Raw genomic sequence first — 55,597 nt, forward strand, 5'->3', positions numbered from 1 at the left:
ATCAGTGACCGCCTCCGTCCCTATCTGGTTTGATGACCTGGCTGTAGGGCATGTCGACGTTGCGGCTGATGGATCTCTCTCTTTGCGATATGCAGATCGCTGGCTGCAGACGGCCGGAGCGTTCCCCTTGTCTGTTACCATGCCTTTCCGTGCCGACCCCTATCCGTCTGATGTCATCTCCCCTTGGCTGGCGAACCTCTTGCCGGAGGAAGAACAACTCCAGGTCCTGACGCGGTCTCTCGGCCTCGATCGAACCGACGTGCTGGCTGTGCTCGCCGAAATCGGGGGGGATACGGCTGGAGCTCTGTCCTTTGGCGCAGCAACAGATCGGGCGCTGTGGACCTATGCGACGCTCACCACCTTTTACGACACGGACGATCCGCGCCTGGCACTCGAGCGCCACTTTGAGGATCTCGGTCAACGACCTTTTCTGGTGGGTGAGGAGGGCGTGCGCCAGTCTTTGGCCGGTGGTCAGAAGAAGTCGGCGCTCGCTGTCCTCGGCCCGGACGGTGCGCCTGTGTTGCGCCTCCCGCAGGAGGGCGACATGCTTGCCATCCCCCTGAACGGGGCGCCGTCGACCTTGATCGTGAAGCCTGACAATCCCAACCTTCCCGGCATCACCGAAAACGAAGTCTGGTGTCTGCGCATGGCGCAGGCGATCGGTATCGAGGCTGCGCAGTCTACGATCCTCCAGTCGTCTAAGCGAACTGCAATCGCTGTTCTGCGTTATGATCGCAGGCTAGGGCGGAACGGTAAGCTCGTGCGCCTGCATCAAGAGGATTTTGCCCAGGCCAATGGCTTACCTCCCGGGCGCAAGTATGAGCGCGGCACGCTTCCTGGGCTCGATCTGAAAACCCTGCTGGCAACCGGTCGCCATGTCAGCGCGACAGATGCGCTGGCGCTACTCGATCAGGTGATCTTAAACATCCTCGTCGCCAACACCGACGCGCATGCGAAGAACTATTCCTTGATCCTGCCGGTGGGGGCCGCGCCGCGCCTTGCGCCCATTTATGACGTCTCGACCGTGCTGTCCTGGCCCCATGTCGTGAAGACCTATGCCCAGTTTATCGATGGCAAGATGCGACGCCCGGACACAGTCTCTGGCCGTCACTGGGAGGCCATTGCACGTGAAATTGGATATCGTCCCACCGATGTCAAAAACCGCGTGCAGCAGATCGTTGACGCGATGGTGGCCAACAGAGCGAAGGTCACGGCGGCAGGGACCGCGCTGCCTGGCGCCACAGAGGGATATGTCGTGCAGACCGCCGAAGCCGTCGAGGAAAACGCGCTGCGCATGGCGGGGAGGCTGTAGTGGGTTGGTGACCGATAGCGGCCCAAAGCGGTCGGTCGACGAACAAAAACTCGTACAAGTCGCATGCCGCCAAGTAACTTTTCGGTCAAGGAAAAAGGCTCTTGCGCCGACGCTCCTCTGTCGCACCAGTCGCGGCTCTTGGACCTGACCGTGGTAGAAGGCCACTCTTGACGCAACTATCGCAACCGTTCCATAATTTGATTTGGATGCTTTCGGCGGGAACGCCGGAAGGACGTTGCTTAAAGTCTGTCACTGTAATTGTTACTTTTGCGGCCGCTATCCTTTTCACTTTCGGGACATTCGGCATTGGGCCGTTTGCACTAATAGGAGGGATTGCCATGGAAACAGAAGTACGCGCACTTGTCGGAAGTTTTGCAATTGGCTTTGCAGCCAGTCATATTTCTACCATGACGTCCTCGCCGTAAGCACCCATTAATACTCGGTAGGGAACCTTAACTGAGGAGGGCAAAGCAAAATCGGCCCGAAGCAGACTTTGCGCATCCATTAAGACGCCGCAGTCTAACACTTTGAAGCGGACCTTCGCCCTTTCTGTGACATCAGAAACTTGATCCGCATTGTTGCCCCAACGCCTGAAAAGAGAAATAGTACTGATTAAACGAGGTAAGATGGCGGTCACAAATTGAAGAGTGCAGCAAATCCCCGATGGAACCCGCAAGAACCGGTCGAAGTGACCCCGGAGGCTTATGAAAAGCAAGTAGTTTCCTGGCTTTCATCTGCGGGAGCCCGTCTTCCCAAATTTTCTGTTGGACACTTAAAAAAAGTGCAGGGTAATGGAGGCGAATACAGCATCGACGGTTGGGTTGAGTTCGAAATTTTTGATGGTGCTAAAATGTCGGTGCTCGTAGAGTGCAAGCGGCATGGGCGGCCCGTAGAAAGAGATGTCGTACTAGGCGTTCATGCCAAGGCTTCGGCAGTGGGCGCGCAGAAATCAATGATCTTTTCCACCTCTGGATTTCAAAGCGGGGCGGTTGAATTTGCATCCAGTGTCGGTATGGCACTTGTCGTCTTTGTGAGTGGCAAGATGACGTATGAAACTCGAAGCAGAGAGCCGCTATCTGAACTAAACTACCCTTATGATTTACTGAGGTTTGCGGGGCAAATCATCCAGATTTCTGAAGGAAAAACAACGATCTCCTATGTGGACAAAGACCGTATTGCCCCCCTTTCCGACTGGTTCTTATCTTGAACCTTTTGATTCTGAATCAACCAAGATCGGCCCATTGCGGCCATACGAATGCCATCCCATATTTTACTCTCGCAACACGACTAACTGACGAAACCTCTATAATTCACTACTCAATACCAATCTAACTTAAAGTGCGCTTCCCATAACCGTGGCTGCTAGTTTGCTAGGTTGAAATTTCCGCCAACACTTGCCTAACCATCTTTCGCATCAGCATCTCTCGTTGTTCTTTATGCTCAATCCAAACAAGATACCTTACGCGTTGAAGTCTGAATTGCTCAAACATAAGCACGACAATTGATAGGTAATGCCTAAGGAGTAACGGCTCCTGTTCCTCGAAGTCGTTTACTTCTCTAGCTATTTTTTTAAGGTCTTTTGGTATCGAGCTTGCAATCTGCTGAATATCTTGATCACTCAATTCAAATTCTAGGTCATGGGCGACTTTGTTGCGCTTCTTTGAAATGGCCTTGATTGCTAAAATTATGTGTTTAGGAACCAAGCCCAACGCAGATATTAAATCTAGGCGTGAGCTAAAGCTCATTCTGTCCAATTCAATTTCAGTTGGGTGTTTCAGTTCCCTCTCTAGCAGCTTGAGGGCAATAAACTCCATGTAAACACTCGCTTGGACCAGTTTGTGCCAATCTTCACCTTGCCCCATGCGTTTAATGAAACTGGCTTTGTTAAAGCATGGAATGGCTTCTTCGTCTTGTTTTAAAGCTAAATTTTCATGGTTTTTTTCTAGTTCTATTTTCCAGTTTTTTTCGTCATGCTTTATCATTGGATTGCTCGTTCTAACAAATTTACTAATGGCTCAATATCCGTCAGACGGCATATGGCTCGACGGCAAGATTGCCTGTGCCGCCTGGCTGTGCATGAGTTTCTCATTTTGCGTTATGTCCGTCGTCACCATGTTGTAAACACAGCCGCAGCGAATGACCAGCTTACGCCTTTCACGAAGGTGACGGCAGAATCGACGTTTTCGGCCCGTAGCGGTCACTCGTCATCACCTCACCACGCTGCGTTGCAGCCCGCCGAACCAGTCGTTCGCCGCATGCACTAAATCGAACCGATGGTTCACCAACGGACTGCTGGGCAAAGGGTGAATTCGCTGCACTATGCATGAAGCGCCGTTACGTTTAACAACAACCTCATGCGACGTTCCTCATACCAACAGATCATCGATTGGAAACAGCGCCGTGGTGAGCATCCCCGGCTCGGGATGGAACTCGTTGCGCAGATCGACGCGCTCCATGCAGACGTCAATCCCATCACAGCATTCGCCTCCCCGTTTATCGAGTTCGTACCGATCAGGCTCGTCACGACGCTGGAAGTCTTCGTGCGAGGCGTGATAGCTGAGCTAGTCAATGACGCGCAGCAGTACTTCGAGCGTGGGGAGCGCTTGGCAAAGGGCTCCAAGATCGATCTTACCTTTGCCGCTCACGTTGATCGGCGCGAGTTAACGATTGGGGATTTCGTCGCGCACGCAGTCTCACTCAACAGCATTGAGGCTGCCGTCAGTTCTTTGGACACGCTGCTAGATGACTTCGCGATGAAGATGAGAATGGCACACCCCAGATGGTTAGAGGAACGAGCCGATTGGCCACTGCCTCCTATCGTCGAGGACTACGATGTGATGATGGCGTCGCTTTCACGCCTTTTCGAGGTTCGTCATGTGCTGGCGCATGAACTTCCGTCGTCGCCCGTTTTCGATCCAGCCGAGGCGTCTCAACTGATGGCGGCAGCAAGGGCCTTTATCGAAGCGACCGATTGGGTCGTGGTTGAAGCACTACATGATGCAATCCCGCGAACACAGCTCTCTATGAACATCAGCGCCGGCGATCGCTTGCGTGGGGATGAAGCCAGGTTGACGGAGGTGCTAAACGAAGTCGCCTCCCTTGAGGGTATCGACAGGGACGCCCTCCGCGCGCTTCAAACGGCTTGGGAAAAATGGTCGGATGAACAGGCCAATCTCGTCGCTGCGCAGGTCGAGGGCGGTTCTATGTATCCGATGGTTTGGGCATCGAAAAAGGACGCGCTAACACGCGAGCGCATAGATCAACTGTTTCGGCTTAAGACCGACTGGATGGTTGTATAGGATTTCGACAAATGTGTGCTGACCAAGTGTTCAGAAACCAGTTCCTGCAGGGGGAAGGCCGCCGGTTTGCACCTCTTTCTGATCTGTCAGACAAGCGCAATTACAGTAGGCATGTCTTCATTGAACGTGATGGTAGCGTCTCCGAAGTTGTACGGCTATCCTCGGCGATAAGGATGGCCTCAACCTTCTTCAAAGTGATATTGCGCTAGCGACCCGGAACCTGGCAGAGGCAGAGCGGACGCTCGAGGCACGGCTGCGAGAGGCGTGGTGCTATCTGATTACTGCAGTCCAGGACACACCGCAGGAAGAAGTGACTTGGGAAGCGACCAAGGTCGTCTCGCAGGACGGAATCCTGGCCCAATTGGGGAAGAAGCTCGTCTCAACCGAGGGGGTTTTTGTGGAGATTGGGGCAAGGCGGCTGCATTCTGCGCTGTCCCGGTTTATCTGGGGAGACAAGCCGCACCTCTCCTTGTCCGACGTCTGGGAGTACTGCAACCGATTCGCTTATCTGCCTCGCCTGCGTGACAGGGAGGTGCTGCGCGGTGCGGTCGTCAAGGCTGTCTCCGAGATGATCCCGGGGCCCTTCGCCTTTGCCGAGGAGGTGGGGGACGATGGTCGTTATGGTGGACTCCTGCTCGAAAAGGGTCGGCCCGAGATGGTCCTGATCGACACGCGGTCCGTGATCGTCAAGGCGGAGGTTGCCGCGAAACAGCGCGAGGAAGACGACACTGCACGTGCTCGTCCCCAGCCGGCGCTGCCAGAGGGAGGCCAGTCGGATCCGGCGATCACCGGTCCAATCACGGATCCACACGACCCGGGTGCAAGCACAGTTCCCAGCGGGACAGTCGCACCGCCCGCGCCCCGTCCGGATCCGCTGCCGCGCACTTTCTACGGTTTGGTGGAGCTCTCCGCCGACCGGCCGGCCAGGGACATGACAAAGATACTCGAGGGCATCATCGAGCAGATTACCAGTGTTCCTGGCGGGACCGTCACCCTTCGGTTGGAGATCGACGGGGAGGCACCAGAAGGGTTTGACCGGAACAAGCAGCGGACCCTTCTCGAGAATGCTCAAGTGCTTGGGTTCAAGGAGAAAAGACTTAACTGAGCGTCGACAAGCACCATGCAATCAGAACAAACACCGCGCCCCGCAGATTTGACCGCACTCCTTGGAGATGCGCGCCGTCGCCTGGTGGAAACGGGAACGCGGAACCGACTTATCCATGTGAACCGTTCATCCAAGCGGTCCAATGCGCTGGACATTGATGGCGAGCGCACGGCCGACATCTTCGATCTGCTCCGGGTTCAGGGAAAGCGGATGCGTTTCCTGGCGCGAGATGAAGAAGAAGCCGACGATGAGGGTGACAGCGAAGGCCTCCTATTATCGGTTGAGGACTTGGGCGACGTCGATCGTACCGCGCGATATCAGGATCAATTCCTTGAAACGCGGCTCGGTCAAGAAGCACTGCAGCGACGTCTGCTGCGCTTGTTCACGGACGCTCGCACTTCCGAGGAAGAGCAGGGTTTCAACATCCTTTACTTGGCGATGGGTTTTCTGCGCTGGTACGAAAGCGATAGCTCCCAGACCCTTCGCGAGTCCCCGCTTATCCTGCTGCCCGTCGAGCTTGTCAGAGATGACCGGCGAGCGACGTTCGATCTGCGCGCGCGGGATACTGAAATCGTAACGAACCTGCCGCTTCAAGAGCGGCTGCGAGCGGATTTCGGGTTCGAGCTGCCAGAGATTGCCGAAGACGACACATTCTCGCCGGAAGCGTATTTCGATGAACTAGACGAGCGTATCGAAAACCGGACCCGCTGGTCGATTGATCGCGATGGCATGCAGCTCGGCTTCTTTTCATTCTCGAAACTCTTGATGATGCGAGACTTGGAGCCTGTGCAATGGCCAGAAGGCGCGTTTGAGGGTCATCCGGTTCTCGGTAGACTTCTCGGAGGTGGGTTCGAACGATCAGAGCCGCTTTTCGGCCCGCAGGAACCGCTTGATCCTCGGCTTGCCCCTTCGGATCTGTTGCATGTGGTCCCAGCGGACGCGTCGCAAACCCGCGTGATCGAGGAGGTTCGTGCGGGGCGCAATCTCGTTGTCCAAGGGCCGCCGGGAACAGGCAAATCGCAGACGATTGCGAACATCATCGCGCGCGCCGCCCATGACGGAAAGACCGTGCTTTTCGTGGCCGAGAAAATGGCAGCGCTCTCAGTCGTGCATGATCGACTACAGAAAGTGGGACTGGGTGACCTTTGCCTAGAAATCCATTCGCGCGCTGCCAACAAGAAGGCCTTTCTCGAGGAACTCGCACGTACGTTGAATGCTGGTCGGGCGGCGCCAGAGATGCCCGAACCGCCCGATGCGCTGCGCGAGGCGCGAGACAGACTGAACAGCGTGAGCGCCCTGCTGCATGAACCCATTCCCGGGTATGCTTTCACGCCGTATCGGGCGATGGCGGAAATTGCCCGTTTCGTGGGCAAGGATCTGCCGCCCCCTAGGCTGGTGCGTGACGGGTTGGCCGCTCTTGACGACGCAACCCGGCGAAATCTTGCGGATCGCGTGGCAGCCTATGCAGATCTGCTCAAAACCTCCGGCCCCCGGCCAAGCCATCCATTCGCCGGTGTTGGCTCAACGAGCTTGCAGCCAACCGATCTGCAGCGGCTTGAACCCGAACTGCGCCAAGTCTCGGAAGCCATCAAGCGGCTACAAACGACTGCCTCGCAGCTGGCCGCATTGGTGCAAAGAGCCGAGCCCTCGTCGCTGCCTGACAGCTTTCGGCTGCGTGACCTTCTGCGCGCAGCAGCTGGTAGGCCGGTGGAAGCTCAAGAGGCGACTGCCGTTCTATTGTCGCGAGCGAACGACCCCCGCCTTCAGGAAGCCCTTGGGGCAGGGCGTGCTTGGGCAGAGGCGCGAGGGGCGGCTGGCTCGCGTTTCGCCGAGGCGGCTTTTGAGATATCTGCTGACGCGCTGCGATCCCGATTGGCACCGGGCGTTGGTTCGTTCTGGGCGCGGCTCTTCGGTCCCTATCGTGGGGCCAGCAAGGAACTTGCGACTGTTTTGAGCGGCCCTTTGCCCAGCGCGCCTGCGGATCGCCTTCAGCTTGTCGATGAACTGGTCGGTGTTCAGCGTCGACGGAAAGAGCTTGCGGATGAGGAAGGCTGGCTCAAGGAGGTCCTGGGGTCTGCTTGGCGCGGCGAACGTACGCCTTTTGCTGCACTTCTTGCCCATGCTGAATGGCTCGGACGGATCACAGCGATCGTTCCGTCCGCTAACCCTGAGAGTGTCAATCAGATCAGTGCGGCGTCGGCAGGTGAGGCCGAACTGACGGCCGCCTTGGATGGCCTAGCAGCCGTTTTGGATCCGCTGGCGGCACGGCTTGCGATCACTTGGCCTGAAGGTGACGGTATCACCCTCGACAGACTGGCCCAGCGCATAGAGGCCATGCGGGCCGCTCTTGATCGTTTCGGCGAGTGGGCGCGCCTCACGTATCTTGCCGCCGAACTGCAAGATAACGGCCTCGGGTCTCTGATCACGATGTTGGACGCGGGTGAGCTTTCACCCAGCATGGCCGTGGATGAGTTTCTCTATGCGACCGCGGAGGCGCGCTGGGAAGCAGCCCGCACCGCACTGCCTGGCCTGAACGAGCTAGCTTATCTTGATCGGCACGCGCTCGTTGAGGCCTTTCGCGGGCTCGAAGCTGCGCGTCTTGCCGAGACCAGGCGACTTGTTCGCGCGAAACATCTGGCGCAGCTGCCGACAGGCGCGGCCGGTCAGATGGGTTTCTTGCGCGGCGAGATGGCCAAGAAACGCCGCCATCGGCCGATCCGCCAAATGATGAAAGCAGCTGGACAGATGGTGCAGCGGATCAAGCCTGTCCTGCTGATGAGCCCCATCTCCATCGCGCAGTATCTGCCGCCGGGAGCGGCGGAATTCGACTTGCTGGTTATCGACGAGGCCAGCCAAGTGCGGCCCGAAGAAGCGCTGGGCGCGATTGCGCGTTGTCGCCAGATCGTTGTGGTCGGAGATCAGAAGCAGCTTCCGCCGACCAGTTTTTTTGATCGGATCGCTGGATCTGATGATGTGGAGCTGGACGAGGAAACCGAGGAAGAAGTCCGCACAGCGACTGCGACGGAGATGGAGAGCGTCTTGACGCTCTGCGAAGCCCGCGGCCTGAACCCGGCCATGCTCGAATGGCATTACCGCTCGCGGGATCCATCGCTCATCATGGTCAACAACGCCGAATTCTATGACCACCGTTTGATCCTTCCGCCGTCACCGGTTCAAAACGACCCTGATTATGGGCTCGCATTTCAGCGCGTGCCGGGTGTGTACACGAGCCGGTCTCGAGGAACTGGGAGGCCTGGCACCAACCGGATAGAGGCCGAGGCCATTGCCAAGGCGGTTGCCGAGCATGCGCGCACCCGTCCCGACCTTTCCCTCGGGGTGGTCGCCTTCTCGAAGGCGCAATCCGATATGCTGACCGAGGTGCTCGAAGTCGCGCGGCGCCAAGACGAAATCCTCAATGACTTCTTGCGCGAGGGGCGGTCGGAGGATGTCTTCGTCAAGAACATCGAAAACGTGCAGGGCGACGAACGCGATGTGATCCTGATTTCGGTCGGGTATGGGCCGGCAGAACCAAATGGGCGACTGACGTCCATGTCGTTCGGTCCTGTGAACGGCGAGGGCGGTGAACGGCGCCTGAACGTTCTCTTCTCGCGCGCCAGGACCCGTTGCCTCGTCTTTTGCTCGTTTGACCCCAATGACATCGACACCAGTCGAACCAGTCGTGATGGTCCGCGGGTTCTCAAGCGGTTCCTCGAGTTTGCGCGCAGCGGGCAGATGGCCCAGCCGCAGGCTACAGGCGAACTGCCTGACAGCCCGCTCGAGTCCGATGTGGCTGACGTGATCAAGCGTCTTGGCCATCCTTGTGATCACCAGGTTGGGGCCGCTGGCTTCCGGATCGATCTGGGCGTGCGGCATCCTAAGCAACCGGGGCGTTATATCCTCGCCGTTGAATGTGATGGCGCAACCTATCACTCTGCACTCTGGGCGCGCGAACGGGATCGCCTTCGCCAGGATGTCTTGGAAGGGCTTGGCTGGCGTTTCCACCGGATCTGGAGCACCGATTGGTTCCATCGCCGTGCTGCCGAAATCGATCGTCTTAGGGTGGCTCTTGAGGCTGCCGCTCTTGCGGAGGGGCCAACGTTTTCGGGTGCAAATACGGGTGGGCGGCGCGCAACTGGTGCGGAACCGGTGCCGGAGGCATTGGCAGAGTCAGTCTTGCCGCCACCGCCCCGACTCAGTGCGCCAGCCTATGTGACATCGAATTTCACGGTGAACATGAGCGTCGAGCCCCACGAGGCACCCATAAATGTACTCGTCGATCTGGTGACCAAAATAGTAACAGTGGAAGGGCCAATTCATCGCGATCTCATTGCTCGTCGAGTCTCAACAGCTTTCGGGAAGGCGAGGACCGGGGGACGCATTCAAATCGCTTCCGATCAGGCTGTCGATCGTGCTGCCAAATCTGGTAGTATTTTGATTGATGGCGATTTTATCATGACTGCCGATCAGCTCGATAAATGCCCGGTACGAGACCGTTCAGGCGAAAGTGCGCCGACTAAGGCTGATCAAATCCCACCGCTTGAAATTCGAGCTGCAGCAAGTCTCGTGATTGCAGAAAGCGGGGAAATGCCGAGAGAAGACCTTATCGTCGCTATCTCGCGGATCTTGGGGTTTGTTAAAACGGGTAAAGACCTCAAAGAAAAAATTGACCAGTCGCTGCCTCGGGAGTTTTTGTGACAGTCGACAACGGCAGGCTTCGGGTTAAGGCGACGGCTAAGATCGTTCTGTTTGTCATCACTCCGTATCTGGCAAGGGGGAGTCGGGCGCTGTCAAGAACATCTGCTTCACGCTGTCCCAGGCTTCGGCGCGCGTCAGTTGTGGCTGGTCGCATTGTGCTGCTTTTATAGCTTCATCAGCTTTACTTTCTATACGGTTCACAAGCTGTATTTCCTCAATGCTCCCCGGCTCCAAGTCCGTGTGTTTGAGGCGCAGATTCGCCCGGACTGCTTTCCTGATTTCCAAAATGTTCACGAGTTTTCTCCATGTATTGCCTAGTTATAGCAGCACGGGAGGGTTTGGAAACTGGATTGAGGTGTCGCGCTTATCTCCATCCGCATTGGTTCATATCGCACACCCCTTTGCGCGTGCGCGATAAACATTTTCTTTGATCGACTCAAAATAGTGTCATTGAGTTGACCGTTCGCCGGCTTGATGAACTGATGGTTGACAAATCCACTGGGATTCAAGCCAATCATGCGAGGGCTATCGTTTCATTTAGCGTATCCAGACATGCTTTTTGTTCGTTCAACGTGATGGACAAACAGCGCAAGGCCATTTCGAGTTTTTTGAATGGTCGCTAAAGCCCAGTGGGGTACTTTTCTGGCTTTAAGCAAGTGGAAAACCGCAAGAACCGATATGCACCCGATCAAGAGGATAAGAGAATGATGTCCATCAAAAGACGCGAGCTGTTGCTTGGCCTTGCCACCGGCACGTTTGTTGCCGGCTGTACCGACAGTGCAGGCAGGAATGGCGCTGCAATGATCGATGCACGTGTGAATGCCACCGTGGCGGAAATGTACAGCCAGTTTCCAGAGACATATCAACTTGCTCAAAAGGCAAGAGGTGTCCTCGTCATGCCGGTGATAACAGAGGCCGGCCTGGGTATTGGAGGTGCCTACGGACGCGGTGCACTCCGTGTTGGTGACGTTTCTCTGGATTATTATTCAGCTGCAAAAGCAAGTGCGGGTCTGCAGATCGGTGGGCAGCAATATGCACATGTTCTGTTTTTCATGACTGAAGATGCACTCATGGATTTTCGACGTTCCTCCGGTTGGGCCGCGGGCGCAGACGTTGAGTACGCACTGCCAATGGGCGGCAGGACCATTGCAGCTGAAACGACGACGTCTCTTGCTCCAGTCATAGCCATGATTTTTAGTCATGTGGGTTTACGGCTCGGCGCGTCGCTTGAAGGCGTCAAGTACACTCGGATTATTCCCTAAAAACGCTGACGAGCTCACAGCTTGCTGGACTTGCGTTTTTTTATCCTGCCCGTGGTGATCGAGCCGTAGCTTCAGGAAATGCAGTGATTGCAACTGACGGCCCCGGTGATTTCACGACCGCCACCCACACAGCACCTCCCCCGTTTCATTATGCGCGACGATCTGCACGAGCGTTCCCTCGGTCAACACATCTGCGCGCGATGGTCGGATGGGCTGCGCCCAGTCACAGGCGTCGGACTGGCTGGTTGGCTCAGTCGCGCATCCAGCGGTCAGCGCGGCGCTGAATATCATCGCGATCCGCGTCTTGCAGGTCATGGTGGATATCCCGTGCGGTTTTCAGGGCGGTGATGCGGGCGTTGGCGCGACGGAGGGTTTCTTCGGCCTGAGCGTCGCGACGACTGCGGCGCAAGGCCACCCAGACGAGAACCGCGATGCCCGCGGCGAGGCTGGCCACGCGCGCCAGCGTGCGACCGACCCTCACCATCGCTGCGGTTAGGACCGCGCCGATCATGGCGTTTTCCCCGAGCGGTGGTCTTCGATCCGGGCGGCTCTTGCGCGCCATGCAGCGCAAACGACAGCAAGGAAAACGGCGGCACCGATCCAGGGCAAGAGCGCGGGGAGCAATCCGTCCAGACCCAGAAGCGCAATCAAACGATGCGCCAGCCCTTGCGCGCCTTCGGCCTCCGCCAAGGCAGGCGCGATCTGACTGCTCAGCGTTCCGAGCGCGCCCAGAGTGCCCAATCCGATCTGGGTATTGGCGGCAGTGACAATCCGGCTGTTGCGCGGCATGCCGGAGGCCCGCTCGGCCGCAATGTCGCGCGGCGGCGCGGTGTCCAGAGCGTCGATCAGAGCAGTGTCGACGATCGGGGCCAGTGTGAGCGCGTTGTCCTGCCGGAAGGCGAGGATGGCTGCGCGTGTGCGCGGCCCCATGATGCCATCTGCGGTCCCGACCTCATGATAGCCGAGGGCGCGCAACCTCTGCTGGACGTCGCGCACCGACAGGGTCACCGCGGGTGCGACGCTGCCGGCCCGGCGGATGCCGAGGAGCCGGGTCTTTGAATAGCGCTTGATGTTGACCGCATCGGCCTGATTGCCGCCGAGCACCTCGATCGAGGCGGCGGTCTTGCGCACGAAGAAGCCGACATGGCCCTGCCAGCCGCTCGGGTCGCCACGGGTAAAGATCGCGATGTCGCCTTCCTGCGCGTCGGCCAGATCGACCGGCACGCCCCAACCCAGATAGGACCGGGCGTTGAGCTTGCGGGTCGAGCGCAGGCCGGCGCGTTCGACGCAATGGCCGACAAAGGCGGCGCACCAGGCCACGCTGTCATGCTCGACCCAATCATGACCCACGGTGGCGTACATCTGCACGATCACCGGATTGTTCTGCGGTCCGGAGCCTTCGGTGGTCCCGATATAGGTTTTGGCAATCTCATAGGGGGTCATTTCGGTCTCCGATAAAAAAAGCCGCCCCGAAGGACGGCTGTGTGATGTGATGCGTTGGTCTTTGAGCGTGAGCCTCACCGTCACCGCCTGCGGTCGGGTGCTCCGTCTGAGAAACGGTCGAGGAGGAACTCGTAGAGCCGGTCGATCTTGCCCTCGAGGCCGTCGAAGCGCTTTGCGATGGAGGGCTGGTCAATCTTGGCGATCTCGATCTCCAAGGCGGCGACACGGGCGCGAATGTCGTGCACGTCGTCGCGGATCGTCTCGATGTCGCGCTCGGTGGTGTCCGGCCGGGGCCGGATGGTTTGCCAGAGCTTGATGATTGCGAGCATGGCGCCTGCGACACCGCCCATGCCGATGATGAAGTAAACCACGGTGGGGATCCCTGCGACCCAATCCTGCGCCATGTGCTGTCCTGTTCTGTTACTGCGGCCCGGAGACATCCGGGTCGACTATGGGTGGGGTGCTTGGCGCGGCCTCGGCCCTCGCAACCGTCGGGGTCGTGGCTTCGCGCGGGTCAGCCCCTGCGCCGCCCCGGGGCTGCCTGAGCTCAAGTGCGGTGACAAAGCCACCTGCGCGGCTGAGCGTATGGGTCACGGCCTCGATCCGGTACGCCCCGTCAACACCCGGCCGGGTGCCCGAGACGATGCACAGCCCATCGGGGATGGCGGCGGTATTGCCCTCGATCACGACAGAGCCTTCGCCCGCGTCGCGCTCGGCCGTGGCCGCATCGCTGTCGGTCTGCTGGATGGCCTCGGTTGGCCCCGCCAGCGACAGGCGCCCGGAATGGACTGCCCGCACGTCCAGCCCTGTGGCGCGCTCCACCACCTGCCAGCCGGTCTTCTCGACATCATACCAGCGCGCCCGGACGCCGCTGAACTGCGGCCGCCCGAGCTGCGGGGCAATGTCCCAGCTGTGCAGGTTGTCACCCCATGCTGCGCGGACGGCCGCGGTGTAATCAGCGTTGCGCCGGGAGAGAATGACCGTGTCGTCGACGATGCGGAAGTTGGCCCCGATCTCGCGTGCCAACCGCTCACCCATGGCGGCGAAGCTCTCGTCGCGCATCTCGAAGTAGCTGCGGGACAGGGTCCGCAGCGCGGGATCAATCTGCACATTCGCCACCTCGGCAAAACGGGCGGCATCGCGCAGGATCGTCTCGACCGTGGCCTCGTCCCAGTGGCGCTGCTGGCCCTCCTTTGCGGGACCGGTGGTGTCCATGCCTTTCGCACTGATCCGCAGGCGGCGACCCGCCCCGCGGCTTCCCGAGGACTTCACCTCGTCCACCGTGCCGCGAAACACCTCGCGCAGGCCTTGGCCCTGCCAGCCGAGGCTGATGGCGACCTTCGCCCCGTTGCGGGGCAGGACGATCTGGCCAGAGGTGTCGTCGATCTCGAGATCGGCGCTGTCGGTGTGGGTGCCGACCTTGTCCGCGACCCGCAGGCTCAGCAGCACCGGGAGCAGCGCTGTCGTGATGTTTGTCCCGGCGACCGTGACGGTGAACGCTGCGCGCATGTCCCCCTCCGCTGTTACCAGAGCCGGATCGGCGCCAGCACCTGCGCCGGATCGGGCGCCGGGTCGGGGGCCGGGACCGGCAGCAGAAAGGACGTGCCCAGGGGCAGGGTTGGGCCATGCGCGGCAAGCCCGGGGTTCATCGCGTAAATCCGCTCGACGAGGCCTGGCATGGCGCGGTGGAAGCGCCGCCAGACGATCAGGGAGATTGTGAGGCCATCACCCTCGACGGTGACGCGTTCGGTGATGTCGGTCATGTCAGCTCCGGCAGAAAGACCCGCGCCAGGCGCGCGAAGAAGGTGGTGGCAGCGGGCGGCGCGCTGCGCGCCACCTCGATATCGACGTCGATCACGCGGCCGACCCCACCTGCGCCCAGATGGCTGGAGCGCTCCGTCACGGTGCGGATCACCACCCAGCCCATGACGGCGCCGTCACCGCGCATCATGTAGTGCGGCGCGCCGGAGGCCCGGAGGGTGTAGAGCATGTCCAGCTCCGACAGCCCGCCGAATGTCTCGGGGAAGAGCCTGGCCTTCAGGGTCCAGGTCTCCGGACCCTCACCCACGAACTCGAGCGGGGGGCGGGCGCCCAGCACCGGCTTTTCGGCAAAGCCGGCGGCGTGGCCGTGGTCATAGCTGCCTGCATTGAACGGCACGACTTCGAAGCGGAGCGGTCCCAGCATCATCAGCATCACGCAAACCTCATGCCTGTGTCGGCAAACACACCGCGGAAGGCCTCGCGCACCTCGTCGCGCATCTGCCGCCCGATCTCCCGCGAGAGCTGGGCAGGATCGATCCGCTCGGTTGTGCTGATGGTGGGGGAGATCACGATATCGCCGACCGTCACCGTGATCGTCGGAGGGCTGGAGGCTGCCAAAGCAGATGATGCAGGGGAAGCCATCGGCTCCTCGCCGGTCGGGTGCACATAGCCGTTTCGACTGGCCGTGATCAGCTCGGGGCCGTCTTCGCCCACGAGATAGGTGCCACCCCGGCTGATCGGTCCCCCCTTGGCGCGCTGGCCGTCGAGTTCTGATGAAGACGCCGCAGGTGCTGTGCCCTGACCGTTGAGCCCATCAAGCTCCATGGCAAGGGCACGCGCACGGGCCAGCGCCGCATCGATCGAGGCGCTGTTGACCTCAGGGGTCGCACTGGTATCGCCCAAGACGCGCAGAGCATTGGTGACCTCGTCCGCACGCGAGCGGCCTTCGGCCAGCTCTGCTTCAATGGCCACAAGCTCGTCTTGGAGCAGCGACAGGTCCCGCTGCGGCGGTGCCGCCAGCGTCTGCCCCATAGGGCCGTTTTGATCGATCTGTGCGATCTGCGCCTGCACTCCAGCCATCTCGTCTCGGAGCTGAGCTGCGTAGGTGGAGAGATCATCAAGATATTGCTGCGTCGGCACGTCACCCGCCGACCGCGCGGCCATCAGGGCTTCGGCAGCGGCACGACGATCCTCATCCAGCGCGCCGAGCTCGCCTTGAGAGGGGGGCGCCGGGAAGTCCGGGGTTTGCACATTTCCCTCGTCCTCTCCGATCAACCACTTGAGCCAGCCCGGGGGCTCGCCAAAGTCGATCAGGCTGGACAGGTCGATCCTGCCGATGGCCGAGAGGATGCGCCCCGGGATCCCCGTGACCCAGGCCAGAAAGTCATCAAATGCCTGCACCGCCCCGTCCTTGAGCCGCTGGATCAGGTTGGCACCTGCCTCGAACACCTCTGGCGGGATTTCCCCGAAGAGACCGCGCAGCAGCCCCATGACAAAGTCGGAATACGCATGCCACGCCGCACCAATGCCGTCAAAAACTGCGTCGACGATAGAGCTGGCCACACGGCCCCAATCCACACCCGGACCATCGCTGGCAAGCCATGCCGCAACACCTGTCCAGATCTCGGTGAAGGTCTCGTAGAGAAACCCGCCCACCACACCGATCAAGCGACCGACACCGGCGCCGATCGTCTCGCCCACCGCGCCCCAATCCACCGTCACGGTCGAGGCCCAGTCACGGACAGCCCCATACGCACCGGCCATCGCCTGCACCAAGGCCGCGCCAAGGCCATAAGCAACCTGCGGCACCCCAAGCATGATGTTCGCCGCGGCCTGCGACCAGTCAATGTCGAGGCCGCTTGCGAACGTCGAGACCGCCGCCCACGCGCCACCAATCGAACTGATCGCCAGTTCCCCAAGGCCGCTCCAAACCGCAAGCATGCCGCTGGCCACAGCAGCACCAACGCGGCCCCAATCCAGATCACCCGCATAAGACGTGATCGATGCCCAACCGGAGCGGAGCGCCGCGATTGCGGAATTGGCAAGGCTCGCGGCAACCGATCCAATCGAGACACCTGCGCTCGACGCAAGAGCGCTCAGATCAAGCTCGAGCCCATCAACCCATTCTGTGACGCGTGACCAGGCCTGCGACAGCCCACCCACCAAACTGTCGACGATTTGCTTGCCCGCGCTGCGCGCCTGCGCCAGCGCCGCCTGTGGATCAACAACCAGATTGGACAGGAAGTCGCGCAGGCCAGATGCCGCTCTCGCAAGACCCGCCACCGCACCGGCCGTCGCAGTCCCTGCAGCCGACCCCCAGCGCAGCCAAAGATCGGGATCGATCGGCCCCGTCAGCCGATTGAACCACGATAGAGCTTCCCCCACGAGGTCGTTGAACCTCTCGATCGCAGGGCTGGCGGCCCCCATGGCGCTTGAGAAGGACGTCTTGAACGCATCGATGCCCGCTTTGACGCCCTGCCAATTGTTGCTCAGGAAGGACAGCGCTGCGCCAACCGCAAGAAGGGGTCCGGCACGTGCGACCAGGAACAGGCTGCGGAAGCCTGCAGCCAGCAGGCTCAGAGCGCCGCCGCGGCCCAGCAGCCCGACAAAGGTCAGGCCAGCGAGGGCGCCCTTGAGCGCGATGAACCCCGCAATCGATCCGACAATCGCAGTGGTCACTTCCGGATAGCTGGCAGCAAACTCGGAGGCCGCAACGATGATCGGCGCAATCGCCTGTCCGAGGCGGACGAGGGCCGGAATAAGCGCGTTGCCGATGCGGATCTTGAACTCGTCAAGCAAGCTCAAGAACCGCTGAAGGTGGGAATTGAACGTGTCGTTCTGTGCGGCGAACTCCGCAAAGGCCGAGCCCGCATACTGGGATTGGTCCCCCACCATCGCCAAGGTGCCCTCGATCAGATCGAGGTTTGTCAGCAGAGGGCCAAGCGCCCGGGCCTCGCTGCCAAAGAGGTCCGTGGAGATGGCCGCCTGCTGTTCCGCGGGCAGCTGCGCAATCCGGCGCAGGACATCCGTTGTCGTCTCGACGGCGTTCTCCTGCATCGACCGGGCGACCTGCTCGGCATCAAGGCCGAGCGCCTGCAGCGCGTCCCGTTGCGACCCGGTGGCCGATGCGCCGCGCGTCAGGGCCGCCCCCATGTTCCGGAAGGAGGTGGCGGCCACATCGGATTGCGCGCCTGCCGCCAGCATCGCCGAGGCAAAGGCGGCGGTCTGCTCGGCGGTAAAGCCGAACATGGTGGCCTGCGCGCCCACGCTCTGCATCACGCTGAGAATGTCCGCAGCACTGGAGGCCTGGCTGTTGGACAGGTGGTTCATCGCGTCCGCGAGCAGGATGGCCTCGTCGACGGAAAGACCGAGTGCTGTCATCATGTTGGCCATCGCGGTGCCGGATTGCTCGGAGCTGATATCGAAGGCGACGCCGATCTTGGCGGCCGCAGCGGTAAACCGCGTCAGGTCCGCTCCTGCGATGCCGGCTTGACCCGCGGCAGCTGCGATCTCCGCCAGACCATTGACGGCAAAGGGGATCTCCCGTGAGAGCCGGAACAGCTCGTTTTGAAACGCGTCAAAGGCCTCGGGTGTCGGAAAGTCGACAACCTTTGCCACGCTGGCCATGGCCGCCTCAAACTCTGCCGCAGTCTGGATCGGACCTGCGATGGCCGCGTGCAGCGTGGCGTAGCTGCCCGCGACGTCGATCACCCCCAGGCGGGCCCTGTCCAGCGCATCCGCATTGCGCGAGAGCGCCAGATCAAGCCGGTCCGACAGACCGAGGCGCTGGCCATTTGCCTCTCGTATCCGGTGCGTGATCCCGGCCAGGGAGCCTGCGGCCTGCCGGGCGGGTTCGGTCACCCGGTCGATCAGGGAAATGATCAGCTGCGACGTCAGAACGGACATGGCTCACCTGCGCTGTGCGCCGGCCAGACGCCGGGCTTCGTTGTGCCAGAGCACGACCTCGGACCAGTCCATGTGCTCGAAGGCGGTGATGGGGGTGTTCAGCCAATGGGCGGTTTCGGCAATGACGGAGCGCCAGTCCCGTGCGCCTTGGCCTGGGGGAAAAAACCGGCGACCTCCTCCGAGAGCTTGGTGAAGTCCTCGGCATCGAGCTCCTCGATCACCTCGGGCGGCAATCCCGTCAGGGTGGCGGCCATGACAATGCCCTGATCGAGCTTGTCTTTGATGCCGTCCAGTGCAGCGTCCATCGCCTTGAGGTCCTTGACCTTGGGCCGGGTGATCGTCACCTCGGAGACCTCGCGGTCCTCGACGGTGACGGGGTAGTGCAGGCGAAGCGTTTTGGTCTTGGGGGATGTCATGGGTCACCTTGTGGTCTGGGTGTGCAGGGATGGTGCAGTGCTGACACCGCGCATCACATGTTGGTTACGGTCTTTGAGTTTGTTTGGCTTATTGCCCTGGGCCCAAGGTCGTGACCTCTGGGGTCATCGGGGTCATCGGGGCCATCATAATCCGCCGGGGATGCGCAGGATCGCGCGCTCATCCGCGTTTTGGGAGACGCCGTTCACGCGCCAATCCGATGTGAAGAAGTCCCAGTAATAGGTCTCCGTGCCTTCGAAGTGCAGCTCGTAGTGCAGGATTTCCGAGATCGTGTAGTCGAAGCCCTGCATCTCGCCGCGCTGGAACGCTTCGGGGCTCGCGGCACCGAGGCGGCCTTCAAGCACCGCCTTGGCCTCGATGGCGGCACCACTGCGCTTGTTGCGGATCACACCGTAGGCTGTGAACTTCTTGCGCGCGCTGGCGCCAAGGCCGAACTGGGCCAGCAGGTCCGGGTCCCAGCCCGCCAGCTTGAAGCTGGCCTCGAGCTTCTGGATGCCGACCGCCACCTCGATCTGGACGCGCGAGCCGCCCGGCTGGTGGTCCTGATAGGCTTCCTGCAGGTTGGGCAGCTGCAACTCGGTCAGGGTGAGGTGCTTGGAGGCGGTGGGGTCGTCATCGCCGCAAAAGAGGTTTGCGGCCTCCATGAGGTATATAGTGCTCATCTGAGCCTGTCCTTTGTGTTGGGGGTGCGATCATCCGGGCGGGGCAGTCTCGTCAGCAGAGCTATGCCGGGTCCGCCTGTCAGGGTGGGATGCTTGAAGGCGGTGGTATCACCACCACGGCAGTAGGGGTTTGCTGCTTGCATGAGGCATATATTCTACATTTGGACGTCTGCTTGCTGACTGGCGGTCAGCCGGTGATGGTGCCGACCTGTGCCAGCAGCTCGTCGAGCATGGCGTCGAGCGCCGGGCGATAGCGGGCGGACTGGATGCCGAGGTAGCGCAGGACCGGGGCTTCCTCGGCCGCGAAGGTGACTGTGAAGCGGCCCTGACGCAGCTCTTCGGGGCTGTTCTGCGCGGGCAGGAACTTGACCTCGAAGCCCAGAATGTCGCCATCGGCCTTGAGGTTGCGCAGCGCCGTTTCCATCGTGTTCAGAACGGCCTGGATGGTCTGGCCGGTGATGTTGAAGCGGCCGAGGTAGAACCGCAGCGTGCGCAGCAGCATCAGGTGGATGTAATCGCGCCCGCGGGTGACGTTGTAGAACCGCCAGAGGTCGTCTTCGCCGGCGTTGTCGGTGCCGACAAAGATGAACCCGCCCTGACCGATGGCACTCTCGACACCCATTTCGCCGCGCAGCAGGATGCCGATATTGGCCGCGAGCAGGCTCTGGCCCTCGGTGGCGCCATCGGTGAGCGAGAAGGCAATCGGGCGGGAGGGGCCGACGATGCCCTGCACCGGCTGGTTGGCCCAGCTGTGGAAGGGCCGGCCCTGGAAGGCGTGATCCCGCCGCACGCCCACACCAATGACCGCCGGGGAGAGGGGCTGGACCACGGTCACGCCGCCGTCCAGCACGCGCACGGCCGGGTCCACCGGGATCAGGCGATCATGCGAGATCGTCTCGCGCCAGTCGAGCGCGTCTTGCAGAGTGGTGGCGGGGCCATCGACCACCGCATGGGCCAGCAGCTTTTCGCAGATCGGGGGAAGCGCCGCGCAGACGGGGTTTGCATCACCCCCCATGCGCTGGCTGGTAAAGCCCGGGGCACAGATCAGGCGGGGCGTGACGCCCAGCTCAGCAGGTGCGTTCAGGAACGCGCTGAGGCCCGTGGTGACACCGTCACCAACGATGTTGGCGAGGGTCTCTTCGACCGCACTCACTCCCTCGCCGTCGGCGACACGCACCACGACGATCTTTGCGGCCGCCTGAAAGGCCCCAAGCTGCGCGTTCACGAGCATAATCGCATCGCGCAGGGTGCCGGCCGCGCCGAGGGCGGTGAGCTTGGTGGCGTCGTCGGAGTAGAGAAACACCGGAGTGTTCAGCGGAAACGCTGAGGCCTCCGCGTCCGCCGCGGTGCCGATGATGCCGACGACGGACATGTCGCTGGCCACAGGCGGCCGCGGCTCGGTGTCGATCCGCTGGATCGACAGGCCAAAGGTAGGATCAGACATGGGGGATGTCCTTTGCATGGATGGCACCCGACAGGCGCTATGGAGGGTTGAAATTGGGCTTGCACACAGGTGCGGATGCATCTGCGTGTCGAAAAGCCGACACTTCGTCGAAAAACCGACACACAAAAATCGACACTCAGATGTCAGGTGACGGATCAGCCCGTCCGAATGGCGACACCGCGCTCTGCGGTGACAAAGCCATTGGCTTCGAGATAGGCGAGCCCGTCGGTGACATCCGCGCTGGTCAGGTCCACGTCTTCCGCGAGGGTCAGCATCAGCAGGAAGTCGGCGACCACCGGGTCTGTGGTCTCGGCGGCACGAAGTGCTATGCGCTCGGCTCGGGTAAAGCGGCGCAGGAAGTCGAGGCGCGAGACCACCGTGACGGGCTCGGGCGGTGGGGGTGCCACCGCGGCAACAGGGGCTGGCGCCTCGAACTTGCGACCGGTTTTGACAAAGCCCGGTTCAACCGCGTCCGGCACATGAATATACTCTCCGTGCAGTGCGGGGTGGATGCGGCCCTCAAGGGTGTCCAGCACCTCGATGACGGTGTCGTTCACGACTTTTGCAAACTTGCTCATGAAGGTCCCCTTTACAGGATCAGCGCGTATTGAAGGATGATCAGCCCGTCGCCACCAAAACCGTGGCCGGTCAGGGTGCCAAACTGATAGCCGGACCCGCCACCGCCGCCTGCGTTGCCGCCGTGGCCGGGCGCATGGTAGCTGGACGATCCGCCACCACCGCCAAGCATGCCGCCATTTCCGGCCAGCATGTATGCATCGCTGCTCGTGCTCCGAGAACCGGTGGAGCCACCACCGGCTCCGGGGCCGCCATTGCCTGCGTTTGTTCCAGCTCTGTCAGAGGATTGAAAGCTGGTCGCATTGCCACCACCGCCACCGCCGCCAAGGAGGATCATGTTTGGCTCGAGAACAGCATGGCCCTGGCCATCTCCCGGCGGTGTCATTGCGGATGCAACGTTGCTGTAACTGTTCGAACTCGCCCCGTGACCGCCTGACCCAAGCAGGCCCGCGCCGCCCTGTCCGCCATAGGCGTAGTTGGCGGCAAAAGCGGATGGGCCAGAACTGCCGCGTCCGGCTGTGCCTGCACCACCGGAGCTGACGGAGGCAACGCCCGGCGAAACACCGGGATGGGCGATCGAGGCCCCGCTGCCGCCGGAATAGCTGGTGCCTGCGCCACCATCGCAACCATCCATGTGGCCATCGGGATGGGGCGCGGATGCGCCGCCGCCGCCACCGCCGCTTGTGCTTTCGGTCCCCGTACCACCGGTACCGCCGCGCCGGTTGATGTCACCACCGATGCCGATGCCGCCGGTGCCGAGAACGGCAACGCCCTGGTTGTCGGCTGCGTTGAAGCCGCTATTGCCGCCGGTTGCGGAGAGGAAAGGCCCGAACGAAGATGTGCCCCCGGCGCCGGCATGGCTCTCAGAGCCCGCGCCGATGACGAGCGAGACAGCAGCGCCGATGGTCAGCTCGAAGACGGGGATTTCCGACAGGGCAAGGCCGCCACCACCGCCGCCATGCCCGTTGCCCGTTGAGGCCGACCTGAGACCGCAGGCACCGCCTGCACCCCAGACCCGCGCACGCACAGGCACATTTGGATCGATGGTCTCGGGTACAATCCAATCAAAAACACCGGCCGTGTTGAAGATCCTGATCTGGTTGCGTGGGCCCACGCCATTGCCGCCGATCCGCGCGAGGACCGGGTTGTAAATTGTCCGCATGTTGCGTCCTTTCGTGTTCAGTTAGATCAGCGCCGAGACGCCCCAGGCGGTCAGGGCCACGGTGTCGGTGTCGGCCTGTGCGTAGAGCCTGTCGCCGGGGCCGAGGATCAGTGCGGTGCGGTAAATGATGCCTCCGGGATTCAGCGCGACGGCGTGCTCGAAAGTGTGTTTGGACTCGAGCACGATATCGATGGTGGCTGTCGCTGCAGCAGTACCACCGCTGAACGACACCGTTGGGGGTTCCGAAAAGCCTGTGCCCGGGTTGGTCAGCGTCAGGCTCAGCACGGCAAAGGTCAGCACGAAGGTCGCGCCGGCCCCTGATCCGCCGGTCACCGGTGCAGGGCTGTCGGGGAGAACTGCGTAATCGCCCCCGGAGGTCAGCTCGGCCGCTTGGATCGCGCCCGCGCCGTCGACGTCGGTGACGGTGATCACCGCCGCTGTCTGATCCGTGACGGCCACCGAAAGTGCGTCACCGACACTGTAGCCGGTGCCCGCGTCCGTGAGGGTGATGCTGTCTGCCGTCATGCGGGCTGTGGCCGCGGCCCCGGTGCCGCCGCCCCCCTCGAGTGTCACGTCCGGGATGGCGACATAGCTGGCACCGCCGTGTGTCACCGCAAGCCCGGTCACACGCACCGCCTCGCGCGAGGCCGCATAAAGCGTCACGGTGGCGATGTCGGAGCCAGTGTTCACTGCATTGATGTTGAAGGTGGTCCGCCGTCCGGTGGGGATGGTCAGGACCTCCACCGCCGTGTCGGCCGCACTCATCTGGTTTGCAAGGATGCTCATGGGCCTGGTCCTCAGAGTTGATTGAAGAAGAAGGAGGTGGCGGTCAGGCCGGAGGCGGTCGCCACCGCCGCCAGCGCAGTTTCGGTGACCTCAGCCACAGCGCCCTCGGTGGTTTCGGCGACCGCTGCCAGAACCGCGTCACGCTCGGTTACGATCGCCACAAGTGCCGCGCCTTGCGCCTCCGCGATCGGTGGCAAGGCTGCCGTGCCCGCCGCATTGATGCTGCCAAGGTGGTTGGCCAGCGCCGCATCGGCCGCCGCCAGCGCAGCCGCAATGGCCTGCAAGGCGTTGTCCCGAGACGTCGCGACCTCAACAGAGACCGCAGCGCGCTGTTCCTCGCCGAGCATCTCCACCTCGATGGCGGTGGTCTTGCCCGCGATGCGCTCAAGGGCCGTGCCCAGCATTGCAAGGTCTTCGGCTGTGGCCGTCTCCGAGGACGCCAGCGCCTCGATCTTGGTCTTGAGGGCGCTCAGCGCGCCCCGCAGCAGGATATCCGTCATGGGGTCCTCATGAGTGTCGTATCAAATGTCCGATGTTGCGCTTGGGCGGTACTGCGTGTCGTTCAAGGGGGTGGCGGGGTACGCAGGTATCCACGTCCGCGCCGTCACAGTTTCAGTCCGATGAAGTCGTGCACCCAGCGCCGCCGGGTCTCGGTGATCTGAGCCGTGACGTCCGCGTCAGCGGCGACCAGCGTGGTGCGCAGCCGCTCGATGTCCGCCTGCATCGTGTTGTCGGGATGGGGGAGCGGGTAGCCCCGACCTTGGGTGCGCTCGTCCCGGGTCACGCCTTGTGTGGCTGCCGTGTTGTTCATGCATCACCTCACTTGAGGATGGCGCGCAGGGCGCTGGCAAACGGCCGCGCCGCCGGGGTGCCCGACAGCGCGATCTTGATGCGGGTCACGTTGGCGGCCCCCACACCGGCAAAACCGGACCCGACATAGTGCCGCTCCTCACCGCCGTTCTCGATCGGCTGGCCGCTTTCAAGCGTCAGCGCAGACCACCCCGCATCCGTCTCGGCGAACACCGCCACGCCAGCCCCGGGCGGGATCAGCGTGTCGAGATAGACCGAGACATCAAACGTCGCCGCTGCCGGGATCGCCCGGCTGACATACTCCGCCTCCGAGGCCAGCGCGCCGTTCAGCACCTGCACGCCGGGGAAGAGAACCGGTGTGAACCGCTCAGAGCCCGAGAGCACCGCCTCCACGCTCAGCCTGTCCGACACGCGCGCCGCCAGATTGAGCGCCGCCCCTTCCGTCATGCGGAACACCTGGCCTCCGCTGTCGCGCAGCACGAAGGTCACATCGGTCTCGGACGACATGCGCTCCACCCCCGCCAGCGCGATGAAGTCGGTGCTTTCCGAGACCGTGATCTCCCCAAGCGCCACCGTCCGCGTCGTCTCGGTGAACCGTGCCGCCAGCAGCCGGAACTTCAGGTCCCGCTCCTGATGCGGGGTCCAGGTCGAGGCGTTGGAGGAGGACAGCAGCACGCCGATCCGGTAGGGCTGCGCCGTCACCCAGGTTTCCGTCTCGGCGTCATACTTGCCCAGCTCCGCCACCCGCAGGGCGTGGTCCGGATCGTCGGTCAGAAACACCAGCGCGTATTCGCGCCCCGCCCGCAGCAAGGTCGGGTCAAACGTCACCCGGGTCGGCCCACCCAGCGTCACCGTCGCCATGTCGACCTCGCTCGAGGTCACGACAGTGTCATTCGGAAAGCCGACCGTGGTCTCGCGGATTTGCACGATCGTGGGCGCATCTGCGCGGCCGATCGCGTCGAACCAGACGTCGAGCCCCGCCACCACCGTGTCCACATCCAGCACAAGCGTCTGCGCCAGCGGGTCCCACCGGCGGGGACGCCGCGGCGGCGGAGGTGGCGGCGGCGGGCTCCAGCGCACCGTCCGCCGCGTCGTGACACTGCGGAAGGTGTTGGTGATGATCGTCCCGTTGGCGGTATACGTGCTTTCGCCGAACGATCCGGCATCGCCAAGAAAGGTCACGCTCTTTGACCCGGTGGGCACGCCGGGCGGGATCGTGAAGGCGGAGCTGAGCACACCGGCCGCGTCTGCCACCGGTGCAGGGTCTGGCGTCACGTCGAGCCCGTCGAACTCCACCCGCAGCAGCGCCTCGTTCGGGTCCATGCCGCGCAGCGTGAAGCCGACGGAGCGCTGGCGGATGTCCAGCGCGGCGCGCGAGGTGGAGGACACAAGCTCGGTGCTGGTGGAGACCGAGGTGCGGGACAAGCGCCCCGAGCCCGAGGTGAAGGCCCGGGTGATGGCGGAGGTCCATTGCGTCTCGACACGGGTCCAGTTGTCCACCGACGGCACCAGAGTGACCGCCGCCGGCACCGGCTCGAAGTTCATGTAGGGGTTGATCTTCATCGCCCGCGTGCTGGCCAGCTGCTCAAGCACCGGCGTCAGCTCATAGGCGAGCGTCCACGTCGCCGAAGCTCCCTCTGGCGGTTCCTGAACCGCTGCCGTGATCGGCAGGGTCAGCTCGCCCCACAGCACCGCCGCGCTCTGCGGGATGCCCTGGTCGCGCAGGTCGTCGTCGAGGAACGGGTCGACAAACACCCCGAGCTTGGAGGTTGGATCGGTGATGTTGGCGTCATTGCGCAGCCGTTCGATGGCGACGAGCTGGAACAGACCGCTGATCTGGCGTTGCATCGCGGCAAGGTCCGCAAAGGGCACAGCCCGGGTCGCGGTGTTGCGCACCAGTGGCACCCGGTCGGCAAACCAATCCAGCGCCACCTCCGCCAGAGGCAGCACGCTGCCCGGCAGCTGCGGGGGCTGCGGGTTGAGGGTCTGCGAGACGCCGCGCACCCGCGAGAGCTGACCGCCCGCGCTCATCACCAGCGCATCGATGCGCGGCAGCTTGTAGGCATAGTCGATGAACACCGTGGTCCCGGTCACGGCACCCGAGACGGTCACCGTCTCATCCGTCACAGCCTCCGGGGCGATGCTGTCGATGTAGCGATAGGTGACCGAATAGGTCGACCCGGGGGCAGGCTCCGCGCCGCCCGGCGACCAGTCGATGCGCCCAGCCGAGACCACGTAATCCACCCCTTGCGTATAGGCGGTGCCGCCTTGCGACACGCTCAGCACCGCAACCACCGTGCTGTTCGCAAGCGGGTCCGATGCTCCGGTGAAGGCGCCATGGGTGACGGTCTCGGGGGTCTCGCGGGTGATGGTGACGTCCGTGACCTCGGCGATGGGGGCGAGATTGACCGGGATCACCGCGGTGCCGGTGCCGCCATCGGCAAAGCCATGCGGCTCGGCATTGACCCGGCGCAGGTCCGGATCGACGGCCCAGCGGAGACGAGTGGATTGCGGGCGCTCGACCTTGAGACCTCCGACATTGCCGACACCTTCGGCGAGCGAGAAGACGTACTCGGCAGGGACATCGTCGCGGGTCAGATAGGTGAGCTCCAGGCCCGTGGCGACATAGGAGCCATTTGCCTCGCGGTCATAGCGGGCCACGGTTTGCAGCACCGCGTCGAGCTCGGGGGGCTGGATCCTGCTGTCGAGTGTGCCGTTGGTGACGGTATAGATTGCATGGAAGGCCCCGGTGCCGCCGTCGTTCTGCGTGCCGCTGTCCCAGCCCCAGAGGATCTGCTCCTTGCGACGTGCGGCGCCGGGTTCCTGATAGTTGCGGGTGCCCAGGGCCGGATCGCGCAGGGCCGGGTCCTCGAGTTCGGTGACAATGGTCTCGACAAAGCGCACGCCGAGAGCGACCGTCCGGTCCACCGGGATGACGAAGCGGGCGGCACCAACAGGGCGCGCCGCGCCGCGCAGGTAGACGATGCCGGAGGCCAGGTTGACCTCACCTGTGGCGGGATCGACGGAGACGTCGCCATCGCGGATCAGGTCGCCTTCCTTGAAGATGGCGTCGCCGATCCTGGCGAGGCGGTCCGCGAGCCAGGTCTGGACTTCGTTCAGCTCGCGGCTTTGCAGGCCGTCGCCGGCGCGGAACATCAGCTCTGCATAGCCGGAGGCCGAATTGTAGAGATTGTAATAGCGGTCAAGCGCCACGGGTGGGCCTCCTGATTAGAACGTGACCACGAACTCGAAGGTCTCGCGGGTCGAGGGTTGGCGGATGATCGGGACGGTGTTCTGCACGATCAGCAGGATGCCGGGGTCGGTGATGGCAGCCGGCTCGAAATACCGCAGCCCCGCCGGGAGGGCGGGATCGGTGGTGGTGCCCACAAAGAGGCCTTGTTCGCGGATCACCGCATCGGGGGCGTCCTCGAACTCGAAGCGCACCCGCACGAAGAGGTGGTTGGTGGGTGTGGCGGAGAGCGTGAAGCGGCCGGTGGGGGCGACAATCGAGCCTGCGTCATCCGCGACCACGAAGGCCACTTCGTCCACCGCGCGGCGGCCAAGCTCACCCAGCAGGGCTGTCTGAGTGACGTCCGGCGGGGGTGTGTCGATGGTATAGTCCACGTGGACCGTTGCCTCGGCCGGGATACCGCCAGTGACACTCCGCGTGACACGGCCGGTCGAGCTGTCCACCGTGTAATCTGTCCCGGCCGAATAGGTTGTGATCCCATCCGCAGAGGCAAGCGCCACGCCTGAGACGTAAGCGTGCGGCAGCTGCAGCACATCGTTTGCGCCGAACGTCAGGGTCCCCTGCGGGGCGGTGCTGTCCCAGGCGGTGTTGCCTGTGCCCCAGGCAAGATGGAGCGGGCGCTGGCGGATTGCGTCCGCCAGGGCTGCGCGCCCCGAGCGCGTCATGATAGCCATTCAGGCCTCCTCGTCAGTCTGTGTTGAGTGTGTCCGTGCGGTGCATGGCCCCGACGAGGACCTGCACCTCGGACCAGGGCTGGTCGACGTAAGTGAGCGGCAGCCAGAACTGCCCGGCGTAAGTTGTGTCTCCGGTCACTTCACTGAACCGGATGGGAGAAGCCGCCGGATCATAGACCTCAGGCAGCAGTGCTCGAGACGGATTGGTGGGCGTCAGGGCGAGACCGTCGCCCACCGCTCGCGCATCGGCCCGGCGCATCTGCCCGGGAATGAAGCGGTCCTCGTCCGAGACCCGCGCGTCAGCACGCACCGCATCGCGCACGCGCACTGCCACCTCGTAGGTCTCGGCAGCAAGCGCCCACGAGGGCTGAGCGTACCAAACCGGCGGTAAAATCCGCCGCGTTTCCGAAAGGCGATAAACCTGTGATCGGCCGCCGATGACTTGGCACCGAACCGTGTTGCGCCATCTGAATGTGGCGTGCGGCAATGGCACGAGCGCAGACGCGACGGCCCTGCGTTCGAACATCTCCGTGCGCTGGATGCGCCGCACCTCTGCCGGAGCGCCTGAGACCGCAGCCTCCTCGGAGAGCCGCCTGCGCCCCTCGTAGAATACCCAATCCACCGGGGGTGTTCGGCTGTTGGTATCCCCGAGGCGCATTCCCTCCGAGAGCACCATCTGCGCCCACTGGAATTTGCGGACAGGCTCGAAGTCGGCAGGTTCGTCCGGAACCCCGTCCGTGTTGGCCAGCGTGAACAGGTGCGCGTGATAGATGAACGGGTTGGGCGTTGCCCGGTCATCGTCGAGCACGCTGTCCGACAGAACAAACCGACCCGGCAGGAACGCGCGCCCGACATGGTCGACGAAGATCCCTGCATGTGTCCGCACCTCCGGCGCGGGCACAGTCGCGGGAAACACGCGCCCAAACGACAGGCGCGTCTGCCCGTCTGTGTGACGCACGCCGCTGTAATCGCTGAGCAGCCCGTCACCGAGCCGCGTGTCGTCCAGCTTGATCCGCCGCAGGTCGTAGCCGTGAAAGATGCGCGCCAGTCGTGACCGCGCAGGCGCCGACAGGCGCGCGAGCGCAATCAGATCGTCGATATCCTCAAGCGGTGGCACCGCATTCGTGTCGATCTGAAACGCGGCGAAGTGCTGCCCGGGCTCCTCCTGGAAGACCTGAACCCCGTCGAGATCGCGCCACGAGAAGGCAAGGCGCAAGGCCTCGGGCGTGCCGCGCAAGCGCTGCCAGCGAATACCCTCCCGCAGCGCCCGTTGCGGGTCACTCAGATAGGGAAGGATGTCTCCCAGGCCGTATTCCCAGATCAGCCAGGGCACAAACGGATCAAAGCCGTCGAGCTTGGCCCGGGCGTTGGGCCGGATCGCCGGGGCTCTGGCATCCAGCGCCGTCGCCGCCTCCATCGCCCGCTCAAATGTGGTGGCACCCGGCGGGAGTAAAGATGGACCCACAGGTGGCTTTGTCATCGGTCACGCCCGCCAAACGTGATCTCGACGGCACCGAGGGCAACGCACTGCTTGGCACTGATCACCGTGTCGGTCGCAGGCGCTGTCAAATGCACGCGCTGCACCCCCGAAGGGTGGAGCTGTGCGTTGATCCAGGACCGGGTCAAATCCCAGCCAAGCCCGCGCGCCGCCGCAAAGCGCGCGGGGAAGTCGACGCGCAGCTGCTCGATCACCTGAGCGGGGGTGTCGGGATAGAGAAAGACCGTGGCCGCCACATCCACGGGCACGATGCTGGCCGAGACCACCTCAACCGTGTCGGTCAATACGCGCACGTCGTCGCGCAGCACAATTGCCCGCACAGCCGTGAGCAGGTCCTCGGACGACACCCCGTCACCCTCAGCCGAGAGCACGGCAATCCGCACGATGCCCGCGCTTGGGGAGGAGACAGCTGCGTCGGAGACCCGCTCGTCCGCCGTCAGGGCCCAGTACCGGTAATGCGCGGCACCTCCCGCGTTGGACCAGCCCTGGATGCGCTGTTGCACCCGCAGGCGCAGCGCCGTGTCGGTCTCGTCCGTCAGGCGGGTGACGCCGTAGAAGCTGGCGAGATGGTCAAGGTCGGTGGTCCCTGCAAAGGCCAGCAGGTTGGCGCGTGCCGCGTCATTGACCCGTTGCCGCAGCAAGAGCTCGCGATAGGCGCAGACCTCGAGCAGCTTGCGCGCGGGCTCGCTTTGCAGGTCGATCACCGGCACAATCGGCGGAAAGCGCGCCACCAGATCATCGCGCATCGCCCGCAGGATGACCTCAAAATCCAGCTCCTCGATGACGCCCGGAGCCGGGAGAGAGGACAGGTCGATCGTGCTGATGGTGCTCATGCCGTTCCCTTGTCTGCAATCGCGAGACCGACCTCGTCGGCATCAATGACCAGGCTACGCAAACCGGCGGAGGTGGGATCGCCCAGCAGGGCCCGGGGGCGGTATTCGCCAGAGATCGACAGGCGCACAACTCCGTCCCGGGTGACATCCTTCAGCCCAATCTCCGTCACCTTGAACCGGGGCTCCCATTGCTCGATCGCCGAGGTGAAGGCCGCAAGAAACAGCGGCACCTCCGATCTGTTGATCTGCCGCCCAAGCAGCGTGGGCACAAACGAGCCGTACCATTCGCGCATGACGCGCGCGCCAAACCGCGTCGTGAAGATGTCCTGCAGTGACTGCACCACATGCGACCAGCCCATGAGCGTGCCCCCCGTGGCCGCGTTCAGGCCGACCGAGGGGCTGTTGTAGGTCAGGTCCATTGGTCGGCGTCCGGTTACTTCTTCGCGTCCTTAGGGACGGTTTGCTGCTGGTTCTTGTCGGGCGCGCCTTCGGTCGGTGGCGCGGACGATTGCTCGGTCACCTCCTTGGGCTCGCGCTTCGCGCCGTCCAGCAGCCTTAGCGTGCCGAGCCGAACCTCGTGCTCGGCCTGTTTCTCGGTGAGTGTCAGCACCGTTCCGACACCGGTATTGTTGGTCCCGGCGATGAAACGCCCGGCTGTCTCGGTGATTGCGTAGCGTGGCATGTGAGTATTGTTCCTTTCTGGTTTGATGTCTCGGTGTCGTTGTACGCTGGTGCCTACCAACCCAGTCCCCGTGAGCTGTCATCCACCTGCAAACACGTCCGGCGATCCGCCGGTGATGGCGCCTGCGTCGATGGTGTCACCGACGCGGGCAATTGAAATTCCGTTGACGAACACGGTGGCACTGCCGCCGGTGATCGGGACCGTGTGCGGGAGGCACAGCTTCCCGACGAGGCGCGTGTGTGACGCCGATGGATCACCGCGGCGCGAGACGCGGATGCCGTTGGCAAAGACGTTTCCGCTCCCGCCCGCAATCGTGCTCGCCCCGTCACAAGGGTGACCCGTTGCAAACGGGTCCCCGATCCGCGCCACTGCTGGCATCTGCGCCTCCGTCAGTTGAGATCGATGCGCGCGCCTGTGATCTTCACGCCCGCATCTGTCATCTCGATGCTGCTGCCGCCCGTGGAGAGCGTGACCTTCGCCGAGCTCAGCTCGAACCGCGTGCTGCCCACATCGACCCGCACCAGATCATCCGCCAGCGTCATGCGGACATTGCCATAGGTCACGACATTCTGGTCGCCCGCCGTGGACGGGCTCGGATTGCCGCTGTGATGGGTCAGCGGCAGCGCCACCGCCTGCTGGAAATCCCCGCTGGGGGACATTGCCGTGAGCTGTTGGCCCACCGTGGGGGGCGTGTGCACGCGCAGCGCCCCCGAGAATTGCGCATAGGGCACCCAAGGCGACAGGAACCGCCCCTCAGCCCCATGGGCCGGGCCGAGGTCCAGCCGGACGCGCTGGCGCTCGGGATCCACCTCCGCCACCGTGCCGTGGCGCAGGACACCGGCAAACCGCCGCTCCAGCTCGGCCACGCGGGAGACCAGCTCGACCAATTCGCGCACCGCCATCAGGGCGCGTCCTCGGTCACGGTGACCACGCCGGCGCTGCTGCCGATCGCGCCAATGATAAACGCGACCGGGTCCACCAAAGGCGCGTCCCCCGCGCCAAGCCCGAGCCCGTCCGAGACCTCGAGCGGGACACCCAGTGCATGCGCCGCGCGACGCCACTCGGGGACAAGCGTGCCCTCGATCTCCGCGCGGATCAGGCGCGCCAGCCCGGTCATTGCCGGATCAGCCTCCATCATTGAGAGCACCTCTGCCCACACCCCGGAGTGAGGCAGGGGCGCGCCGCCAACCGGCGCGTCGATCAGATCGCATGTCAGCACAAGCTGACGCGCTGCAAAGCGCACACCGTTCTCAGCGGAGGCGCCCCGGCGGGAGAGACGCTGATGGACCCGCGGCACCAGCGTCATCCATACGCGCGCCCACGGCGTGTCGTCCCGCGTCAGCGCCGAGACCACCTGATGCTCCATGATATCCAGCGTCAGCTCCATCCCCTCGTCGGTATGCGGGATGGCAATCGTGATCTGGCCCCCCTGACCATCCTCTGCCGGCACCTCGACCCGGGCGGCAATGGCAAGCTCGATCACCAGATCACAGCGATGCGTGCCGCTGCCGAGATCGCGCCCGGTCACGTCGAGCTCGTGTTCGTCCGTCGTGAGGACCAGTAGGGGCAAACGCTGCTCGCGGATCGTCTGGTCAATCGGGTCCACCGCACTGTCGAACACCCGCGCGCCTGCCAGTGTCCTGTCTCGCAGCGCGCGCGCCGCCGCAAGGCGCATGGCCAGTCGCGTCAAGCTCATGGCGTCTCGTCCTCCAGAACCAGGATCAGGGTCAGGTCCCCCATGTCCGACGGGTGGACCTGAGAGAGTGCATAGACCGGTGGGCCCTCGCGCCCGGTCAGCGTCAGGGCGTCACCCTTTTGGGGGCGCGCCACGAGTGACTGAACCGTCTCCGCTGAAAGCCAGAACTCGGCGCTCTGCGACACGATGCGCGTGCCGCCGGAAAACGCAGCCCCCGCAGAACCGCCCTTGAGAGGGGCCTCTGCAGGCCCCGCCGAGAACACACCCGTCACGGTGGCCACCTGGCGGGACGGATCCTCTGCGCGTTCGGCATATTGCGATGAAACGCGCGGTCGCAGGACAGCGACCTCCCCGAAGGCCGCGTCAATCGTCCCGGAGACCTGCGCGTCCAGATCGTCGAAGAGGGTCATTCTCGGTCCTTTCCGTCTTCTCATTCCAAACTGCATCCCGAGTCGCCGCCCGCCACCGCATCGCGGTGTAAGGCAAGCGTTATTGCGCTCACAGAATCTGTGGATAAATCTGTGGAGCTGGCGGTATAGGACAGGCTAAGGCCCCGTTATCTGGGGCCTTTCATCAGAATGCCTAAAAAACGGGCAATTCCTAACGCATTGATTTTGCGCTGCATTTTATCAGCGCAGCAGGCCTGCAATCAAAAGCGTCCGTTTGTAACATTTGGGTGTCAAGGGTGAATAACCTTGACGTGGCATCATGCGCAGGGATGTCTTGAAAACTTGTAACACACGCCATTCGTGAGGGCCTCGCGTTTGCCATCACGGATTGCAGGTCAGCGCTTTCAGCGATATTTAGGCGAACACAAGACGGCGTCGTGCAACGGCGAACTGCAAGTCATTGTGGCGACCGGGTCTTGCCCGTGTGGGTGGCTTCCAAGCTATGATGCATTTTGACCACCGTGCAGATGGAGGTGAAGTGGCGGTTGGGGCTTCCTTAAACAGCACATCTGTAGACCAAAGGCGCTTTTTCGCGGATTAACATTTTGATGATTGCGCAAGAACACTGCAAGTTCATGCCGGTTTGGCTAGTGCAAGGATACATTGCGTGATTTCTGCTCTTGAAGCGAAACGTGGTGAAAACGACTAAGCTACAAACTGCTTGTTTTGTCAGTGAGATCAGATCATCGTCTCTTTAAGTGGCACGCCATTTTGGGTGTCGACTCACAGGAAGCCTTTTTCTTATGTCGCGTTTCAGAAGTGCGATAGCACTGCTAACCTCTGTTTTGATTTCGTCGCCTGCAACCGCAGAAGACCTTGAGTTCGTGCTGATCAACTCATCGGAGTATACTCTTGTTGAGTTTTACACGTCACCTGCGGATGTTGGTTCATGGGAAGAAGACGTTCTTGGCAACGATGTTCTTGGTAGCGGATATTCATTGAATATCACTGTGGCCGATGGCCGAACTCAATGCATCTATGACATGCTCATGATTTTTGAGGATGGTGACAGGCTCGAAGATCAGGTCGATCTCTGTGAAATGGGAAGCTACACGATCGAGTGATATAGCAAAACCTGTGTCGAAAAGAGGTAATCCCTCCGCCTCGGCGGAAGCATTGCCAATGCTGAAATTTCCGAACCGGTAATTTCCAAACCAGCCAGATTTTTCGGGGACCATGCTCGGCACCTCCGCTGATCAAGTGTGCTATAATACATCACGTCCGCTTGCCCGGGATCAGCACCCGCGGGCGGGTGCAGTATTGCAGCGCGTTCATCTGGAACTCGAGGTTCACACCCTTGCCGTTCTGCATCTCCCATTGCTTGCCGTAGAGGCGCTGACCCGGGGTGTTCACGGTCTCGATGTAATCGGCCGGGGCATAGACCGTGCGGAAGAGGCCGGGGACGCCCATGGGCACGAGGTGGCACTTGTCGGTCTCGATGCCGACATTCTGACCGCCGCGATAGTTCATCCAGGTGATGCCGCCGAACTCGAAGGCGCCGTAGATGCCGGACGACCCCGAATTGATATCCGCGTTGCGCAAGCTCGCCGCGTCGGCGTAGCCCTTGTAGGTCTCGCGCACTTCCGGGTGGGCGATCAGGTCATCGAAGAAGGCATCCCCGCACAGGGCCATGATGCCCGTATAGGGCAGACCGTCCAGAATGGCGGCCATCTGGCGGATGACCCCGGCGCATCTCTTGCGCAGCGCGCCGTCGGTGGCACTGGCATTGTCGAGGTCGAAGTCCACCACCGCCTGCTGGCTTTCGCCGAATTCGGTGAAGTAGTCAAAAAGGACGGAGCCGTCCGCGTCCAGCAGCTGGCCGGTCTTGAGGATATTGAGCCGGTGGTATTCCTCGGTCAGCGCGAAGAACTGGCTGGCCTCTGCGGCGCGATCCGCGATCTTCTGCTGCAGCCGCTCGACGGCGACTTCCTGACCGAAGGCGCGCACCTGCTGGACCTCGTCGGCATAGATGGCATCGTCCACCTGGAAGTGGGGCACCTTGAGCATGCGCATGGCGCGCTTTGATTTGTCGAAGGTCTGGCCGGGACCGCCCCTTGGGCTGGCGGAGACCAGCATGCGGTTCTGTTCCTTGTCCTTCTCGATGGCGATATCCAGCGTGTCGATGCTGGTGGTCTGAAACAGCCCCATCTGTCCGATGCGGGACGGGGTGTACTTGATCTCACGAAGCGCGTCCGTGAGGCGCATGACGCTGAAGGCGTCCTGACTGAAGATGTTGAGGATCGACATGGGGGGTCCTTTACTGCGTCGGCGCGCCGGGGGATTTGGCACGCGGGAACGGCCCGCTGCTGTCAGAGCGCGGGGATTGTGCACGAAAGATCGGCCCGCAGCCTGCGGCGGCAGCGGATCGGATGGCAACTGTGAGTAATTCGGGGCTGGCGTTAGCCTATGGCGACAGTCATCCGGGCTCAGCGCACGATGATGCCGACCGAGGCGAGGTCCGCCTGCGCCGCTGCGCGTTCAGCACTCTGATCACGGTCGGGGTGCCAGGTCAGGATTTTGCCGTTCACCTCGGCATCCCGAGTGATGGCGGCAATCTCAACATCACTTGTAGTGGCATCACAGCCATAGAGCGCGATGGCCACAGCCGTCTGGCTGCCATCGGTGGCTCCAGCAGCGCTGGCGAGGTATTTGCCGCTTGCCGTGATTTTACCAAGCACCGTGCCGGGAGCGATGATGCCAGCGCCGCTGGCGATGGTGATGCTGTCCCGCGAGCGCTGGCCATTGGCCTCCGTCATCAGGAATTCGCCGGGATGCCGGCCTTCGGTGAGAACTGTCATGGTCTTGATCTCCTATTCAGCCGAACCGGGCATTGGCATTGGTGACGGCTTTGGCCCAGCCTGCGATGCTGCGCTCGGCGCGATTGTGGAACTCTGCCGGGGTTTCCGCCCCGAGCTCAGCTTCCTGTGCAGCGCGATCCGCAATCGACGCTGACGGACTGGCCTTCGGCGACGCCGCGAGAACCTTCGCCGCATCCGCGACGCTCATCTCGGTCTCGAGCGCAAGAACGCGGGCTTGCGCCTCCCGGCCTTTGGCCTCGGGTGATGTCAGGATCGCGGTAATGCGCGCCGTGGCCTCGGCTTTGCCGGCGGCAACTCCAGCGGCATGGGCTTCGGTCCGCGCCGCCTCGACGGCCGCCGTCAGGTCGGCCTGTCTGATACCGGGACCAGATGACCCTGAAGCGATCGCAGTATCGGTCTCCATGGATGTTTGGCTTTTCGTCGAATTGGTCATGGGTCCTCCCTTTCTTTGGGGGCTTGCCCCGGAGGGCGGTTGTGCAAAGGTGGCGATCACCTCGTCGAGGCTCGCCACACGGTCGGCGAGGCCTTGGGCAATGGCATCGGTGCAGAGATAGGTGCGGGCTTCCGTCGCCCGGATCGCGTCGGCGCTGATCCGGCCTGCACGCCCTTCGGCCACGAGACCGACGAACTGGTCGTAGATCTTCATCACCTCCGCCTGCAGGTCCGCGCGCACGGCGTCCGAGAGCGGTCCAAACGGATGGCCGTCCACCTTATGCGCGCCCGCGTGAATGAGCGTTGGCTTGACACCCCGGTCCTCAAGTTCACCCGAGCGATCAAAATGGGTCAGCACCACGCCAATCGATCCGACCATCGAGGTCGGCGAGACGACGATCTCACTGGCCGCGCTGGCAATGCCATAGGCGGCTGAGGCGGCGACATCATTGACGAAGGCCAAGACCGGTTTGGTCTGGTTGATCGCACTCACCAGTCTGGCCGTCGCGAACATGCCGGTGGCTTCACCGCCGGGGCTGTCGATGTCCAGCAGGATCGCCCGAACTTCCGGATCAGCTCGTGCTTCCCTCAGCTGCGCCGCAATGCCCTCGTAAGACACGAGCCCCGAACTGGCCCCGATCCACGCACCGCGGTTCACCAGGCTGCCCACGATCGGCAGGATCGCGACGCCGTTTTCCACGCGCAGCGACCCCACGCTGCCATTGTCACGGCGATATGTGCCAACGAAGCGGTTCGACTGCGGGTCTGGTGCCGCCAAAGGCGCGATGCCAATCCGCCCCTGCAGCACATGCAGGATCAGATCGACCTTGTCCGGATGCAGCAGCAGCGGCCGGTTCAGAACCCGGCTCGCGATCTGCGCAAGCGACGGGCCTGCTTGGCTTTGAATGATATCCGGTGGTTCGGTCATCTCATCCCTCCTGCAGAAAGTGCAAATCGGCGCGGGCCGTGGCCCTGCAGCTTGGCACACTCCTGTTCAAAACCCCGAATGACCGCCAGGAGCCGGTCGGGATGCGCGCTGTGATATCGCACCGAGCGTTCCACCCCGTTCGATCCGGCCCGGAACCGCACCTCCATGGCGCCTTGGCCCGCTACAAGCCGGACATAGACCTGCCGCAAGCTGGCCGCCGCCGCGCAGGGGTCAGCCTCATCAATGTGGATCGTCATGTCTCAGCCTCATCGCCGTCGTCTGCCGCACCCGGACCACCACCCTGCGCCCCCATCATCTGCGGCTCGGGCAGGCCGTATTCGGCCCGCAAGGCCCGTTCCTGCGCCAGCTGCTGGTAGACATCGTCCACATCGGCCCCGAGATCGGTGCAGATCATCGCATCCGACATCACGCCGAGCCGCTTCCAGACCTCATGCGCCTTGGCTTTCTTCAGATCATCCGCCTGCGGCCGTGGATCGCCGCGCCACTCCGCCCGGCACGCCGCCGTGCGATTGGCCATGAACCCTGCCACACCCCCCGGAAACGGCACACCGCCCGCTTCGATCTCTTCCTCGAGCCAGGCCTCGTAGATCGGCTGGCAGAACGGCGCCATGATGTTCCGGCGTCGCGCTTTCGTGATCGCGAAGATCTCCGTCGTCGCCGCCTGCAGCGAGGAATAGGTCGCCCCCACATTGTCGCCTGTCGCGCTTTCATAGGTCAGCCCAAGGCACCGCGCGAGTTCCCGCAGCAGATGCATCGAGAAGGCGGCATATTCTGAAGATGGCTGGTTGGCGGTATGGAACTTCAGTTCCTGACCCGGGAACAGATGCGCCAGCCGGCCATTGATCCCGACATCCAGCGTGCTGTCGTCATAATACCCCGCCACCATCTCGATATAGGCCTCCATGGGCGACACACCCTGCGCCAGCATCTGCGCCTGCTCCTGCGGGGTCAGCAGACCCGCCAGCACCTGCTCAGTCGGCTCGTCCGAGGTGATCGTCACCGCAAAGAGCGTCTGCACGATCGCCGCCATCAGCGTGGCATCCGCCAACTGGTCGAACTGCCGCGCCACCTGCAGCGCCGGAACCAGCGGCGAGATGCCTCGATGCGTGCCCGGCGCACCCTCGAAGACATGGATCACCCGCGGGCGTCCCGCCCGGTCCCGCGCCCGCACGTCATATTCCACATCATGACGAAACAGGTCCTTGCGGATCGCCCGGTAGCCCACCGGCATGCCGTCGGCATCCGTATAGACCCCGTTGATCAGTCGTCGCAGGCTTTCGGTCTTGCGCGACAGCCGCTGTGGCGGCAGCAGGCGCACTTTCGTGCCGTAGCGGTTCCACGGGCGTTTGCGCCAGGGCAGCTCCGCGAGGATTTCCCCGGTCACCAGCCAGGACCGAAACGCCGCCGCCTGCATCTGCCCAAACGTGCGCAGGCCCTGAATGTCGCATTCCTGTGCGCTGCGGGCCCAGAGCTCGAACCGCCTCTCCACCGTCTTGGCCCAATTGGACGCCTCCGCAGGCGTCATGCCGAAGGTCTCGTTCTCCGGCAGGGCCTTCAGCTGCAGCCCCGTGCCCACGGTATTGGCCACACATTGCTCCATGGCGCCGGCCAGCCAGCCGCTGTTGTGCAGCAGATCCTTGACCCGTGCCGCCGCATCGTCCCAGGCCTCGCCGATATCGTCCTGCGCCTCTCGCAGCGCAGGCTTCCAACCCGCAAAGGTCACACCCCGACCGCCGCGCATGTATTTGCCCGAGGGTCGGAGAAGTGGCGCGTCTGGGGGCGACAGGGCAGGTGGCAAGGCCTTTGAGAACAGACCACGAAGTTTTGACTTCACGAACATGTGAATTACCTCTCTCACGCTGCTGGAGCGCGCGAACACGAAGCGTCACTGCAGGGCGTCGCTGCCGCCGCAGGTTTGGGAGGACTGTGCCGCAGGCGGCGACGCATCCAGCGCGTTTGCATTTGATCATTTGGTACGGTCTCGTCAGCGCTATCTACCCACAGCGGCTGACCTGCACCTGGTCTGCGCCAGTTCCGCGCCGCTGCCTCCGCGTTTCCGATGCGTTGATGGCGGCGGCTTCAATACAGTTTCTTCTTGTATTTTTTGGAGTTCGTTTTTTAACTGTTTTGGCAGCTTCGGGTTTTGGCGATGAGAGGCTGCATTTGCTTTTTGTGGTGCGTTCCCCGGACATAGGCGCACCGCGGAAGGCGTCGGCAGCGCCCTCAAACGCTCCGTGTTGGTCTCGTTGATCCAGACAGAGGGCGCTGCCAAAACCTTGACCCTGTTTCTCGAAGCGGAATACCGGTCGGCATGTGCGCGCCGATTGGACATGCCATGATTTTGCGCTCTAAATTGCTCCGCAGTGGGGATTCGTGACGATACCGGACTGCATTTGCCCCAGTTGCTGCGTTGTTCGAAGGCACGCGCATCAACAGGGGTATTGGCAGCGCCCTCCTTTCAGTCGTTCGCGCACCTCGTTGGAGGGCGCTGCCACCCTGCGCGGTGGCCTGCCGCGCTGCGCTCTGTGCATTCCGGCTTCCCTCGTGCCGGCGCTGGCGCTATTTGTTCAGCCTGCTGCCGTGGCGCGCAAATCGCGCCCGCAGCGCGCCGCCGCCTCCGCGGACTGGGGAACAGCGCGATGTTGGCGGCGGCGTTTCAGCATCCCCGCCACCCACCTGCGCCTGATCATGTGCGCCAGGCATCGCCGCCTCGCGCTTAGGTGCCCGCTCCACCCCCTCGGGAATGCGCTGCACATTCATCGTGTAGCCGATGGCTGCGCAGAGCGCCTCGCAGTCGAGATAGTGGTTGTGCCGCGAGCGTTTCACCCAGACCGGCTTGCCCTCGATCACCACCCGGGCCTCCGAGGTCAGCTGCTTGCAATACTCCTCCGTGATCGCCTCATGCACATGAAACGCCCCCGGCTGATCCGCCGGTGTGCGGATGCGCGACATCACCAGCGACTTGAAGAAGTCGGTCGACAGCGTCACCAGATCGATCGAATAGAGCGCCTTTTTTCCGTCCGGCTTCACCTCGATCTTCGAGACCCGGTAGGGCGGGCTCTGCTGATCCCGCCCCTTGGTGGGTGAACAGAGCCAACTGTAGCGGCGGCAGAACTCGTAGACCTTGTGCTCATTGCCCAGCTCCGGCTTGTCCGGCCGGAAGCCTGAGTCGATGAACACCTTCTCGATCTGCAGCCCACCCGCCTGTGTCAGCATCAGATCGGCCAGGGCCGACCAGACGTCATCGTCCTCCGTCGGACCGTAGAGCTGGCCATTGTCGATCAACCACGATGTCCCCCGCGCGCCAAAGGCCCGGATCACATAGACGAGGCTGAACTTCTGCACATCCACACCCATCACCAGCCGCAGCCCACCCGCGGGCACCTCCCCGGGCCGGTAGGGCTGGCGCCGCTCCAGGATCTCCTGCCAGTCCGGCACATCCCCCGAGGCGGTCATGGCATGGCATTCGCCAAAGCCTGCATTCATCGCCGTCTGGATGCGGCCATGATCCCCGGAGTGCAGCGCCGTGAGATAGGTCTCCGCCCGCTGGCCCCAGGTCACGAAGGGCGAGCAGAGCCCAGAGGTCCACATCGACAGCGTGGCGCTGTCGGCCGGCGCGCCGGTGACATGCGCGGCGTCGTCGCGCAACTCCACTGACTGACCCGGTGCGACCATTGCGCCCCGGACATTCATCCAGACCTTGTCGGTCTCCAGGTGCTGCGCGCCGCAGCGCGGACATTCCAGCGTTGCGGCCTGCTTGGCCTGCGCGGGGCTGGCCGTCTTCGGCCAGCGCAGCTGCTTGAAGCGCGGGATGAAGTAGTCCGCGCAAGACCGGCAGGGCCAGGCCCAATGGTGCCGCGTGCCCTCCTGCCAGAGCTTCCAGATCGGGCTTTCCAGATCCTCCGGGCTGGACCGCGCCCAGAACTCCAGACCGCTGGCGTCATCCGGTTCGATCTCCACAAGGCCTCGCGCCGGTGTGCTGGTGATCGCGGTGACAAAATCGGCGTAGGTCTCGCCCCGGGCCTCCACCAGACCCAGCACATCCCCTTGGCCTTTCACATTGGCCATCATCTCGTCGTATTCATCGATCAGCGCCAGCGCCGCCGGGTCGGACTTCAGCGCCGTGGACGAGCCCGCATGCGCAAGGCGCAGCCGCACACCGGCCACATGCTTCAGCGTCTTCTTCATCCGCCGGCCGCGCACCACCTTACCCGCCAGAGTTTCCGCCTCATCCAGCAGGCTCATCAGCCGTGGCTCGAACTGGTCGGTCAGAAACTCTTTCGTCGGCCCGACATACAAGATCGGTGCCGGCTTCTGATCGAGCCGCGCCCCGATGATGTCCAGCATGCTGTCGGTCTTGCCCGACTGCGCCGAGGTCACCGCCACCACCCGGCGGTAGCCACCGCGATGCACCGCCGAGGACCACGGGATCATGTAGGGCGTCAGTCCCGGGTCCCGTGGTCCGGGAATGCCCGCCGTCTCGGGATACACCCGGTGGACCGCCGCCCAGGCCGCAGGGTCACGCTTCTCGCTCGGTCTCCAGATCGCCGCGACCAGCGCCCAGAGCTGCGCCCGCTTTGTCCGCGCCGCCGGCAATGCGCTGGAGGGAACCATCAATCACCTCTTCAAGCACCCGTCGCGCCTCCATGTCGCGCGTGTAGCGCGCTGCCAATCCCGCAAGTTCTGCGCGGACAAGGGCGGCCATTTCGCCAATGACCGCCCGGGCATCCTCCATGGCGATCAACTCGCGACTGCGTTCCTGAATGCGCAACTCGATCTCGCGGGTGCGCGCCTCCGAGGCGCGTGTGGCGGCCGCGGCCTTGTTGTTCTTGGTGATCTGGTCTTCGTAATAGGCCAAGGCACCGCGGATGACGGCCACCAGCGTGTATTCGCCGCGATTGGCGCGCTCGATATATCCGGCCTTGACCAAGCCCTGCACCCAGCGGTCGGAGCGCCCCAGCAAGGCCGCCGCTTGGGAAACGGTGATGGTCTGGCCGCGGGGGCGGGACGTGGACATGGGTCAAATCCTTCGGCAGACACGCATGTTAAATCGCATGACATGAGGGCGGCCGCGCCACAGCTCGTGACGCGGCCTGTGGCGCAGGGCGCCATCGTGCGTGTCAGATGTCTGTTTCTGTCAGAATGGCGTAATGGGTGACCCAGCCATCGAGATGGGGCAGGCCTTCGGGGATGCCGTGGCTGGCCTCGGTCTGGGCGGAGATGCCCCGGCGCTGCCATTTGTCGATCGTGGCCTCGAGGGCGGCCTTGGTATCGGTTTGGGCGGTGCGCAGGGCGTCGATGACCTCGTCGGCGAAGTGGCGTCCCATCTTGCTGTCGAGGAAGTCGCGGATGCCGATCATCTCGGCCTCGCCTTGGGCATTGACCGCCTCGGCGATCAGGGTGCTGGCAAGTGTCCAGAAGACGTCACTGGTGCAATCGCGCAGCGTGCAGGTCGTGACGGTGCCGTAAAACCCATAGGCGGTGTTCTGGCTGGGCAGAATGGTGCGGTTGGTCATTTGGGTGTCTCCCCGTGTTCATGGCGCGCAGGATGGCGTGCCTTCTACGGACCCAAGCCCGGACCAGCCGGGCAGGGGGGTAGGCTGCGCGATCAGGACCATGAGAACTCGATGCTCCTGAAGTCCTCGTGTTTGAAACGGCAGGCCTCGAAGCGGCCGAAAATCTCTTGCGGCGTTCGGTTGGTGTCAAAGTAGAACCCGCCGATCAGGGGCCGTGCGGTTGTGAGTTCGGTTTCGAGAAGGATGCAGCCAAGAGCGCGGTCGACGCTGTCCGTGGCGGTGCGCGGGTCTGCAAAGCGGATGGTGACTTCCATGACGGTGTCTCCTGTTTCTGACAGCCGCGTGCATCGCGGGCCTTCTACCGCCGCGAGCCCGGAGGGTCCGGGCTGTTGGCGCACGCCGCGGGTCAGGCGGCCGTGTGGGTCTGGATGCAGATCTCTGCGAGGTAGTCCCGCAGGGGGGTGTTCACCGTGAGTTCGGCGAGCATCTCCGTGATCGGCATGTCCGCCTTCTTGGCAAAAACCTCGACGGCGGTGGGCAGAACGATCAGCGCCTCTTGTGGCATGCGCATCTGCGCCGCGATGGGGGCGAGGGCTTCAGGTGTCAGCGTCATGTCAGGTCCTCCAGGTTTGGGAGCCGTTTCCGGCGAAGGACCAACAAGTTCGCTCTGTTGGGCCCGATAGTGTAGAGAATTCGGCCTCATATGATTGCTGATATACGCGGGCGATTGTTCGATCAGAGCACATCGAACCAGCGCATGGCGGTTTGCAGCAGGTGGTCGTAATCGCCTGCGGTGGCCTCGGTGACGAAGGCGTTGATCTCGCTGTCCCGCAACCCGGCCTCGCGGGCCGCTTTGCGGCAGCGCCCGAGGACGGCAAAGGCGTTGCCATCCTCGCCGGTGAGCGGAACGGTGATGTGCGGATGCTTGGGGGTCATGGTCATGTCAGCCTTTCCAAGGGTGTGATTGATCTGTGCGCCTGTCATGGGCGCGCGGTCTGGGGCACCAAACGCAGCCATGTTGCCCGGCCATTGCCTTGCACAAGCCAGTATCCTTCCCCGGTCTCGTCCCAGGTCAGCCAGCTTTTGGGGATGGCGCCGAGCGCGTCGCCAATCGGGTATCCGCGCAGCCAGACAACATTGCCGGCAGCGTTGTTGTTGACCCTGTCCGGCCCCTCGTTGCGCGTGCGCAGCTCGAGCAGGGCGCCCTCGGCGCGGATCACGTCGCCAATCTGCAGCGCGTGTGTGGTCACGGTCTCGTAGGTGTCGCCGTTGATGATCGTGTAAGTCATGTCGCGTGTCTCCTCGCTGTTGCGTCGCGCCGCGCAGATCGCGCCGCTGCTACTGCCGCAAGCCCGGAGGTGCCGGGCGGACGCGGAGGAGGGGATGCCGTCAAAGGCTGTTTCGGCACACAGAATTGATCGTTTCGCTGCTGTTATCCACGATAATCGGGGTCAGAAGATGGCTTTCTCGCCGGCATCCTTGTCATGATCTTACCCGGGGTTGCCATCGGCTTCGCTGTCGGTTTCTTCATTGGTGCTGGCCTGCGCGCCAGACCTTGCCCCAAATGCCTGTCCGGTGCTTTCCAACACGGCGACCTCTCCGGTGAAGTCCTGCCAGCGTGTGACAGCAACATCGACATAGGCCGGGTTCAATTCGAGACCCAAACAGACCCGCCCAGTCATCTCCGCGGCAATCAGCGTGGTGCCTGATCCCATGAAGGGCTCGTAGACGGCCTGACCCGGGCTCGAGTTGTTCTCGATCGGCCGGCGCATGCAGGCCACCGGCTTCTGCGTGCCATGGATGGTGCTGGCATCCTGATCCTTGCTGGAGATGTGCCACAGGGTGGTCTGCTTGCGATCCCCCGCCCAATGACCCTTGCCGGAGGTGCGGACCGCGTACCAGCACGGCTCGTGCTGCCAGTGATAATCGCCGCGGCTCAGAACAAGCCGCTCCTTGGCCCAGATGATCTGGGAGCGGATCGCAAACCCGCAGGCCTCAAGGCTCTCGGCCACGGTTGCGGCGTGCAAGGCGCCGTGCCAGACATAGGCCACATCCCCGGGAAAGAGCGCCCAGGCCTCGCGCCAATCGGCCCGGTCGTCATTCAGCACCTTGCCCGTCCGCTTGGTCTTGGCAGCACCTGCGGTATTCCGCCAACCGGGATCATACGCCACCCCGTAGGGCGGATCGGTGCACATGAGCAGAGGTTTGACGCCTCGCAGCAGCTTTTCGACATCCGTCGGTACAGTGCTGTCACCGCAGAGCAGGCGATGTGCGCCGAGGATCCACACATCGCCCGGTCGCGTCACGGGGGTTTCAGGCACGTCCGGCACATCGTCCGGATCGGTCAAGCCGCCTGTGGTCTCCACCAAGGCGTCTGGCAGCATCTCCGCGAGGTCGTCCGCGCTGAACCCGATCATCCCGAAATCCTCGATCCCGAACTCCGACCGCAGGTCCTCGATCTCCAGGCGCAGCATCTCCGGGTCCCACTCGGCGATCTCGGCCAACCGGTTGTCCGCCAGTGTGTAGAGCCGTCGGTCTTCCTCCGTCCAGCCACGGGCCACCATCACCGGCACTTCGGCCAGGCCCAGCTGTGCCGCCGCCATCAGCCGCCCGTGACCCGCGATGATCGTGCCATCCTCCGCCACCAGCATCGGGATGGTGAACCCGAACCGCTGCATGGACGCTGCGATCTGGTCGATCTGGTCCGCCGGGTGCTGCCGCGCGTTACGGGCATAGGGCACAAGATCGGCGACCTGCCACATCTCGACCTGCGCCGCGGGCCAGGCCCGGGCGGTGTGTTCTGCATCAGCTGTCATCTGAGACCTGCTCTTTGGGTGCCAAAACTGGGCCGGCGAACCGAAACGGGGCCGGAGTTGGGTTAATCAATCTGGGGTGGTGCTACGCCAAACCTGCGACTGATCAGGCGGGTATTCCGTGTCAAAAACGGGCTATTTTGCAGCGCCGGCTGTTCGCTAAACCGACGCCTAAGTCATTGAAATCATTCGGTCAGACCCGCTCTGAGCCGAACAAGATCGCGGTTTCAATTTGCGAACCCAGCGGGGGGCATTTCGGCAATTCGAGACCTAAGCCATTGAAAACCTTGCATCGGATCCCCTTTGAAACGAAGCGAAATGGATTTTTCAAAAAATAAAAAACACGAAAATCCCGCGAGGCGGCGGCCCCGCATGTGATCAAACCCCCGGAAGGGACCCAAGGGGTGGGGGGCTGGAGGCCGCGGTCGCCCTCAGACCCTCGGGCGTCTGCCCGTGATCGAGGCGGGCAGAGAAGGTGTTGCGCATTGATTGGCTCCAACGGTGTTATATTGCCCCAAAATTAGGCGGTTCAGCAGACGCTGCGCTTGACTTGAGCATTGCGCCCTTAGTCTGGCGGCAATGTCGTCACAGGCTTGATCATCATAGATGAGGGATGTCCCATGGCAGAGTTTGTAGAAAGCGCGCTTGAGTTCGCCAATTTCACGTTCGAGCGGAAAAAGGTGGTTTGTTACGGGTTGCAGAACGCAGCTGGTGGCACCACCACCATCCTCAACTTTCCTTCTGAAGGCCTTGCGGATGCGTTTCACGAGCGTTTCTGCAGGGCCGCAATTTCGACATCGTTCACAACGGTGCCCAGATCATCTGCCTGACCGATTATGACACGGTCATGCGCAGGTCGGATGATGATCCGCGCGTACGGACGCTCCGCTATAGCCGGGATTACTTGATGGACACCATCGCGCATATGACGTGTTGATTGGTCGACAGAGCGTTCCGCAGGGCTAGCATCCTCTCAGCCACGCTGATGGAGGTTCTGATGACACAATTGCTTCTTTGGACCAAATCCCTGATTTTGGTCGTTTTGGTCTTTGCGGCGACCACGGCACATGCCAACGGGCTCTGCCCATATGACGAGCAGGGCCCATTAGGCTGCCCGGAGGGGACCGTGTGGCATACGGAATATGAGGTGTGCGTGACCCCTGACATGCTGGTGGGCTGATCCCCGCATAGGCCGCGGCAGCGATTATCGACCAAGCGCGTCAGTTCGGTGCCCTCAGCAGCATTTGCAATTGTCGCGTGGCCTCTGCCAGCACGTTTGGCTGCGCGGCTTCGAAGGCGGCGCGCGTGGCGTCCTGAACCATCTCCTTCGGGATGGATGGGCCGAACATCTTCTTGATCGGGAACCTGGCCTTGCCCTCACGGACAAAGGCGTTGTTGCCGAGGGAGCCGACGAGGAACGCGCTCTCAAAGCGCTGCCACCGGCCCCAGGGCTTGGCGCGGACCCCGTAGCCGAACTGCCGTGGGCTGAAATGCGACAGACCGAGGTAATCACCACGTGCCTCGATCGTGTAGGTCAGGTGTGCAAAGGTTGACCGGATCGTGCGTGTCTCGCGGTTGATCAGCGCGGCTTTTGCGCCGGTCTGTTTGCGCAGGGCACGATGCACCTGCGTGCGGACCTTGTTGCCCTCGGAGTTGAGCGCGCGGTTAAAGGCGCGCGTGGCTGCCTGTTCGCCAACCCGGTGGATCGCCGCTTCGAAATGTACACGGGTCTGGTCGAGATCGCGCAAGATCACGTTCATGGGCCACCTTTATCGAGTTGATTGTCATCGGTGTCAGAGCGACGCCAGTCATGCTGCATCGTGCTAGGCCCGCCCAACTGCGGGCTCCATCTGGTAGAAGGCAGCGCGCGACGCGTTGTCCCTGACCACCGGAGGACACGATGCTGAAACTCACTGATACCCAAAGCCTGATCCTCAGCCGCGCGGCGACACGCCCGGGCAATCTGGCCATGCCGCTGCCAGACGGGCTGCACGGCGCCGCCGCCAAGAAGGTCGTCACAATGATGACCGATCGCGGTTGGCTTGAGGAGGTCGATGTAGACCTTCGCAAGGGCGAGCCGCTCTGGCGCGAGACCGGCGATGGCCATGGCACCACGCTGGTGGCCACCGCGTCCGGACTTGAAGCCATCGGCATTGAGCCCGTTGTGGCGCAGGTCACTGCAGCCGTTCGAAAAGCCCGCACGCAGAAGGCCGCGCCCAGCGCGTGTGACACTCCCGCCCAGCGCGCCAGCACGAAGCAGGCTCAGGTGATCGAGATGCTGCAACGCCCCGACGGCGCGTCCCTCAAGGAGATCGTTGCGGCCACGGCGTGGTTGCCGCACACGGCGCGTGCGGTGATTTCGTCCGCTCTGAAGAAACGTCTTGGTCTCCCGATCACCTCGCAGAAAGAACAGGGCAGGGGAACCGTCTACAGGTTGCCGTCTGCCTGACGGCACAGATTATCGCCAGCGTTCAAAAACTCGGCGCAGCGCGGAGCTGCGCCAACAACGACATTGGTCACCGCTTCAAGAAGCGACAAGCGGCGAGACTGGGGCATGGGTCGGACTGGGAGGAGCTTAGTGAAAAAGAATGCTGCGTGTCCGCGGACCGGTTGATGTGTTGCCCAGCGCGCGACCATATATTCATATTCAAAAAAAGCACCTGGGTGAACTTTCATCCCGGCGCAACTCTTCGATGATCAAGGGGTACGTCAAGGGGGGCAGCTTGTAAACCCTCAATGTGAATCGGAGTCACTTTTTTGGTGCACGGTGACTTGCGTTATGTCACTGGAAAATTGTGCGGACGAGAAAGGCGGTCAAGTCACCAGCGCCTTTCGCAGGTTGTCAGCGGTCCAGAGTTTGCCGGTGGGGCTGGGCAGGCCCTCAGCGTTCAGGGTTGCGGCGGTTGTGCTAAAGCTGGCGCCAGTCGCCCGCAGTAATTTTGCGCGTGCTAGTGCATTGGCAAGCCGGGCTGGTTTTCCTGCGCTCCAGTCTGCTTGCCGTTGCCGCCAGTCTTCGAAATGTGAGGCTGGATCGAAGGGCTTTCCATCGATTATCACTTCTTCGGGGTAAACCATCTCGAGCGTTAGTCCGAAGTGGCGGGCGTGATTTTGTAGCGACTGATGGCTGCGCCAGTTCTGTGCAGCAGAGAAATCAACCAAAAGCACGATGGCCTGATTTACCCCGGCAAGGGCGGAGATAGTTTTCAGCGCCTCGCTGACTGTCTCGCTGCCACGGTCAGGGAAAATTTCCAGAAACACTGCCTCATGCACGAGTTCTAGGCTGTTGGTCTTGGCGTGGCGGCGGATGAGGTCGCGCTGATAACGGATGGTGCGGCTTTGAGCGGCGGCATCATCGACTTGCGTGGACAGCTTGTTGAAACCCGCCCATGGCACCGGAAGCGTCCAGTAAAATCCGATTGCCTTTTCCATCCTGCTCCCACCGGTCAGGAAAAATCCGAGCTTTCCGCATGGCCGATCAACCCATGCCATTATGAATGCATCGGAACAGAAGAGGATGCCATGATCCAGACCCAAATTGCGCCAGCCAACCTGTTGCCTGCTGTTCTTGCCGCTGTCACCACCGTTGGTGCGCTGATCCGGCGCGAGTTCCACCGCCCTGGCGGTCCGCGCACTGCGGCTAGCAAAGCCCTGGTTGATGCCGAGGTGGAACATCTTTTGAAAGTGCGGCTTCTGACGCTTTTGCCCTGCGGTTGGCAGAGCAGGGAAACCGCGACGCTTGCCAGTCGCGACGGTTGGGAATGGGTTGTCGATCCGCATAATGGCGCTTCAGATTTTCTGGCAGGTCATCGCGGTTCGGCGGTGTCAGTGGCGTTGCTGCGGCAGAGCGATCCGGTACTCGGTGTGGTGCATGCGCCGCTTTGGCCGCATGATGGTGGCGAGATGATCGCCTGGGCCGAAGGCGCCAACCTCTCCCGCAACGGTCGTCCGGTTGTGCCGGTGGCGGGCTTTGCGGAGCCGGTGGTGGCGGTGGGTCTTTCAGGCTTGATCGAAGGCTCCGGCTTGCGCGCACTGGCGCTGCCTAGCCCAGCCTTCCGATTGGCATTGGCCTCGGTTGGGGAGGTGGCTGCCGCAACCAGCGATATCGATGGTCTCGATGTATGGGAGATTGCCGGGGGGCTTGCGCTGCAAAAAGGGGCAGGCATGCGGGTGGTCGATCTTCGTGGCCAGTCCATCGATCTGCGGCATGGGGCATTTTCCGGCATCATCGGCGGGGATCCTGCAGTGATAGAGAAGTTTTTGTCAGACCCGCCGCACCAAATTGTGGCATCCGCCCGTCTCGGCTTGCCTGCCGTACGAGTGGCGGATGCCGACAGGCTGTCTAAGGCGCAGGGCTGTCTACTGGGGCTTTTGGCAGGCGATGCGCTAGGGTCGCAGGTTGAATTCCAGACAGTGACCGAGATCACCGCCCGTCATCCTAGTGGGCCGCCCGATTTGGTCGATGGCGGTACTTGGAACCTGATCGCCGGTCAGCCGACTGATGATGGTGAAATGGCGCTGGAGCTTGCGAGCGCATTGCTCGCGGCGGGTGGATTCGATGCGCAGGTAGTGGCTGCGGCCTATGTCGGCTGGCGACGTTCCCGGCCGTTCGACATCGGCTCAACCACCTCGGCCGGGATCGCGGCGCTAGCGCGGGGTGGGCGCCCGGTATCGGACAGTCAGGCCAATGGAGCGCTGATGCGGGTGGCACCGATCGGCATGGCCTGCGCTGGCGATCCCGTCCGCGCAGCGGCATGGGCGACGGCGGATGCCGGGCTGACCCATCCAAGTGCGGTGTGCCGTTCGGCCTCTGCCGCCTTTGCTGCGGCGGTGGCGGCGGGGATTGCCGGGGCTGATGGCGCGACCATGGCCGATGTCGCTGCGACTCATGCCGAAGAAGCAGCGGTCCGCGCATGTGTCATCGCCGCCCGTAATGTGCCTCCGGCGGACTATCAGCGTAACATGGGCTGGGTGCTGATCGCGCTGCAAAACGCTTTTTATCACCTATTGGCCGGTCACGCGCTGGAGCCTGCGCTGATCACCACGGTGGCGTCGGGGGGAGATACAGATACCAATTCTGCGATATGCGGCGCACTTTTGGGGGCGACGCAGGGGTGGACGGCGGTGCCTCTGCGCTGGCGAAATGCGGTGCTTACCTGCCGCCCCGGCGGTCCACACCCGCGTCCTGCCCAACTTTGGCCTGACCGCGCACTGCCGGTGGCCGAGGCCCTGCTAACCCTCGCACAGGAGAAATGAGGTGATCGTAGAAACCTTGGTCGGGCAGCTATTCCACTGGAAGCACGAAATACTGATGTGCGCAGTACCGCAAGCCATTAGTTGATTTCGTCTGGGTCTTTGCCAAGATTCACCCCGCGCTGGACGCGGGACCTAAGGCGACCTACCGCCGTTGCGTGCGCGAACGTCTGGGCTGGAACAGCATGACGTTGGGTGCGCTTGGAAGGGAGTTTCTCACTTCTCCTAGACCAGCTTTTTCGTGCTGGGGCAGTGGGTTGCCGCAAAACTTGGCGACCTATGACGCGGGATCGCGACTTTTTCATGGTTCCAAGGCAACGGTGTGTCGTAGATTTTCATCCATGACTGAACTCTGATCCGAAAATCATGTGCTGTTTGCGCTACAAATCAACCGCGATCGCCGTAAAGCCGTAAATTCAAAACGCCCTCACAGGAAGCCCATCGGGCAAAGAAAAGGAACGACCAGTGACAACGACTTTTGAACGGCGGCTAAATACCAAGCTGCTGACTGAAGATGTTGTTAAGGACACGCCGCTGCTACAGCATCTGCTTGCGCTTTGGGCTCCCGCCGGCACCGATAGCCGGGAAGGACAGAGGCTGCGACTTGCGATCCGCAACAACTATGTGAATTTCTACGCGCACGGCCAGTCACTGGCCGAAGTGAAGTTTCATCTACTTCAGAACAAGTTTACGTTCCGCGTTCACAAGAAATATTGCGGAAAGGGCGACAACGTTCGGGACTATGTTTCTGTTGGTCTCCAAACCTCTGCCAAAGAGCTGGAAGCGTGGCGTGAAACCGCCTTGGCACTCAACAGCAAAAAGGCGGAAAAGATGTTTGTCGACGCCCTGATTGCAGCCAATGAGTCTGCCATTGACATGGAAATGGCCTTTCCGGGGGCGGTGAACGCAGAGGGCAACAAGGCGGCACCACGCGCTGATCTGGTTTTGCTGGAGCCCTGCGTAGGCGGTCATCGCATCGTGTTCTGGGAGGCAAAGCTTTCAACCAACCCCGAGGTCCGGGCAAAGGGTCACACTGAACCCAAAGTTCTTCGGCAATTGCAGAAGTATCGGGATTGGTTTTCGGATGAACGGCAAGCTGAGGTGATTGATGCATATCGGAACGCCTGCAAACTTTTTGTGCAATTTCAGAATTTGTCAAAAAGGGATACGCCCTTAGGCAAGGTGATCACGGCGGTCGCGGCTGGCGAAGGCGGCCTTTGGGTTGATCCGAACGTACGTCTGGTGGTCGATGATCGCGGGCTTAACAAGCAAGGGAAACCCGTCTCTTTGTCGCCTTCCTTTCTTGCCAATGGTCACGAAGCCAAGCTGCGGGATGCGATCACCCCGCTGCATGTGATCCGCCCGGGTGACAGCCTGCTACTAGCGGTGCGCGCATGAGCTTGACCGTGACTGTCCACCGCGGCACCCGCCAGATCGGCGGCAGCGTGATCGAGATTGCTCATCCCAACGGCGAGCGGTTGCTGCTGGATGCCGGGCAGGCGCTGGATCTTGGTGATGGGGAGCAGGATCAGCTTCCTTCCACACTGGATCTGGCCAAGCCGGCTGCGGTGTTGCTTACCCATGCCCACCTTGACCATTGGGGGCTTGTTCACAAACTGCCCACCGACTGGCGGGTGCATTGCGGCAAAGCCACCGCTAGGCTGATCAAGGCAGCGCCTTTTGCGGATGCCGCGTTGCCCCATGAATTTCAGACCTGGTGTGTATCGGGCAGCGCAGTTCAGATCGGAGCTTTTCGCGTCACAGTCTATCTGACTGACCATTCCGCCTTTGACGCATATATGCTACAGATCGACGGGGCGGAACGGCGCGTCTTTTACACTGGTGATTTCCGCCGCCATGGCCGCAAATCCACGATTGTCGACAGATTGATGGCCAACCCGCCCAAAGATGTCGATTTGCTGATCACCGAGGGCACCAACCTTGGGACTGAAAAGCCTACAGTCACTGAAACTGAACTGGAAGCCGATCTGGTCGCACGAGCGTCCAAGGTTCAGGGGCGCATCTTCGTTGCATGGTCGGGGCAGAACATCGACCGCACTGTCACGCTTTACCGTGCAGCGAAGCAGACGGGCCGGGATCTGATCATCGACCTTTATACAGCTGACATACTGGAGCAGATCGCCGAGGGTACCGGCTTACCGAGGCCTGGTTTCCCGAATTTGAAAGTCGTGATCACCCGCGCTTTACGGCACCATTATAGCCTGTTGCGCGGCGAGGCGTTCATTGAACGCATGCTGCCCCATGCCGTTGCCGCCGATAAACTGCAGGGCAGCCAAGGCATCATCATGCTGCGGCAAGGGCTGGTAAAGGATTACCGCGCTAAAGGCGTGGTTCCAACAGCGCAAGACTTGTTCCTGTGGTCGATGTGGGAAGGCTATCTTGCCAAGGGCGACAAGGCTTTCGACTGGTGCAAATCCGCAGGCACCCCAATGGGCAAGTTGCACACCAGTGGCCATGCCTCCACGGCAGACCTGATGGCCTTTGCCGCTGCGATAGCCCCCAAGGCGATTGTCCCAGTGCACGGGCAGAACTGGTACGCCCCGCCAGATGGTTTTGGCCCGATATTGAACGTCACCGATGGCGCTCCGATAATTTTACCATGACGCCAACCATCCTGCTTGGAGCTTTTCATGCAGCTTTCGCGCCGACAAAGCGGTGGACCGCTCGACAGGGGACGCGCGCCGGGTCGCGATTGCCCTCGGTGCAGGTAGTCGATTACGGTCTGGGTCACCCTGTCAGGATTTCCAGGCGGCAACTTTGATATCTGTATTTTGTCATGCGGCCAAGCATCTTGCAGGGTGATTAACGAACGACCGAAATGCGAAAGCCGCATTGTTTCTTCCACTCACAGAAAATAACATGGACCTGCACCATTGCTCGACCTGATCTAGTTTTCGCCTTTCTGGCGCTCACCTCCCCCATGGCCGACATTTCGGCATCACGCCTGTAACCTCAACCTCTCGCAGCAACCCCACCGTCTGCAGCCCGTCGCGTAAGTACTCCAGCGCCTGCCACCAGTCGTGATACGCGCGTCGCGCGGCGTTGATCTGCTCTGGATAGGGCCGCCACATGACGGGGCAGGCCAGGACCTCAACGGTTCGCCATTTTCCGCGGGACCAGACACGCTCGGTGCCAACGACGATTGTGACAGCTTTTGGTCCATGCTGGTTTTCAAGGACATCCACGGGCACACAGCGCGGCACGGCGCCCGGCATCCAGTCTGGCGACATCCCCGCGCGGGCGAGCTCTGCCACGCGGATGGCCATGCGCTTGCCGCCGAGACTGTCCGGCAGCCCGGCGACAATCGCAGCGATGACCTCGGCGTCGGGATGGGTGTAGCTGCCCAATTTGTAGCGCCCGCCGTCCACAGCGGTGCCAAGGACGGCGCGCTGCGCCAGCACGTGTTCCAATCCGAAGCTGCGGGGTTCCCCATCATCGGTCCCAGGCTCGGGCAGGTCGAGCTGGGCTTGCTCAACCCGGAAGGCCCATTCGAGTGCCTGCTGGATGTTCAAGCTGCGCTTGGCGCTGGCGCCTGCGCGGGAGCGGGCGTGCAGGCTTTGATCGTGTTTCACTGGATGTTCCTTTCGCGCAGGCGCTGGGCGGTGACGAGGCCGCGGTTCAACATCTGATCGCGCATGGCGTTGGTGATGGCGTTGGAGGGCAGGTAGCGGTCCGAGTTGACCCAATCGGCGTAGAAGGCGGGTGGGTCGGCGCTGGGCGGGCTCGCCGTACACGCGGTGACGGCCTTTGCCGAAGCCTTGGAGAGCGGAATCGCCAATCATGCCAGCCACTCATCCAGCTTCGACCAGCGCCTCCGCCCCGAGATATTCTTCACCGCGATCGCCACGGCCTTCTTCTGACCAACGAGCACGACCAGCTTCTTTCCCCGGGTGACGCCGGTGAGCAGGCCAAGCGCAACCTTGTTTATGACAAGAGCCTGCGCACGTATCTGCGTGGTAAGCACTTCAAGCCCAAATATCTCAAGCCGGACGCAGAGGAGTATTTTGCCCAGCTGCGTGCGGTTGATCAGGGGCTGGTCAGTGCCGAGCAAAGCTGG

At 62.5% G+C, this 55,597-nt stretch carries 60 protein-coding genes (2 of these 60 cut by a window edge); 14 read left to right on the forward strand and 46 right to left on the reverse strand.

The features are described 5' to 3' along the window. From ACK3EW_RS20930 to ACK3EW_RS20940, 3 genes are all read left to right on the forward strand, one after another. Positions 1-8: the 3' portion of a helix-turn-helix domain-containing protein gene (locus ACK3EW_RS20930; RefSeq protein WP_493807684.1), read on the forward strand. Its footprint begins 337 nt before the window's first position; only the last 8 of its 345 coding nucleotides appear in the window; its start codon lies off the left edge, out of view; it ends in the stop codon at positions 6-8. Continuing rightward, the gene (locus ACK3EW_RS20935) at positions 5-1,312 is read left to right on the forward strand and encodes a HipA domain-containing protein (protein ID WP_493807685.1); all 1,308 of its coding nucleotides are present in this window, start codon (positions 5-7) and stop codon (positions 1,310-1,312) included. Before ACK3EW_RS20930 ends, ACK3EW_RS20935 begins: the two co-directional genes overlap by 4 nt. Before the next feature lie 640 nt (positions 1,313-1,952). Further along, the gene (locus tag ACK3EW_RS20940; protein WP_493807686.1) at positions 1,953-2,519 is read left to right on the forward strand and encodes a restriction endonuclease; all 567 of its coding nucleotides are present in this window, start codon (positions 1,953-1,955) and stop codon (positions 2,517-2,519) included. Positions 2,520-2,682: 163 nt separating this feature from the next. Here the strand turns inward: ACK3EW_RS20940 and ACK3EW_RS20945 are convergent, their stop codons facing one another. Then, positions 2,683-3,294: a hypothetical protein gene (locus ACK3EW_RS20945; protein ID WP_493807687.1), complete on the reverse strand. Its 612-nt coding sequence runs from the start codon at positions 3,292-3,294 to the stop codon at positions 2,683-2,685. A gap of 441 nt (positions 3,295-3,735) precedes the next feature. Here ACK3EW_RS20945 and ACK3EW_RS20950 point away from each other — a divergent pair, with 441 nt between their 5' ends. The 3 genes from ACK3EW_RS20950 (at position 3,736) to ACK3EW_RS20960 (ending at position 10,411) form a co-directional block, all read left to right on the forward strand. Next, positions 3,736-4,611, forward strand: coding sequence for a lysozyme inhibitor LprI family protein (locus tag ACK3EW_RS20950; RefSeq protein WP_493807688.1), 876 nt, complete (start codon positions 3,736-3,738; stop codon positions 4,609-4,611). 310 nt (positions 4,612-4,921) lie between these two features. Continuing rightward, positions 4,922-5,716: a hypothetical protein gene (locus tag ACK3EW_RS20955; protein ID WP_493807689.1), complete on the forward strand. Its 795-nt coding sequence runs from the start codon at positions 4,922-4,924 to the stop codon at positions 5,714-5,716. Positions 5,717-5,731: 15 nt separating this feature from the next. Further along, a complete protein-coding gene (locus ACK3EW_RS20960; protein WP_493807690.1) occupies positions 5,732-10,411 on the forward strand; it encodes a DUF3320 domain-containing protein in 4,680 nt (1,559 codons plus the stop codon). A 57-nt stretch (positions 10,412-10,468) separates the two neighbouring features. Here ACK3EW_RS20960 and ACK3EW_RS20965 read toward each other — a convergent pair whose 3' ends face one another. Then, on the reverse strand, positions 10,469-10,705 hold the full coding sequence (locus ACK3EW_RS20965) for a hypothetical protein (protein WP_493807691.1): 237 nt from the start codon (positions 10,703-10,705) through the stop codon (positions 10,469-10,471). Between the two features lie 413 nt (positions 10,706-11,118). Here ACK3EW_RS20965 and ACK3EW_RS20970 point away from each other — a divergent pair, with 413 nt between their 5' ends. Next, complete coding sequence (locus ACK3EW_RS20970) at positions 11,119-11,673, forward strand: lipid-binding SYLF domain-containing protein (RefSeq protein ID WP_493809768.1); 555 nt, start codon at positions 11,119-11,121, stop codon at positions 11,671-11,673. A gap of 250 nt (positions 11,674-11,923) precedes the next feature. Here ACK3EW_RS20970 and ACK3EW_RS20975 read toward each other — a convergent pair whose 3' ends face one another. The 39 genes from ACK3EW_RS20975 to ACK3EW_RS21165 form a co-directional block, all read right to left on the reverse strand. Beyond that, a complete protein-coding gene (locus tag ACK3EW_RS20975; protein ID WP_493807692.1) occupies positions 11,924-12,184 on the reverse strand; it encodes a hypothetical protein in 261 nt (86 codons plus the stop codon). Further along, the gene (locus tag ACK3EW_RS20980) at positions 12,181-13,116 is read right to left on the reverse strand and encodes a C40 family peptidase (protein ID WP_493807693.1); all 936 of its coding nucleotides are present in this window, start codon (positions 13,114-13,116) and stop codon (positions 12,181-12,183) included. Before ACK3EW_RS20980 ends, ACK3EW_RS20975 begins: the two co-directional genes overlap by 4 nt. 80 nt (positions 13,117-13,196) lie before the next feature. Next, positions 13,197-13,520: a hypothetical protein gene (locus ACK3EW_RS20985; protein ID WP_493807694.1), complete on the reverse strand. Its 324-nt coding sequence runs from the start codon at positions 13,518-13,520 to the stop codon at positions 13,197-13,199. 16 nt (positions 13,521-13,536) lie between these two features. Next, positions 13,537-14,625 carry a phage late control D family protein gene (locus ACK3EW_RS20990; protein ID WP_493807695.1) on the reverse strand — a complete coding sequence of 363 codons (1,089 nt, stop codon included), beginning with the start codon at positions 14,623-14,625 and terminating at the stop codon, positions 13,537-13,539. A 14-nt stretch (positions 14,626-14,639) separates the two neighbouring features. After that, a complete protein-coding gene (locus ACK3EW_RS20995; RefSeq protein WP_493807696.1) occupies positions 14,640-14,879 on the reverse strand; it encodes a tail protein X in 240 nt (79 codons plus the stop codon). Further along, complete coding sequence (locus ACK3EW_RS21000; RefSeq protein WP_493807697.1) at positions 14,876-15,310, reverse strand: phage tail protein; 435 nt, start codon at positions 15,308-15,310, stop codon at positions 14,876-14,878. The genes ACK3EW_RS20995 and ACK3EW_RS21000 overlap by 4 nt, the downstream gene beginning before the upstream one ends. Next, on the reverse strand, positions 15,310-18,783 hold the full coding sequence (locus ACK3EW_RS21005; protein WP_493807698.1) for a phage tail tape measure protein: 3,474 nt from the start codon (positions 18,781-18,783) through the stop codon (positions 15,310-15,312). Before ACK3EW_RS21005 ends, ACK3EW_RS21000 begins: the two co-directional genes overlap by 1 nt. 98 nt (positions 18,784-18,881) lie before the next feature. Next, the gene (locus ACK3EW_RS21010) at positions 18,882-19,199 is read right to left on the reverse strand and encodes a phage tail assembly protein (RefSeq protein WP_493807699.1); all 318 of its coding nucleotides are present in this window, start codon (positions 19,197-19,199) and stop codon (positions 18,882-18,884) included. Positions 19,200-19,343: 144 nt separating this feature from the next. Further along, a complete protein-coding gene (locus ACK3EW_RS21015) occupies positions 19,344-19,880 on the reverse strand; it encodes a phage major tail tube protein (RefSeq protein ID WP_493807700.1) in 537 nt (178 codons plus the stop codon). A 187-nt stretch (positions 19,881-20,067) separates the two neighbouring features. Beyond that, positions 20,068-21,324 carry a phage tail sheath family protein gene (locus ACK3EW_RS21020; protein ID WP_493807701.1) on the reverse strand — a complete coding sequence of 419 codons (1,257 nt, stop codon included), beginning with the start codon at positions 21,322-21,324 and terminating at the stop codon, positions 20,068-20,070. A 155-nt stretch (positions 21,325-21,479) separates the two neighbouring features. After that, entirely contained in the window at positions 21,480-21,902 is a 423-nt protein-coding gene (locus ACK3EW_RS21025) for a hypothetical protein (protein WP_493807702.1), read from the reverse strand. A gap of 11 nt (positions 21,903-21,913) precedes the next feature. Next, positions 21,914-23,062: a hypothetical protein gene (locus ACK3EW_RS21030; protein WP_493807703.1), complete on the reverse strand. Its 1,149-nt coding sequence runs from the start codon at positions 23,060-23,062 to the stop codon at positions 21,914-21,916. Positions 23,063-23,083: 21 nt separating this feature from the next. Beyond that, on the reverse strand, positions 23,084-23,848 hold the full coding sequence (locus tag ACK3EW_RS21035) for a hypothetical protein (protein ID WP_493807704.1): 765 nt from the start codon (positions 23,846-23,848) through the stop codon (positions 23,084-23,086). Positions 23,849-23,859: 11 nt separating this feature from the next. Then, positions 23,860-24,348: a hypothetical protein gene (locus ACK3EW_RS21040; RefSeq protein ID WP_493807705.1), complete on the reverse strand. Its 489-nt coding sequence runs from the start codon at positions 24,346-24,348 to the stop codon at positions 23,860-23,862. A gap of 104 nt (positions 24,349-24,452) precedes the next feature. Then, positions 24,453-24,659 carry a hypothetical protein gene (locus ACK3EW_RS21045; RefSeq protein ID WP_493807706.1) on the reverse strand — a complete coding sequence of 69 codons (207 nt, stop codon included), beginning with the start codon at positions 24,657-24,659 and terminating at the stop codon, positions 24,453-24,455. Positions 24,660-24,667: 8 nt separating this feature from the next. Then, positions 24,668-27,871 carry a DUF4815 domain-containing protein gene (locus tag ACK3EW_RS21050; RefSeq protein WP_493807707.1) on the reverse strand — a complete coding sequence of 1,068 codons (3,204 nt, stop codon included), beginning with the start codon at positions 27,869-27,871 and terminating at the stop codon, positions 24,668-24,670. Between the two features lie 15 nt (positions 27,872-27,886). After that, positions 27,887-28,582 carry a BW3TFN family phage tail fiber component gene (locus ACK3EW_RS21055; RefSeq protein WP_493807708.1) on the reverse strand — a complete coding sequence of 232 codons (696 nt, stop codon included), beginning with the start codon at positions 28,580-28,582 and terminating at the stop codon, positions 27,887-27,889. 13 nt (positions 28,583-28,595) lie between these two features. Then, positions 28,596-30,062 (reverse strand): phage tail protein, encoded by a 1,467-nt coding sequence (locus tag ACK3EW_RS21060; protein ID WP_493807709.1) that lies wholly within the window; start codon positions 30,060-30,062, stop codon positions 28,596-28,598. Next, entirely contained in the window at positions 30,059-30,913 is an 855-nt protein-coding gene (locus tag ACK3EW_RS21065) for a baseplate assembly protein (protein ID WP_493807710.1), read from the reverse strand. The genes ACK3EW_RS21060 and ACK3EW_RS21065 overlap by 4 nt, the downstream gene beginning before the upstream one ends. Then, on the reverse strand, positions 30,910-31,332 hold the full coding sequence (locus ACK3EW_RS21070; protein WP_493807711.1) for a GPW/gp25 family protein: 423 nt from the start codon (positions 31,330-31,332) through the stop codon (positions 30,910-30,912). The genes ACK3EW_RS21065 and ACK3EW_RS21070 overlap by 4 nt, the downstream gene beginning before the upstream one ends. A 14-nt stretch (positions 31,333-31,346) precedes the next feature. Continuing rightward, entirely contained in the window at positions 31,347-31,595 is a 249-nt protein-coding gene (locus tag ACK3EW_RS21075) for a hypothetical protein (RefSeq protein ID WP_493807712.1), read from the reverse strand. 78 nt (positions 31,596-31,673) lie between these two features. Next, positions 31,674-31,973 carry a PAAR domain-containing protein gene (locus ACK3EW_RS21080; RefSeq protein ID WP_493807713.1) on the reverse strand — a complete coding sequence of 100 codons (300 nt, stop codon included), beginning with the start codon at positions 31,971-31,973 and terminating at the stop codon, positions 31,674-31,676. Positions 31,974-31,984: 11 nt separating this feature from the next. After that, complete coding sequence (locus ACK3EW_RS21085; RefSeq protein WP_493807714.1) at positions 31,985-32,497, reverse strand: phage baseplate assembly protein V; 513 nt, start codon at positions 32,495-32,497, stop codon at positions 31,985-31,987. After that, a complete protein-coding gene (locus ACK3EW_RS21090; RefSeq protein ID WP_493807715.1) occupies positions 32,497-33,291 on the reverse strand; it encodes a hypothetical protein in 795 nt (264 codons plus the stop codon). The genes ACK3EW_RS21085 and ACK3EW_RS21090 overlap by 1 nt, the downstream gene beginning before the upstream one ends. Next, complete coding sequence (locus ACK3EW_RS21095; protein ID WP_493807716.1) at positions 33,288-33,701, reverse strand: hypothetical protein; 414 nt, start codon at positions 33,699-33,701, stop codon at positions 33,288-33,290. Before ACK3EW_RS21095 ends, ACK3EW_RS21090 begins: the two co-directional genes overlap by 4 nt. 974 nt (positions 33,702-34,675) lie before the next feature. After that, complete coding sequence (locus ACK3EW_RS21100; RefSeq protein ID WP_493807717.1) at positions 34,676-34,918, reverse strand: hypothetical protein; 243 nt, start codon at positions 34,916-34,918, stop codon at positions 34,676-34,678. 37 nt (positions 34,919-34,955) lie between these two features. After that, a complete protein-coding gene (locus ACK3EW_RS21105) occupies positions 34,956-35,987 on the reverse strand; it encodes a major capsid protein (RefSeq protein WP_493807718.1) in 1,032 nt (343 codons plus the stop codon). Positions 35,988-36,166: 179 nt separating this feature from the next. Further along, positions 36,167-36,538 (reverse strand): head decoration protein, encoded by a 372-nt coding sequence (locus ACK3EW_RS21110; RefSeq protein WP_493807719.1) that lies wholly within the window; start codon positions 36,536-36,538, stop codon positions 36,167-36,169. Positions 36,539-36,554: 16 nt separating this feature from the next. After that, positions 36,555-37,919 (reverse strand): S49 family peptidase, encoded by a 1,365-nt coding sequence (locus tag ACK3EW_RS21115; protein WP_493807720.1) that lies wholly within the window; start codon positions 37,917-37,919, stop codon positions 36,555-36,557. After that, positions 37,916-38,176: a hypothetical protein gene (locus tag ACK3EW_RS21120; protein WP_493807721.1), complete on the reverse strand. Its 261-nt coding sequence runs from the start codon at positions 38,174-38,176 to the stop codon at positions 37,916-37,918. The genes ACK3EW_RS21115 and ACK3EW_RS21120 overlap by 4 nt, the downstream gene beginning before the upstream one ends. Then, on the reverse strand, positions 38,173-39,780 hold the full coding sequence (locus ACK3EW_RS21125) for a phage portal protein (protein ID WP_493807722.1): 1,608 nt from the start codon (positions 39,778-39,780) through the stop codon (positions 38,173-38,175). The genes ACK3EW_RS21120 and ACK3EW_RS21125 overlap by 4 nt, the downstream gene beginning before the upstream one ends. 719 nt (positions 39,781-40,499) lie before the next feature. Then, a complete protein-coding gene (locus ACK3EW_RS21130) occupies positions 40,500-42,431 on the reverse strand; it encodes a terminase gpA endonuclease subunit (protein WP_493807723.1) in 1,932 nt (643 codons plus the stop codon). A 28-nt stretch (positions 42,432-42,459) separates the two neighbouring features. Next, a complete protein-coding gene (locus ACK3EW_RS21135) occupies positions 42,460-42,957 on the reverse strand; it encodes a hypothetical protein (RefSeq protein WP_493807724.1) in 498 nt (165 codons plus the stop codon). Positions 42,958-43,060: 103 nt separating this feature from the next. Then, positions 43,061-43,456 (reverse strand): hypothetical protein, encoded by a 396-nt coding sequence (locus ACK3EW_RS21140; RefSeq protein ID WP_493807725.1) that lies wholly within the window; start codon positions 43,454-43,456, stop codon positions 43,061-43,063. Between the two features lie 92 nt (positions 43,457-43,548). Then, complete coding sequence (locus tag ACK3EW_RS21145; protein ID WP_493807726.1) at positions 43,549-43,770, reverse strand: hypothetical protein; 222 nt, start codon at positions 43,768-43,770, stop codon at positions 43,549-43,551. A gap of 92 nt (positions 43,771-43,862) precedes the next feature. Beyond that, complete coding sequence (locus tag ACK3EW_RS21150; RefSeq protein WP_493807727.1) at positions 43,863-44,069, reverse strand: hypothetical protein; 207 nt, start codon at positions 44,067-44,069, stop codon at positions 43,863-43,865. Between the two features lie 122 nt (positions 44,070-44,191). Beyond that, positions 44,192-44,398, reverse strand: coding sequence for a hypothetical protein (locus ACK3EW_RS21155; protein ID WP_493807728.1), 207 nt, complete (start codon positions 44,396-44,398; stop codon positions 44,192-44,194). A gap of 38 nt (positions 44,399-44,436) precedes the next feature. Further along, positions 44,437-44,745, reverse strand: coding sequence for a hypothetical protein (locus tag ACK3EW_RS21160; protein ID WP_493807729.1), 309 nt, complete (start codon positions 44,743-44,745; stop codon positions 44,437-44,439). Between the two features lie 201 nt (positions 44,746-44,946). Next, positions 44,947-46,272, reverse strand: coding sequence for a site-specific DNA-methyltransferase (locus tag ACK3EW_RS21165; RefSeq protein WP_493807730.1), 1,326 nt, complete (start codon positions 46,270-46,272; stop codon positions 44,947-44,949). Positions 46,273-46,889: 617 nt separating this feature from the next. Between ACK3EW_RS21165 and ACK3EW_RS21170 the strand changes: the two genes are divergently transcribed. Next, positions 46,890-47,099, forward strand: coding sequence for a hypothetical protein (locus ACK3EW_RS21170; protein WP_300582629.1), 210 nt, complete (start codon positions 46,890-46,892; stop codon positions 47,097-47,099). Between the two features lie 167 nt (positions 47,100-47,266). Next, a complete protein-coding gene (locus tag ACK3EW_RS21175; protein ID WP_493807731.1) occupies positions 47,267-47,449 on the forward strand; it encodes a hypothetical protein in 183 nt (60 codons plus the stop codon). Positions 47,450-47,489: 40 nt separating this feature from the next. Here ACK3EW_RS21175 and ACK3EW_RS21180 read toward each other — a convergent pair whose 3' ends face one another. Beyond that, complete coding sequence (locus tag ACK3EW_RS21180; RefSeq protein ID WP_493807732.1) at positions 47,490-48,029, reverse strand: hypothetical protein; 540 nt, start codon at positions 48,027-48,029, stop codon at positions 47,490-47,492. 140 nt (positions 48,030-48,169) lie between these two features. On the opposite strand from ACK3EW_RS21180, the gene ACK3EW_RS21185 reads away from it, so the two are divergent. After that, positions 48,170-48,718, forward strand: a complete 549-nt coding sequence (locus ACK3EW_RS21185; RefSeq protein ID WP_493807733.1) for a DUF3489 domain-containing protein — start codon at positions 48,170-48,172, stop codon at positions 48,716-48,718. A 365-nt stretch (positions 48,719-49,083) separates the two neighbouring features. Here ACK3EW_RS21185 and ACK3EW_RS21190 read toward each other — a convergent pair whose 3' ends face one another. Next, entirely contained in the window at positions 49,084-49,698 is a 615-nt protein-coding gene (locus tag ACK3EW_RS21190; protein ID WP_493807734.1) for a hypothetical protein, read from the reverse strand. Between the two features lie 90 nt (positions 49,699-49,788). Here ACK3EW_RS21190 and ACK3EW_RS21195 point away from each other — a divergent pair, with 90 nt between their 5' ends. From ACK3EW_RS21195 to ACK3EW_RS21205, 3 genes are all read left to right on the forward strand, one after another. Continuing rightward, positions 49,789-51,522, forward strand: a complete 1,734-nt coding sequence (locus tag ACK3EW_RS21195) for an inositol monophosphatase family protein (protein WP_493807735.1) — start codon at positions 49,789-49,791, stop codon at positions 51,520-51,522. Between the two features lie 462 nt (positions 51,523-51,984). After that, the gene (locus tag ACK3EW_RS21200) at positions 51,985-52,917 is read left to right on the forward strand and encodes a hypothetical protein (protein WP_493807736.1); all 933 of its coding nucleotides are present in this window, start codon (positions 51,985-51,987) and stop codon (positions 52,915-52,917) included. Further along, positions 52,914-54,143, forward strand: a complete 1,230-nt coding sequence (locus tag ACK3EW_RS21205) for an MBL fold metallo-hydrolase (protein WP_493807737.1) — start codon at positions 52,914-52,916, stop codon at positions 54,141-54,143. The genes ACK3EW_RS21200 and ACK3EW_RS21205 overlap by 4 nt, the downstream gene beginning before the upstream one ends. A 306-nt stretch (positions 54,144-54,449) precedes the next feature. Here ACK3EW_RS21205 and ACK3EW_RS21210 read toward each other — a convergent pair whose 3' ends face one another. The 3 genes from ACK3EW_RS21210 to ACK3EW_RS21220 are packed head-to-tail and all read right to left on the reverse strand — an operon-like array spanning position 54,450 to position 55,591. After that, entirely contained in the window at positions 54,450-55,112 is a 663-nt protein-coding gene (locus tag ACK3EW_RS21210) for a hypothetical protein (protein WP_493807738.1), read from the reverse strand. After that, positions 55,109-55,318, reverse strand: coding sequence for a hypothetical protein (locus tag ACK3EW_RS21215; RefSeq protein ID WP_493809789.1), 210 nt, complete (start codon positions 55,316-55,318; stop codon positions 55,109-55,111). Before ACK3EW_RS21215 ends, ACK3EW_RS21210 begins: the two co-directional genes overlap by 4 nt. Continuing rightward, positions 55,319-55,591, reverse strand: coding sequence for a hypothetical protein (locus tag ACK3EW_RS21220; protein WP_493809790.1), 273 nt, complete (start codon positions 55,589-55,591; stop codon positions 55,319-55,321). On the opposite strand from ACK3EW_RS21220, the gene ACK3EW_RS21225 reads away from it, so the two are divergent. Continuing rightward, on the forward strand, positions 55,490-55,597 hold the beginning of the coding sequence (locus ACK3EW_RS21225) for a BrxR family transcriptional regulator (protein WP_493809769.1). The gene runs 537 nt beyond the window's last position; 108 of the gene's 645 nt are visible here — the first part of the coding sequence; the start codon lies at positions 55,490-55,492; its stop codon lies off the right edge, out of view. The two genes, ACK3EW_RS21220 and ACK3EW_RS21225, sit on opposite strands and share 102 nt — an antisense overlap.

This window comes from Marivita sp. NO-S04, assembly GCF_059070475.1.

Excerpts from the sequence above, each read along its gene's own strand:
- ACK3EW_RS20945 (WP_493807687.1), bottom strand. The coding sequence starts at position 3,294 with ATGATAAAGCATGACGAAAAAAACTGGAAAATAGAACTAGAAAAAAAC.
- ACK3EW_RS20950 (WP_493807688.1), top strand. The coding sequence starts at position 3,736 with ATGGAACTCGTTGCGCAGATCGACGCGCTCCATGCAGACGTCAATCCC.
- ACK3EW_RS20960 (WP_493807690.1), top strand. The coding sequence starts at position 5,732 with ATGCAATCAGAACAAACACCGCGCCCCGCAGATTTGACCGCACTCCTT.
- ACK3EW_RS20970 (WP_493809768.1), top strand. The coding sequence starts at position 11,119 with ATGTCCATCAAAAGACGCGAGCTGTTGCTTGGCCTTGCCACCGGCACG.
- ACK3EW_RS20975 (WP_493807692.1), bottom strand. The coding sequence starts at position 12,184 with ATGATCGGCGCGGTCCTAACCGCAGCGATGGTGAGGGTCGGTCGCACG.
- ACK3EW_RS20980 (WP_493807693.1), bottom strand. The coding sequence starts at position 13,116 with ATGACCCCCTATGAGATTGCCAAAACCTATATCGGGACCACCGAAGGC.
- ACK3EW_RS20985 (WP_493807694.1), bottom strand. The coding sequence starts at position 13,520 with ATGGCGCAGGATTGGGTCGCAGGGATCCCCACCGTGGTTTACTTCATC.
- ACK3EW_RS20990 (WP_493807695.1), bottom strand. The coding sequence starts at position 14,625 with ATGCGCGCAGCGTTCACCGTCACGGTCGCCGGGACAAACATCACGACA.
- ACK3EW_RS20995 (WP_493807696.1), bottom strand. The coding sequence starts at position 14,879 with ATGACCGACATCACCGAACGCGTCACCGTCGAGGGTGATGGCCTCACA.
- ACK3EW_RS21000 (WP_493807697.1), bottom strand. The coding sequence starts at position 15,310 with ATGCTGATGATGCTGGGACCGCTCCGCTTCGAAGTCGTGCCGTTCAAT.
- ACK3EW_RS21005 (WP_493807698.1), bottom strand. The coding sequence starts at position 18,783 with ATGTCCGTTCTGACGTCGCAGCTGATCATTTCCCTGATCGACCGGGTG.
- ACK3EW_RS21010 (WP_493807699.1), bottom strand. The coding sequence starts at position 19,199 with ATGACATCCCCCAAGACCAAAACGCTTCGCCTGCACTACCCCGTCACC.
- ACK3EW_RS21015 (WP_493807700.1), bottom strand. The coding sequence starts at position 19,880 with ATGAGCACTATATACCTCATGGAGGCCGCAAACCTCTTTTGCGGCGAT.
- ACK3EW_RS21020 (WP_493807701.1), bottom strand. The coding sequence starts at position 21,324 with ATGTCTGATCCTACCTTTGGCCTGTCGATCCAGCGGATCGACACCGAG.
- ACK3EW_RS21025 (WP_493807702.1), bottom strand. The coding sequence starts at position 21,902 with ATGAGCAAGTTTGCAAAAGTCGTGAACGACACCGTCATCGAGGTGCTG.
- ACK3EW_RS21030 (WP_493807703.1), bottom strand. The coding sequence starts at position 23,062 with ATGCGGACAATTTACAACCCGGTCCTCGCGCGGATCGGCGGCAATGGC.
- ACK3EW_RS21035 (WP_493807704.1), bottom strand. The coding sequence starts at position 23,848 with ATGAGCATCCTTGCAAACCAGATGAGTGCGGCCGACACGGCGGTGGAG.
- ACK3EW_RS21040 (WP_493807705.1), bottom strand. The coding sequence starts at position 24,348 with ATGACGGATATCCTGCTGCGGGGCGCGCTGAGCGCCCTCAAGACCAAG.
- ACK3EW_RS21045 (WP_493807706.1), bottom strand. The coding sequence starts at position 24,659 with ATGAACAACACGGCAGCCACACAAGGCGTGACCCGGGACGAGCGCACC.
- ACK3EW_RS21055 (WP_493807708.1), bottom strand. The coding sequence starts at position 28,582 with ATGGCTATCATGACGCGCTCGGGGCGCGCAGCCCTGGCGGACGCAATC.
- ACK3EW_RS21060 (WP_493807709.1), bottom strand. The coding sequence starts at position 30,062 with ATGACAAAGCCACCTGTGGGTCCATCTTTACTCCCGCCGGGTGCCACC.
- ACK3EW_RS21065 (WP_493807710.1), bottom strand. The coding sequence starts at position 30,913 with ATGAGCACCATCAGCACGATCGACCTGTCCTCTCTCCCGGCTCCGGGC.
- ACK3EW_RS21070 (WP_493807711.1), bottom strand. The coding sequence starts at position 31,332 with ATGGACCTGACCTACAACAGCCCCTCGGTCGGCCTGAACGCGGCCACG.
- ACK3EW_RS21075 (WP_493807712.1), bottom strand. The coding sequence starts at position 31,595 with ATGCCACGCTACGCAATCACCGAGACAGCCGGGCGTTTCATCGCCGGG.
- ACK3EW_RS21080 (WP_493807713.1), bottom strand. The coding sequence starts at position 31,973 with ATGCCAGCAGTGGCGCGGATCGGGGACCCGTTTGCAACGGGTCACCCT.
- ACK3EW_RS21085 (WP_493807714.1), bottom strand. The coding sequence starts at position 32,497 with ATGGCGGTGCGCGAATTGGTCGAGCTGGTCTCCCGCGTGGCCGAGCTG.
- ACK3EW_RS21090 (WP_493807715.1), bottom strand. The coding sequence starts at position 33,291 with ATGAGCTTGACGCGACTGGCCATGCGCCTTGCGGCGGCGCGCGCGCTG.
- ACK3EW_RS21095 (WP_493807716.1), bottom strand. The coding sequence starts at position 33,701 with ATGACCCTCTTCGACGATCTGGACGCGCAGGTCTCCGGGACGATTGAC.
- ACK3EW_RS21100 (WP_493807717.1), bottom strand. The coding sequence starts at position 34,918 with ATGGTCCCCGAAAAATCTGGCTGGTTTGGAAATTACCGGTTCGGAAAT.
- ACK3EW_RS21105 (WP_493807718.1), bottom strand. The coding sequence starts at position 35,987 with ATGTCGATCCTCAACATCTTCAGTCAGGACGCCTTCAGCGTCATGCGC.
- ACK3EW_RS21110 (WP_493807719.1), bottom strand. The coding sequence starts at position 36,538 with ATGACAGTTCTCACCGAAGGCCGGCATCCCGGCGAATTCCTGATGACG.
- ACK3EW_RS21115 (WP_493807720.1), bottom strand. The coding sequence starts at position 37,919 with ATGACCGAACCACCGGATATCATTCAAAGCCAAGCAGGCCCGTCGCTT.
- ACK3EW_RS21120 (WP_493807721.1), bottom strand. The coding sequence starts at position 38,176 with ATGACGATCCACATTGATGAGGCTGACCCCTGCGCGGCGGCGGCCAGC.
- ACK3EW_RS21125 (WP_493807722.1), bottom strand. The coding sequence starts at position 39,780 with ATGTTCGTGAAGTCAAAACTTCGTGGTCTGTTCTCAAAGGCCTTGCCA.
- ACK3EW_RS21135 (WP_493807724.1), bottom strand. The coding sequence starts at position 42,957 with ATGTCCACGTCCCGCCCCCGCGGCCAGACCATCACCGTTTCCCAAGCG.
- ACK3EW_RS21140 (WP_493807725.1), bottom strand. The coding sequence starts at position 43,456 with ATGACCAACCGCACCATTCTGCCCAGCCAGAACACCGCCTATGGGTTT.
- ACK3EW_RS21145 (WP_493807726.1), bottom strand. The coding sequence starts at position 43,770 with ATGGAAGTCACCATCCGCTTTGCAGACCCGCGCACCGCCACGGACAGC.
- ACK3EW_RS21150 (WP_493807727.1), bottom strand. The coding sequence starts at position 44,069 with ATGACGCTGACACCTGAAGCCCTCGCCCCCATCGCGGCGCAGATGCGC.
- ACK3EW_RS21155 (WP_493807728.1), bottom strand. The coding sequence starts at position 44,398 with ATGACCATGACCCCCAAGCATCCGCACATCACCGTTCCGCTCACCGGC.
- ACK3EW_RS21160 (WP_493807729.1), bottom strand. The coding sequence starts at position 44,745 with ATGACTTACACGATCATCAACGGCGACACCTACGAGACCGTGACCACA.
- ACK3EW_RS21165 (WP_493807730.1), bottom strand. The coding sequence starts at position 46,272 with ATGACAGCTGATGCAGAACACACCGCCCGGGCCTGGCCCGCGGCGCAG.
- ACK3EW_RS21170 (WP_300582629.1), top strand. The coding sequence starts at position 46,890 with ATGGCAGAGTTTGTAGAAAGCGCGCTTGAGTTCGCCAATTTCACGTTC.
- ACK3EW_RS21175 (WP_493807731.1), top strand. The coding sequence starts at position 47,267 with ATGACACAATTGCTTCTTTGGACCAAATCCCTGATTTTGGTCGTTTTG.
- ACK3EW_RS21180 (WP_493807732.1), bottom strand. The coding sequence starts at position 48,029 with ATGAACGTGATCTTGCGCGATCTCGACCAGACCCGTGTACATTTCGAA.
- ACK3EW_RS21185 (WP_493807733.1), top strand. The coding sequence starts at position 48,170 with ATGCTGAAACTCACTGATACCCAAAGCCTGATCCTCAGCCGCGCGGCG.
- ACK3EW_RS21190 (WP_493807734.1), bottom strand. The coding sequence starts at position 49,698 with ATGGAAAAGGCAATCGGATTTTACTGGACGCTTCCGGTGCCATGGGCG.
- ACK3EW_RS21195 (WP_493807735.1), top strand. The coding sequence starts at position 49,789 with ATGATCCAGACCCAAATTGCGCCAGCCAACCTGTTGCCTGCTGTTCTT.
- ACK3EW_RS21205 (WP_493807737.1), top strand. The coding sequence starts at position 52,914 with ATGAGCTTGACCGTGACTGTCCACCGCGGCACCCGCCAGATCGGCGGC.